This window comes from Prevotella micans F0438 (genome assembly GCF_000243035.1).
Taxonomy (GTDB): domain Bacteria; phylum Bacteroidota; class Bacteroidia; order Bacteroidales; family Bacteroidaceae; genus Prevotella; species Prevotella micans.
In genome coordinates this window covers 108,010-151,613 of the sequence record NZ_JH594523.1, presented here as the reverse complement: position 1 = coordinate 151,613, position 43,604 = coordinate 108,010, and the positions used below count along the sequence as shown (strand labels likewise).

Below are 43,604 nucleotides of genomic sequence, written 5' to 3'. Positions count from 1 at the left end.
GTCTATGCCGATAAAGGATATGACTCGATGGAGAACAAAGAAACCCTCAAACGTATGAAACTCAAAAGTCGTATCATGCATAAGAGAACAAGAGGACATGAAATTACCAAAAGGCAGCAGCGTATCAACGTTGCGATAAGTAAGACACGCTACAAAGTAGAACGTACCTTTGGTTCTATGCATAGATGGTTTGGTGCAGGAATAGCAAGATATGTTGGACTTTCAAAAACACATGCGCAGCATATTATGGAATCCATTGCCTACAACTTATACCGAACACCTGGGATTATTGTGTCAAATTCTATCAGATAATATGAAAAAACACTGATAAAAGATTGTTATCTACTCAAAAATAACCTCCAACGGTATCTTTTGATCAAAAATATTTATTCTTCTAAGAGTGTATGGGTGAGAGTTGAGAGGATGGTAGGTTTTGCAGAGGTCTCGGTATGCTCGGCATGAGTGTTATCTAACGGAGAGGGGTTATTACGTGAGTTCGGTTTAAGAATCTGCTTAAGTCTCCGCGAGGGATCAATGGATAATAAACAACGGATGCCAATTCGAGCGTTAGCCCGCATGTAGGGACAGACCCCGTGTCTGTCCGCACCAGACATGAAGGAATGTGTTATGCGGTCGGTAGACCGAATTGATAGGGAGGCGGACAGACACGGGGTCTGTCCCTACATGCGGGCTAGCGCCCGAGTTGGAGTCTCTATTAAACTGAACTTGTGGACAAGGTTGCTAAATAAAATGGCCGGAACGTGTTGTTTCAGGGCTATTCTGGTTTTCTCTTGAAAACGCATACGTGTGCGCATAAATTTCTTCCCGTATCCCCGTGAATTTTCTCACGTGTCCCGATAAATTTCTTTACGTATAGAATTTTACGGGGATACGGGAAGAAATTTATGCGCACACGTATGCAATTTCCGGAGCACGCGGAAAACGTTCCTTCGCGGGCTGTATAAAGCTTTTAATTATTCGTTGTCTTCGGGGAGGTCTTCCTCGATAACTAGGTTGTCGATGATGAAGTTTTGGCGCTCCATAGTGTTTTTTCCCATATAGTATTCGAGGAGTTTTTGTACTTGGTCGGTTTTGTGGAGCGTTACTTGTTCGAGGCGCATTTCGGGGCCTATGAAATGTGTGAATTCTTCGGGACTGATTTCGCCTAAGCCTTTGAAGCGGGTTATCTCGGGGTCGGGGCCGAGGTTGAGGATTGCGTTTTGGCGTTCCTCTTCGGAGTAGCAATAAAGCGTGATAAAGTCGGTTTTCTTTTCGCCTTTAGCGAGATGGCTGTCGTACTCCTGAACGATGGCTTTGTTTTTGATTTTCGTTCGTCTGTTGCGCACGCGGAAGAGTGGGGTTTGGAGTACGTAGACGTGACCTTTTTTGATTAGCTCGGGGAAGAATTGGAGGAAGAAGGTGATGATGAGCAGGCGGATGTGCATTCCGTCTACGTCGGCATCGGTTGCGACGATGACTTTATTGTAGCGCAGTGTTTCGAGTCCTTCCTCGATGTCGAGTGCGGCTTGGAGGAGGTTGAATTCTTCGTTTTCGTAGACCACCTTTTTGGTTAGCCCGAACGAGTTGAGAGGTTTTCCGCGGAGCGAGAACACGGCCTGAGTATTAACGTCGCGACTTTTGGTGATGCTTCCGCTGGCCGAGTCGCCCTCGGTTATGAAGAGCGAGCTTTCCTCTTTTCTTTCGTTTTTCACATCGCAGAAGTGAATCCGGCAGTCGCGCAGTTTGCGGTTGTGCAGGTTGGATTTTTTTGCTCTTTCGCGTGCGAGTTTCGTTATGCCGGCCATTGCTTTGCGTTCGCGCTCGGTTTCTTTTATTTTGGTTTCGAGAATGTCTGTGAAGTCTTCTTTATGAATGTGTAGATAGTTGTCTACGTTGGTTTTGATGAAGTCGCCCACGTATTTGTTTATGCTTTCGCCGTTTGGTGACATCTGTGTGGAGCCGAGTTTGATTTTTGTCTGCGATTCAAAGACGGGCTCTTCAACGTTGAGGGCTATTGCGGCTACGATTCCGTTTCGGATGTCGCCGTATTCATATTTCCCGTAGAAATCTTTGATTGTTTTGGCAATGTGCTCCTTGAATGCTGTTTGGTGGGTTCCGCCCTGGGTTGTGTGCTGACCGTTGACGAAAGAGTGATATTCTTCGCCGTATTGGTTAGTGTGGGTGAAGGCGATTTCGATGTCGTCGCCTTTGAGATGCACGATAGGATAGAGTGGGTCGACGGTCATGTTGTCGGTGAGAAGGTCTTTGAGTCCTTGTCTGCTCACTATTCGCCGACCGTTGTACATAATGGTTAGACCCGTGTTGAGGTAGGTGTAGTTGCGGAGCATTGTTTCCACGATGTCGTCGTGGAAACGGTAGTTTTTGAAGAGCGCATTGTCGGGTTCGAAGAATATGTAGGTTCCATCTTCGTCGTTGGTTGCTTCGGTTCTGTCGTTCTGCAATATTCCTTTCTCGAAAGTCAGTGAGCGCATTTTTCCTTCGCGATAGCTTCTCACTTCAAAGTGCGAGCTAAGGGCATTGACTGCTTTCACGCCCACGCCATTGAGGCCGACGCTTTTCTTGAAAGCTTTAGAGTCGTATTTCCCGCCGGTATTGAGTACCGATACTGCCTCAACGAGTTTGCCTTGTGGAATACCGCGCCCGTAGTCGCGCACACTTACGCAGAGATTTTCGTCGATATCCACCTCGATTCGGTTGCCGGCGTTCATCTTGAATTCGTCTATCGAGTTGTCGATAACCTCTTTCAGTAGAACATATATTCCGTCTTCAGGCAGATTACCGTCGCCCAGGCGACCTATGTACATACCCGGCCGGGTGCGTACGTGTTCCATATCGGACAGGTGCCTGATGTTCTCGTCTGTATAGCTAACTGATGTTGCAGAATCGTTCATAATTTTATTTGTCTTCTTGGGCGATGTCCTTCCTGTAGCACCGACGGCGTTTATGGTTAATCGGGTTCAGTGGGCCCCACTGGCTTTGTACATTTTCATTGGTTTCCATTTCGACGTGAGTTTCGCCCCATTTGAAACCATATTTTATATAGCGTGGAATTAGGTCGGCAAACAGCAGAGCATTAGCTCCCTTGGCACGATATTCGGGCAGAACGCCAATGAGCAGTAAGTCTACGCTTTCGGTCTTGTGGAATTTGATTGCTCGCAGCACGTGCCACCATCCGAAAGGTAGCAACCGACCGCGCCGGCATTTCTGTAGAGCTCTGCTAAGCGACGGGATGGTTATGCCGAGTCCGATGGGTTCGTTATCACGGTTTCCATCCTCGATTACGGTTATCAAATTGAGGTCGGCCAATGGGAAATACATATGTACGTATTCCTCGATTTGCCTTTCGCTTAGTTCAGAATAGCCATAAAGGTCACGGAACGTTTCGTTTACCAGAGCGAAGAGCTTCTTGCCATATCCGCCTTTGAAGACGTCTTTCTTAGTGAGTTTTTTAACCCGCAGATTATATCTCTGCTGAACTACTTGGGCCACTTTGGCATATTTCTCTGGAACGGTGTCGGGCACTTTTAGATAGTATTCCACATAGTCGTTGTCCTTTTCCCATCCGCCGAGTTTTTCCATATGGCGCGGATAATACTCATAGTTATATGAAGTTGCCATTGTACCGAGCTCTTCGAATCCATGGGTGAGCATGCCCTCCGGGTCCATATCGGTGAAGCCCAGTGGACCAACGATGTTTAACATTCCTTTCTCGCGACCATAGTTCTCTACAGCCTTTAATAGAGCAGAAGAAACCTCGAGGTCGTCAATGAAGTCAATCCATCCGAAGCGCACGTCGTCGCGTCCCCACTTTTTGTTAGCCTTGTAGTTGATTATAGCCGCTACACGCCCCACTACTTTGTTGTCTCTGGTTGCGATGAAATATTCGGCCTCGCAGAACTCAAAAGCAGCATTCTTGTCTTTCGACAAAACTCGCATGTCGTCACTGAATAGATTTGGAACGTCATAAGGGTTGCCTTTATAGAGGTCGTAATGGAAATTAATGAAGGTAGCTAACTCCTTTTTGTTCTCTACTTTTTTGATTTGAACAGATGCCATCTTAGGTATTTTACTGTATTAAAACGCGCAAAAATACTAAATAAACTTGGATCAGGTGTAAGGAGCACCCCAACCCCGTTGACAGCGAGAGGGCAATAAGCTCTTCTGCAAACGGTGAGATACCACAATACTCTGTGATTTTTCTGTCTGATAATTTGTTGGGTTCTAAAAAATTGCCAACACATATCTGGTCTTACCTAATTTGATTTTACGCGGGCGTGGAAGTTTCTAGCATTACCGCCGGTGTTGGTCGTTTCTATGCCGTAGATTCCAGCATTACCGATGGTGTTGGTTGTCTCTATGCCGTAGATATCAGCATTACCGATGGTGTTGTTCATTTCTATGCCGTAGATTCCAGCATTACCACCGGTGTTGTTCGTCTCTATGCCGTAGATTCTAGCATTACCGCCGGTGTTGGTCGTTTCTATGCCGTAGATTCCAGCATGACCGATGGTGTTGTTCATTTCTACGCCGTAGATTCTAGCATGACCGATGGTGTTGGTCGTTTCTACGCTGTAGATTCTAGCATGACCGATGGTGTTGTTCATTTCTACGCTGTAGATACCATCATTACCGATGGTGTTGGTCATTTCTACACTGTAGATACCATAATTACCGATGGTGCTGGTCATTTCTACGCCGTAGATACCATCATTACCGCCGGTGTTGTTCATTTCTACACTGTAGATTCTACCACGACAATGATTCTGGTAATTTCTACATCGTAGATTCCATAACGACAATGATATCTAACCGATTGGAGTTTTAAAGTGTGGTTTATTTTTCCGCAATCTCGGCTTCTTTCACCTTTTTGAATAGTTCAGAGGCGAAGACCAGGTCGTTGAGTTTTTTGTTGCGCGAGGAGATTACAGTGTCTTTGTTGCCCTGCCATTCTTTGCGACCGTCGCTGATGAAGATGATGCTTTCGCCGATACCCATGACGGAGTTCATGTCGTGGGTATTGATGATGGTGGTTATGTCGAACTCCTTGGTGATGGTCGATAGGAGGTCGTCGATGACGAGTGAAGTTTTTGGATCGAGACCGGAGTTGGGCTCGTCGCAAAAGAGATATTTCGGGTTCATCACGATAGCACGAGCTATGGCAACACGTTTTTGCATTCCGCCTGATATTTCGCCAGGATATTTGTCTCCGGCGTCAGAGAGGTTTACGCGGTCGAGACATTCCTGGGCACGACGTTGACGGTCGCGCAGAATCATGTCGGAAAACATGTCGAGCGGAAACTGAACGTTCTCCAGTACGGTTAACGAGTCGAAGAGCGCAGCACCTTGGAATATCATTCCCATTTCTCGTCGCATGTGAATCTTCTCTCGTTTGTTCATGTTAACGAAGTTCCGATTGTCGTAGAGCACTTCGCCTTGTGTTGGTTCTAATAGACCAACGAGTGTTCGCATAAGTACGGTTTTGCCGGCTCCGCTCTGTCCGATGATTAGGTTTATCCGTCCGTCCTCGAACGTTGTGTTAATGTCGTGGAGAACTTCTTTATCGCCGAACGATTTATATAGATGTTTAACTTCAATCATGATTAGCTCAACATTTGAGTTAGAAATACATCACTGAAAAGGATTAACACGCTAGAGCAAACCACGGCATCGGTCGATGCTTTGCCAACTTCAACGGATCCGCCTTTAACTGTATAGCCGAAGAACGACGAGACACTCGAAATGATGAAGGCAAAGAAAAGCCCCTTCAGAATGCTCATCCACATGAACCATGAATTAAAACTGTGCTGAATGCCGGCTGTAAGGTCGACCGGCGTGATGATTTGTGCGAAATAGGCTGTTGAATAGGCTCCCAGAATGCCTGTGGCGGCTGAGAATATCACTAGGAATGGCATTATAGTTATCAAACCCAGCATCTTGGGCAGGATGAGATAGCTTGCCGAGTTAATACCCATGATTTCTAGAGCGTCGATTTGTTGGGTCACACGCATTGTGCCAAGTTCGGAGGCGATGTTCGAACCCACTTTCCCCGAAAGAATAAGACACATGATGCTTGACGAAAATTCGAGTAGCATAATCTCACGAGTTACATAGCCGGATACCCATTTGGGCATCCAAGGACTCTGCACGTTGAGCTTTATTTGAATGCAAATGACAGCGCCTATAAAAAAGGAGATGAGTAGAACTATACCTATTGAGTCGACGCCTAATTGCGACATCTCCTTAACGTAGCGCTTCATGAACATGCGCATACGTTCGGGTCGGCTGAAAGAACGTCCCATAAGGAGCAAATATCTGCCTAGGGTGTTCAGCCATTTAAGTAATTGCATATAAAGTTATTTGGGTTTTGACTTTTGCAAAAGTAACCAAATTCCGATAGAAACCTACAATGTACTCCGTAGCCTCCGTGCCGTGTCACACACTATTAAGTTGAATTTTGCTACTTTTGTCAGCACACCGAAATCACCGAAAAAGAATGACCGGAATAGAGAAAATCATTGTGCGTCCTGAAAACGAAAAAATAAGCGTACTCAGAACCGAAGGACTTGTTAAACGCTACGGAAAACGAACCGTGGCAAACGGAGTAAGCATAAATGTTAAGCAGGGCGAAATTGTTGGGCTTCTCGGACCGAACGGGGCCGGGAAAACCACGTCATTTTATATGGCAACGGGGCTGGTTGTACCGAACGGGGGGCATGTATACATCGACGACAACGAAATAACAAATTACCCCGTTTACAAACGTGCCCGCGCCGGAATTGGGTATCTGCCGCAGGAGGCTAGCGTGTTCCGTAAAATGAGCGTTGAGGATAATATCATGAGTGTACTCGAAACAACCAAGCTGTCGCATGCAGAACGGCTGGTAAAGATGGAAAGTTTGATAGCTGAGTTTCGTCTTGACAAAGTGCGGAAAAATCTGGGCGACCGACTTTCAGGAGGTGAGCGTCGTAGATGTGAAATAGCCCGCTGCCTAGCCATCGACCCAAAGTTCATCATGCTTGACGAACCATTTGCTGGAGTCGATCCAATAGCCGTCGAAGATATCCAGCATATTGTCTGGCGACTTAAGTTCCGTAACATCGGTATTCTCATAACCGACCACAACGTACACGAAACTCTCAATATAACCGACCGGGCCTATTTGCTTTTCGAAGGTCGTATTCTCTTCAAAGGAACTCCCGAACAACTCGCCGCAAACAAAATAGTGAAAGAGAAATATCTTGGTAACGACTTTGTACTTCAGAAAAAAGACTTCCAACTCCTTGACGAGCGACGCCGTGCCCAAGATAACGAGGCATAATACTTCCTACAATTACACCTATTATTATAAGAGCCTTTGAAAGGCCATATCTTTCAACCCCGAATCTGGTAAACCTACTTCAGATTTCTTTTTTTTAGCAAAAGGTTTGTGCTTTTTGGATTTTGTGTATCTTTGCAACTAGGTACCGAAAACAATTGAAAACAGTATTAATATTATGAGGCTTTTATGGGAAAGAAATTAACCCTGCTCTTCATCGGCTTGTTTCTAGCATTGGGAACAGCGTTGGCTCAAACTACAGTGAACGGAGTTGTTATTGGCAACGACAACGTACCTGTTATTGGGGCCTCCATACTTGTGCAAGGAACTAAAGTCGGTTCAGCAACAGACCTTGATGGTCGATTCAGTATTAATTCGCCAGTGAGCAATCCAACCTTGGTTGTTAGCTACGTTGGCATGAAAACACAAAAGGTAAAAGGTGGTCAGAATATGAAGATTATCCTTTACCCTGATGATGCGTCACAAACATTAGGTGAAGTAGTCGTTACCGGTATTCAGAAGATGGACAAACGTCTTTTCACTGGTGCTACTACGAAAGTAGATGCGGAAAAGGCCCGTTTGGATGGTGTTGCCGACATTACTCGTTCGCTTGAAGGTAAGGTTGCCGGAGTAAGCGTTGAGAATGTGAGTAGCACTTTCGGTACGGCTCCTAAAATCCGTGTTCGTGGTGCAACATCTATTTATGGTAGCTCAAGCCCATTGTGGGTTGTTGATGGTGTAATAATGGAAGATGCCGTTAATGTGAGTGCCGACGATCTCTCCTCAGGAGATGCTGCTACACTTATTTCTAATGCTATTGCCGGTTTGAATGCCGACGATATTGAGAGCTTTCAAGTGTTGAAAGATGGTTCGGCCACCTCTATATATGGTGCTCGTGCTATGGCCGGTGTGGTTGTTGTGACTACAAAAAAAGGTCGTTCTGGTCGTAGTGCCTTGAACTATACCGGTGAGTTCACCTATCGAATGAAACCCTCTTATAATCAGTATAATGTCTCGAATTCCCAAGAACAGATGGGTATCTATAAGGAGATGGCTGCGAAGGGATGGTTACAGTTGGAGTCTCTGGTTAACAGTTCTACGTCGGGTCTTTACGGCCAGATGTATAAGTTGATAAAGCAATACAACGAATCAAATGGACAATTTGGTCTTCCTTACACTACTTCTGCAATGAATAGATTCTTGCAGTCGGCAGAGTTCCGTAATACTGATTGGTTCGATCAGTTATTCACTACCAATATCATGCAGAATCACTCTATAAGTATTTCTACAGGTACAGATCATGCTAGCCTTTATGCTTCTCTTTCAGCTCTGAACGATCCGGGATGGTATAAGGATAGTAAAGTTGAACGTTACACAGCTAATGTTAATGCTTCGTTTAATCTGTCTAGGGCGATAACAATTAATCTGCGTGCAAATGCAAGTCATCGTGATCAGCAGGCTCCTGGTACATTGAATCAGGATGTCGATGTTGTTAGTGGAAAGGTTAGTCGTAACTTCGATATTAACCCATTCCAGTACTCGATGAATACTTCTCGTACACTAGATCCTTATGCAACTTACACTCGTTTCTACGCCCCGTTCAATGTTTTCAGTGAGTTGGATAACAACTTTATCAATGTTCTTACAAACGACTTTAAATTTACGGGCGAATTCAACTGGAAACCAAAATGGAAACCTCTTGATGGCTTTGAAATAAACCTGTTAGGTAGTTATCGTACATATACAGCTACACGTGAGCATATTATTATGAATAATTCTAATCAGGCTGAAGCTTATCGTGCTGGTGTAGATAATCCGAATATAAGAGGTAATAACTCTTTCTTATATACTGACCCCGATAAACCCAATAGTCTTCCTGTTTCTGTTATGCCAACTGGTGGTATAAACATTATGAACGAGAATACTTTGAAGCAGCTTGACTTCCGTGGAACAATGCAATATGCACGCAGATGGAATGACATGCACATTTTCAATGCTCTTATTGGTATGGATGCAAACCGTGCTGATTATGATGCACGTATGAATAGTGCTTATGCCGTTGACTATAATAATGGTCGGAAACAAACAATCTACGAACTATTCTATAAACAGGCTCGTGAGGAAGGGACCATACTACAAGAGTTCTCTAAGCAATGGACACGTCGTCTGGCTTACTATGCGAATTTGAATTATTCTTATAAGGGTCGTTATACCTTGAATCTAACAGGTCGTTATGATGGTAATAACAATCTCGGTAAATCTAGAAGTAGTCGCTGGCTCCCAACAGGAAATGTCAGTGTGAGTTGGAATGCTTCAGAAGAAGAATGGTTTAAAAAATGGTCGGATGCACACCATGCTCTTGTATCCTATGGAACCCTACGTTTGAGTTATTCTCTAACAGGTGACCAGATTGCTGCTTCAAATGCCCTGCCGGTATTCTCACCAGAAACGGTATGGCGGCCCCAGGGAGCTCAGCAGGAAACAGGTATAGCTTTGGCACAGAATGGTAACTCCGAGTTGACTTATGAAAAGAAGAAAGAGTTTAATATCGGTGTTGACCTCGGTTTCCTAGATAACCGAATAAACCTGGTTACAGACTGGTATTGGCGTGATAACTTCGATCTTATGGGATATGTGAATACACGTGGAGAGGATGGTGAAATACGTAAATTCGCCAATGTTGCTTCTATGAAATCCTATGGTGTTGAGGCAGCACTCACCACGCACAATATAATGACTAAGAACTGGGATTGGACTTCCGACTTCACTTTCTCTTATACACATACAGAGATTACCGATGTCCTTTCTCGCGCTTCAGTTATAAATCTCATATATAACTCAGGTTCTAATATTCGTAGAGGCTATCCTCACCGCTCTTTGTTCTCAATTCCTTTTGTGGGCTTGAATGACGAAGGTGTGCCACAAATAATAAATCAAAATGGTGAGGTTACAACTACAGACATCAACTTCCAGGAATTTGAGAAGTTGAACTTCCTGAAATATGAAGGGTCTACAGAACCTACTGTAACTGGCGGTTTGAATAACTCTGTACGTTGGAAGAACTGGAAACTCAATGTTTTTGTAACATATAGCTTTGGAAATAAGGTTCGTCTCGATCCGGTATTCTCAGCAGTTTATTCTGATATGGATGCTATGCCTAAGGAATTTAAGAACCGTTGGGTAATGCCTGGAGATGAAAAGCTCACAACTATTCCAGCTATAGCTTCTAGACGTCAATATTACAATGATAGAAACCTGAGATTTGCTTATAATTCTTATAACTATAGTTCGGCACGCGTCGCTGATGGTAGCTTCATAAGAATGAAAGATATTTCTTTGACTTATGACTTTTTACCTTCACTCATTAATAAGATAGGTCTTCGTAGCGCTTCTCTTAAGCTTGATGCTACCAACCTATTCCTTATCTATGCTGATAAAAAGCTTAATGGTCAAGACCCGGAATTCGTTAGTGCAGGTGGTGTGTCTTCACCGCTTTCCAAACAATTCACACTGACAGTTCGCTTGGGACTATAAGTTTTTATATGCTTTAATCTACACAAAACGATTCCATATGAAATCAATAAAATATATAGCCTTATTTCTTGGTATCACTGCAGTTGGTCTCACATCGTGCAGCGATAGCTTCTTGGATAAAAATCCGGATGAGCGTACTGAGATTGACTCCGAGGAGAAGATTATTAAATTGCTTATCACTTCTTATCCTTATTCTAACCCGTCTTGGGTAGGTGAGCTCTCGAGTGATAATCTTATTGACAATCAATCTCCTCACTTACCGACTAGTCCTAATGATAAACAGATTCTTTCTCACTATAACTATGCTTCGTATGCTCGTTGGGACGATCAGTTGTTCCGTTTCGAGCCTGCTACTCAAGCTACTTATGGTGAGAGCGATTCTCCTGGACAGCTTTGGGCTTCTTATTATCGTACCATAGCTTGTGCTAACTATGCGATAGAAGCAATAAATAAATTAGTGCCTAATTCACTTGAACGCGGCCCATCGATGAGAGCTGCTGAAGGAGAGGCTTTACTTCTGCGTGCCTATAGTCACTTTATGCTTGTTAATTTCTTTGCAAGTCCCTTTAAAGATGCAGAGACAAGTAAGAATGATAAAGGTATTCCTTATGTAACTCATACAAATAATGTTGTAATGTCGAATTACCCAAGAGGAAGTGTTGCTGATAATTACAATAGTATACAGAAAGACTTAGAGTTAGGACTGGAGAAGATTTCTGATATTAATTATAAGGTAGCTCCCAAATACCATTTTAATGTTAATGCTGCACATGCTTTTGCTGCTCGATTTTATCTCTTTACCCATCAGTATGAAAAAGTTATAGCTCATGCTGATGCTGTCTTGGGAGCAGACACTACAGTTCGGCTTCAGCGTATGATGATGGACTATTCTGTATTTGAGAAGACAGCGAATCTTTCTGATTATGCAACGGCTTGGCAAAATCCAGAATTGAATAATAATTTGTTGCTTATACCTACTTATTCTGCCCTTCCTAGACGAATATTCGGCTCTCGCTATTCTTGTGCAGGTCCTGCTGCTCGCGCTACTCTAATGGTACACCCTAGCCCCCTTTGGTCTGGCTATATTGCACCCAGTATTCCTATTATTAGTGGAATGCTTTTTAGTAGTGGTTCTAGCGATTATGGATTCTTTGGAGCTAAGATTCAGGAGAAATTCCAATACGTAAACAAGATAGCTGGTACGGGTTATGTTCATGTTATATACCGTGCGTTCACCTCTAATTCACTTTTGCTTGAACGTGCCGAGGCTAAGATTATGTTAGGTCGTTATGATGCTGCTGCTGCCGACTTGATGGCCTATTGGAACTATTCTTTGAAGAATTTCTCGCAGAAGGATAAAGATGCCCATCTTACAACAGGTAATACAAAATTCCTTACAAAGGATGTTCTTTTAAGTTACTGGAGTGATAAAAATCATGAAAACTGTTTTAAAGACTGGAGCTTTGCACAAGCAAGAGTTGGACTTAATATTCCTGCTGCAGCTGTTCCTTACATGAATTGTTTAAATGATTTCCGTCGTTATGAAAACGCTTTCGAGGGAATGCGATTCATTGATATTCGCCGTTGGGGGCTTCCTTTGAAGCATATTGTCGGGCTTTCGAGAGATACTATAACAGCAGATAATGCCAAGAGAATAATAGAGATTCCATGGGAAGTTCTTTCTGCAGGAACAGAATCTGCTCGTACGGGTATCACCGGAGGTAAACCAGCACAATTAGATTTCTCATCATCTAATTCTAAGGTCAATTCGAGTTCTATGAATTTGGAGAGGTTGAGAAATAAATAATTAAGGAGGATATACATATGAAACTTAATTTTAAGAAGTTTTTTCTAGGTGTTGTAATAATAACAGGTGTCGTTTTTTCTTCTTGTAGTAAAGACGATTCGTTTACACCTACGATATTCGATACAAGAGCATCTGTCGATAACTTAGATAAGAGCTCTGTAACATTCCCGCTCGACACCTTTCTTAGGAAGCAATTCCTGGAGCCTTATAATTTGCGTTTCATTTATAGGATGGAGGATGTTGGTTCCGATATGACAAAGAATCTAACTCCTGCTGCTTATGATAAAAGTGTAGATTTGGCTGTGCTCACAAAATATCTTTGGTATGATGTTTACGACACGATTGCTGATAAGAGCTTTATGAAGAAATACAGTCCTCGAGTAATTCAGGTTGCAGGTTCAAAGAATTACAATCCGTCTAAGGGAACCGAAGTGCTTGGAGATGCCAGTAGCGGTGTGAAAATTAATCTGTACAATGCAAACAATCTGGATGTTAGTAACATTTATGTTATGAACGAGTATTTCTTTAAGACTATGCATCATGAGTTTGCACATATCCTAGACCAAACTCATGAGCGTCCTCTAAGGTTCAATACCTTGTCCAATAGCTTATATGATGCATCTGGTTGGAATAATATTGCCGACTCTGTAACTGCAGGTCGTGGTTTTGTTAGTAGTTATGCCTCCAGTGCGGTTTATGAAGACTGGGCAGAGTCTATGGCGAACTATATAACTCGTGACTCTATTAGTTGGAATCAACTCTTACATTCTGCAGAATACGAATGGGAGCAGGTTGATTGTAAGGATGCACAAGCATATGCTCAATTGCTGAGGAATCCTAATGGCTATAATAAGGATACCATTGGATACTTTAAGAAAAATGAGAGTGGCGAGAATAAGGTTTATCGTCGCAGATGCGTACGCAATGCAGCAGGTCATGTTATTCTGGATGCAAACGGTAAGGTTCAATGGCTTCATACATCTGGTATTAATGGTCGTGAAGTTATCCTACAAAAGGTTGATCTTGTGAGAAACTATCTAATGCTACATTACAAGATAGACTTAGATAAACTTCGTCGTGAAGTTCAGTCAAGGCAGTTTGTAAAGAATCCTGATGGAACATTCAAACTTGACGCCTATGGTAACCTCGAGAATAGACTTATAAGTATCGATACTGACGGTAAGAAGATTATCGATAAGCTACGTCAGTGGGTTTATCAATACAAGGCTTTACAACAATAACATTTTAGAATCAGTATTATGAATAAGATATTTCAATTATCTCTTCTCTTAGGTGCGTCTGTTGCTTTTGCCGGATGTGCAGGTGAAGAAGATAATATATTCAGTCAGAGTGCTGCTGAGCGACTCAATGCAGCTAGCGAATTATACTCTTCTCGTTTGGAGGCTCAGCCTAATGGATGGGTTATGCAGCTCTATCCAACTACTGATAAAGAAGCTCCATTTGGAAATGGTTATCTAGTTCTGGTAGACTTCAATAAGGACCGTTCAGTCAAGGCTGCGATGAATAATATCCTTAGTGGAAATATGTTCATGGAAGATTCTTCCTCTTGGGAGGTGATAACCGATAATGGGCCTGTATTGACTTTCAACACCTATAATAAGGTTATTCACGCTTTCTCTAATCCGGAGGATGTTCCTTCAACCGGAACTCAAGATCATCCGAAGAATGAAACTGGGGTCGGGATAGGCGGCGACTATGAGTTCGTTATAGTACAGGCACCCGAAGATGCCAGCTATATGTTGCTTAAAGGAAAGAAGCGCGGAACCTATAACCTACTTACTCCAATGGAGCAAGGCGTTAAATACAGCGACTATATTAATGAGATGACATCTTTCCAGAAGCAGATGTTCCCTTCGAAGATTCCTACTTTTGATGTGATTCATTTCGGAGATAGCATTTATAAGATGGAAGGAGCCGACGACGGTATTCCGAACATCTATCCATATAACTTGGATGGAGTACTCAATGAAAGTTTCAATCCTTTTTTGGTAACGAAGAACGGTAGCGATTACTTCCTCCGTTTCCGCGACCCCAAGGTTTATGGAACTACATCGGTGCAAGAATTCCGTTATAATGCAGAGAAAGACCAATTCCAGATGGTTACAAAGAACGGTAAGGACTTTGTTGTAAACGAGAATTTTTATATCTCGGGTGACGACCCTCTTCGTTTCTTTAACGAAACTGCAACACTGGCAGAGAAACTGAAGAGTTGGAGAATGACTAATGCCAACGGGAAGTCTGAATCTTTCAAAACTGTTTATGACAATGTGGCTAAGGCCTTCCGTTCGAAGGGAATTACATTGAACATGCTCCAGTTCAAGAAAAAAGACAGAGAAAATTTTTATCAGATAGGCATTTCATTTAGAAATGGTTTGCAGACAGTTATTGTGTGGTACGACTACACCTATGCGAAGGATGATACCGGCATAACCCTGAATTTTTCTGCTCCGAGTAGCACACCGGCTCAAACATTGTTGACCAGAGTGCCCGAAGCAAGAACCCTTCTAGATATTTTCAGTCAGAAGTTTACTGTCACACGCGAAAAAACGGCTTTTGATTTGAATTCAATCAAGCTGGTTTCGGCAATGGACGCCAATCAGTGGTTCGTTCTAAGTTTAATGTAGTATTTATTTAATTATTACTAGTATGAAGAAAGTTTTATTGCTTACGGCTGCTACGATGATAGCAGTATCGAGTTTCGCTCAAAATTCTATTAAGAGTAATGCGGGATTCAAGAAAGTTGACCTCAGCATGGAAAAGGCAGAGGTTGCTATTGGGAGCCTAGAAGCTCCGGTTGTAAAGAAAAAAGCTCCGCGCAAGGGGCTTCCTGAAGGTCTTTACTACACACGTCCGGTAGGAACAATGTACACAGGTATAACTGCAGATGGTAAACAGCGTTATATAAGTGCTTTGATAGTTCCTCCTGGATTCGATATGAAATTCTACAACAAATCTACAAACAAGAAACAAACCAATTGGACTATAGGTAAGGATAGTAAGCCGGCTGATCCACAGTTTGTAGATGCAGATTTCAACTTCGTTTATGGTAATCTTGTAACCAATTATTCAGGAAGTGGTTATTATACTCCTGTTCTGCATAGAGGAACACAGTCCTATCAATTGGGTGAATCTAACAAGTATTTTGCCCAGTATGGCCCATCCTTATTAGCTGTAGATACAATAACCAATCTGTCTTTCTTCGACACTATGACGGCGAAAAACTACGGTTTGGGTGCAGTTTGGTATAATAAAGGCCAGAAAGATGGAATCAATTACATATACGGAACCGGTGAGACTGAATTCAAAGATGGAGTGAAATTGAAGAATGTCGGAGTTATTCAATATATACCCGCACCAGCAGCTCCTTTATATGTAGAAGATTATCATTTCCTAGTGCTATCTAAGGATAATCACCCGATTGCTGCAAATGCAAAATTGAAAATGGTTATTCTCAATGCTTCTGAAGATAGAGAAGGTAAATGGTCGCTCGGGACTGATACGATAGCCAAGCTTGAAGCTACGGCTGACGATGTAACTGAAGTAGCTCCGGTTGGGGAACAGGGAAAACTTAAGTTTGGAGTTGTGAATATCAATTTCCATAAGAAAGGAATAGACCCATTAAGCGGTTCCCTTGGTAATGTTCCTTTCGTAGTTGAAGGTCCTCATGCAATGGTTATAACTGGTTTCCAGGATCCAGGTATTAACGTCGGTTTCCGTGGAAGTGAGCAGTTGGTTGAAGATTCCGTGAACATACAGTCGCATGGTATTTGGAGGGCAGCGAATGGAGACTTCAGGGAAATTGATATTTATGGAGGATTGAGCTTGTTCTTTAGCGTCAAAGGTGGATTCGACTATATAGAATGTGCTGCTAACGTATCTATGGATGGAACAGAGCTTCACGATATGAATATTCTTCGTGTATCCAACGACGGTCAGACAATCTCTAATGAAGGTAAGACTGGTAAGCAGAACATTGGTGGAGCACCTGTATTCACAGCATTCCCATACCAAGATCAGAGTGGAAATTTCAACTATTTCGTTGCAGATAAGCCGGATTGGATTACTGATGTGGATGCTACAGAATTTGATGCAAAGAACAGTATCTCTATTGTTAAACCGATATGCAAAGCTCTACCTTCAGGTGTAGATAAGCGCGTTGGAGTGGTTTACCTCCAGGGTAAGACTGGCAAATCTAAGACTCCAATCATTGTTCTTCAAGGTAGCGCCACTATCGCCGATGGAATTGAAAACATCGAAGCCGATAAGGCTAAGGCCGTTAATAATGGCAAGATTTATAATCTCAGTGGCCAGCAGGTAGGTAAGAACTACAAGGGCGTTGTTATCAAGGATGGTAAGAAACTTATCAACAGATAATAGCTGAATAAAAATATAAGTCCATATTATTGTATTTAATAGGGCTGCAACCTTTAATTAGGTGGCAGCCCTATTTTTTCAGTGTGTTCGGTATGAGCATAGTCTAACAGTAAGACTCCAGTCGTTTGTTTTTCTGCGATGTTGTCGTATAGTTAAACTATCTGATTTCTTATTTGCAATATTATCGCAAGAGTTGGGCCGTTTGATTTTTTATAACGTAGGTTTGGCTTAAGAAGACATTCCATTCAACCGGTAGATTATATGTAGGAACGATCTCGTGTCTGTTTGTCTCCACCACACCAATTAGGCTACCAGCCGTATAAATATATTCAGGCTTATTGAGCTCATGTGTAAATTTATTCCGTCCTGACAGACGGACGGACAGATAGACACTGAGCCCGTTCCTAAATGCGGAATAGCCAGGTCGAATTAGCATTGATTTAGTTTATCAGTCTTTACATGCAGCTCTACTCGATTCTAATAGGCATGAGGATTACGGATTCTCACATCTTTGTTTCTTTGTTTGTCTTCTCATACGTCTGTAGTTCCTTCCGGGGCTAACAATCTTGTCTGCGAAACAAGTTTGCTGTACCTTTGCAAACAATAAATTAAAAAACAAGACTCAAAGCAAATGGCATATTTATTTTCTTCAGAATCGGTTTCCGAGGGACATCCCGATAAGGTTGCCGACCAAATCAGTGATGCGCTACTCGACCAATTTCTTGCTTACGACCAAGATGCACGTTGCGCCATCGAAACTTTCAACACAACAGGACAGGTGGTCATCATGGGCGAAATTCGTTCGAAAGAATATGTCGACCTACAGACCGTTGCGCGTAACACAATTAATAATATAGGATATACGAAGGCCGAATATCAGTTCGATGGTAATAGCTGCGGAGTTCTCTCGGCCATTCATGAGCAGAGCGACGATATTAACCGTGGAGTCGACAACGGCGATATAGATAATCAAGGCGCCGGTGACCAGGGTATGATGTTTGGTTATGCCTGCAACGAAACGAGCAACTATATGCCCGTGACACTTGATTTGGCACATCTCATCGTGCGGACACTGGCTGATATTCGGAAGGAAGGTAAGCTAATGACTTATTTGCGGCCCGACTCGAAGAGCCAAGTGACGGTCGAATACGACGACAACAATATTCCTCGACGGATAGACACGATTGTTGTTTCGACACAGCATGACGAGTTTATTAGTGTCGAGAGTGATTCATGCGAGAAGAAGGAAGCGGCTGAAAAGGCTATGCTCAACAAGATTCGGGAGGATGTGAAAACGATTCTTATGCCGCGGGTTAAGGCTCAGATAGAATCTGAAAAAGTTCTATCACTGTTCGGTGACGATATAAAATATTTCGTTAATCCAACGGGTAAATTCGTTATCGGTGGACCGCATGGAGATACTGGTCTTACGGGTCGGAAAATAATCGTAGATACTTACGGTGGTAAGGGTGCCCACGGTGGTGGAGCATTTTCGGGTAAGGATTCGAGTAAGGTCGACCGTTCGGCAGCCTACGCTTCGCGTTACATAGCTAAGAATATGGTTGCAGCAGGTGTGGCCGACGAGATGCTCGTTCAGCTTGCTTATGCAATAGGTGTGGCTGAGCCGGTAAGTATTTATGTGAATACCTATGGACGGTCGAAAGTTAAAATGTCCGACGGCGAAATAGCCGAGAAGATTAAGTCGATGTTCGACCTTCGTCCAAAGGCTATCGAGCGCAGGCTGAAACTGCGTCAACCGATGTACCTAGAAACAGCTGCTTACGGACATATGGGGCGCCGGAACGAATGGGTTGAAAAAATATTCACTAGTCGATACCACAATACGCAGAAAATACAGGTTGAACTCTTCACTTGGGAGAAACTCGACAAGGTGAATGAAATTAAGAAAGCCTTCGGATTGTAAACACACGTATGTCGAAAGCTTTCAATATTCTCTTGCAATCTAACAGTTACACAGCAACAGTTGTGACAGGGAACTCGGCGAAGAAAACATCTTCGCCGAGTTTGTTGCAACCGAAAACTATAAAACAATTCAAACTCACTGATATTAGTTTCCAGGAGGAAAGCTATTTCAAAGGCAATAATTTTTTTCGTCCTATGGAACCGGTTAATACCGGAGGTATCCTAGGCGATCCGAAACCCTACAGCGTCAGTAACGACAATACCTTGATAGGTTTACTCATCATTTGCTTTATTTTGGCGATGTTTGCCATTTCGATGTCGCGCAACTTTATTAACCGGCAGCTCAGAACGCTTTTCAAAATGCCTAAAGACAGGAAAAGCAACGTTGAAACCTATGGCGAGATGCGCTTCCAAGTTTTTCTGTTTGTCCAAGCAGCGTTGCTTCTGAGCATAATCTACAATCTCTATAATAACTCGGCTAATGGAGAGATTCATTCCTACGATCTACAAATGAAAAACGTAGGAATATATTTCGCGCTATTTGTAATCTATTTCCTCTTCAAACGAATGCTGTATTCAATAGTGAATTGGGTTTACTTCAACAAGAGTGATAATCAGCGTTGGCTACAATGGTGGTTTTTCATCACATCGATCGAAGGGCTGCTGCTTTTCCCTCTGGTTCTTCTGCTGATCTATTTCAATCTTTCAATGCAAGTTGCACTCATCTACACTCTGTCGGTGACGCTTTTAATTAAGCTGTTTACAATGCAAAAGCAGTATGCGGTGTTTTTCAAAAGCACCAATTTAGGTCTACAAATAATTTTGTACTTTTGCGCCCTTGAGATAATGCCACTCACAGCATTAGCAGGGATTTTGATATATGTAGAGAACTTTCTGAAAATAAACTTTTAGAATAAAATGATAAAAAAGATATTGGTGTCTCAGCCACAACCCTCCAATGACAAATCACCCTATTATGACATTGCAAAAGAATTCGGAGTGGAATTTATTTTTCGTCCGTTCTTCAAAGTTGAAGGACTCACAGCAAAGGAATTCCGCCAGCAAAAAATAAACTTGCTCGACTATACTGCAGTGGTGTTCACATCCAGACATGCCATCGACAACTACTTCAAATTGGCAAAGGAGATGCGAATAACCATTCCCGAAACAATGAAATATTTCTGCGTCATTGAAACCATTGCGCTCTACATCCAGAAATACGTTCAATATCGCAAACGCAAAGTGTTCTTTGGAACTTCCGGAAAGCTCGACAATCTCGTTCCCACAATGGTGAAACATAAGGACGAGAAGTATCTCGTTCCGCAAAGTTCAGTACATAATAAAGCTATAAACACTCTGCTGGGCGGACATAAACTAAAGCACAAGGAATGCGTTATGTATCGCACTGTTAGCAATGACCTTACCGAAGAAGAAAAGAAAGACTTCGACTACGATATGCTTGTATTCTTCAGTCCGACAGGCGTGCAGGCTCTGAAGAAAAATATACCCGACTTCGAGCAAGGTGAAACCAAAATAGCCGCTTTCGGTCCGGCAACAGCTAAGGAAGTAACTAAGCAAGGACTTAGGCTTGATCTTGAAGCACCTTCAGAGAAGTTTCCATCTATGACAAGTGCACTTAGCGACTATCTAAAGAAGAACAAATAAGGAATCTTCTCCCACTAAACATAGTATGCCCGCAAGCAATAAACTCTCCTTCCGAAAAGAAGAACGATTATGTAGCAGGAAACTAATCGATAAACTCTTCTGTGGGGGAGTAAGCCGTTCGATGACAGCATTTCCCTTGCGGGCAATTTATCTGTTAATCGAAGAGGGAACCGGAGGAGGTAAAGTACAAGTGCTAGTCAGCGTTCCGAAAAAGCAACTCAAACTAGCTGTGAAACGAAATCGAGTGAAAAGACAGGTGCGCGAGGCCTATAGGAGGAATAAACAAATCTTATTCGACAAACTAACTCCACAAAAACAACTTCTTATTGCTTTTATTTGGATAGACAACCAATTGCATGACTCAACAAATGTGCAATCAAAAGTCGTCAACCTGCTCAACAGAATAGCAGAACGCCTGTAAGTCCTAATGAAAACAGCATCAAAAATCATCGGAATCCTGTCGAAAATCCTAGTACAACTTCTCCTTCTCCCGATAAAATTCTATCAAGTTGCTATCTCACCCTACACTCCGCCCTCTTGCCGATTCGTGCCCACATGCTCTGAATATGCTCGACAAGCATTGCTTAAGCACGGTCCTGTAAAAGGTCTTATGCTCGCCATCTGGCGCATACTCAGGTGCAATCCATGGGGTGGAAGCGGCTACGACCCCGTTCCATAAACATTTCAAAAACACAAAACACATCGATAATGAAAAACTTTGTAGAAGAACTCCGTTGGCGCGGAATGCTAGCGCAGATAATGCCGGGAACAGAAGAGCTCCTGGAAAAAGAAATGGTATCGGCCTATCTTGGAACCGACCCCACGGCCGACTCGCTTCACATAGGACATCTATGTGGGATTATGATGCTCCAACATCTTCAACGATGCGGACACAAACCCTATCTGCTTGTCGGCGGAGCAACCGGAATGATTGGCGATCCATCAGGTAAAAGCCAAGAAAGAAATCTGCTCGACACCGAGACACTATATCATAACCAGGAAGCAATAAAACAGCAAGTCGCAAAGTTCCTCGACTTCGATAGCAACGAACCCAACAAAGCCGAAATGGTGAACAATTACGACTGGATGAGAGACTTTTCATTCCTCGACTTCGCACGAAAAGTGGGAAAACACATCACCGTGAACTACATGATGGCAAAAGACAGCGTGAAAAGAAGACTCAACGGCGAAGCTAGCGACGGGCTCTCGTTCACCGAATTCACCTACCAACTTTTGCAAGGCTACGACTTCCTGTATCTCTACCAAAACAACCAAATCAAACTACAACTCGGAGGAAACGACCAATGGGGAAATATGACAACCGGAACAGAACTAATACGCCGAACCCTCGGACAAGAAGCCAACGCCTACTGCCTCACATGCCCCCTTATCACAAAAGCCGACGGAAAGAAATTCGGAAAAACCGAAAGCGGAAATATATGGCTCGACCCCAAACGAACCACCCCCTACGCCTTCTATCAATTCTGGCTTAATGTGACCGACGACGATGCCGAGAAATACATCAAAATATTCACATCGCTCAACAAGGAAACCATCGATAACCTTATTCAGGAACATCGGAACGACCCCGGCCAACGCACCCTCCAACGCCGACTTGCCCAAGAAGTTACACGAATGGTTCACTCGCAAGCCGACCTCGATATGGCTATCGCAGCCTCGAACATTCTCTTCGGCAAATCAACCAAAGAAAATCTCCTCCAACTCGACCAGCAAACATTTGCCGATGTCTTTAAAGACGTGCCCCACTATCATGTTTCTCGCGACAGCATCATCGGTCAGCCAGCTGTCGACGCCCTCAATCAAGAAGGCATGCAAATCTTCCCAAGCAAAAGCGAGATGCGCAAGATGGTTAAAGGTGGCGGCGTGTCGCTAAACAAAGAAAAGCTCCAAGCTTTCGACCAGGCAATAACCGAAACCGACCTCATAGACGATAAATACATCCTCATCCAAAAAGGAAAAAAGAACTATCATCTAATCATCGTGGCCTAACATTAGGAGTATCTGTTTTACAAAAATTTGGATAGGCTCATAAAACGATTTACCTTTGCACGCAGAACTTCTGTCCTATGGTGTAATGGTAGCACAACAGGTTTTGGTTCTGTTTGTGGTGGTTCGAATCCGCCTAGGACAACAGAAATAAATTCTTTAATTAGGGTGAATCGGAAGATTCACCCTAATTTTTTTCTCTTTTTGCCACACAAACCAATCCCGATACAGGTTCCGATACAAAGTCTACACCGTATTTCACAACACCCGAAGATTATGTTCCTTTCTCCAGTGTATATATTGTCCCGACAAATGTCTTGATCGTTCCTACACGTTGATAATTATTTGTCTACATACGTATTGCAACGCGATTGCTCCCGTATTCCATTCTATTTATATATGGAGTCCCTTCTATTTATATACATACTCTCATTGTTTTCTTAACCGAGAAATTTAATTATCATCATGATGAAAAATTAGTTTCATAATGATGATACAAACGTTTCATCGTGATGATAAATTTGTTTCATCACGATGATAATTCGATTTCTCCAGTATGTCTATGATACAACTCCCTAATGTAAATAGAAGGGGATACGTATATAAATAGAAGGGAGTACGGGAGAAATTTAACGGGGATACGGAAGTAAAAGAGACGCGATATGCTTGGAAAGACAATGTGATACTGGAAAAGATTTATTCCGGAGGTAAACGTTTACACTCTAAAACTGCTCGGAGAGACATGTGGCACTGAAATATAAGAAGGATATTAGATTACATTTGTGAACCGGAAAAGCATGCCCGTTGGTATGCCGATAAGGTATAAATCAAAAAAGGTATAAAAGAGATGAAACGTATTCTTTCAAGTGTTTTCGGATTAGTGCTAGCACTAACAGCGATGGCCGACGGATGGCCGGCAAACTATAATGGAGTTATGTTGCAAGGATTCTTCTGGGATTCTTTCAGTGAGTCGAAATGGACTGCACTGGAGGCGCAAACTAGCGATTTTGCGGGATATTTTGACCTCGTTTGGGTTCCGCAAAGTGGTAAATGTTTAGAGAATTACAATACGATGGGCTATACACCTTATTATTATTTCAACCAGAATTCGAGCTTCGGAACCGAGGCCGAATTGCGGTCGATGATTGGCGCATTCAAAGCTGCGGGAATCGGAACGGTTGCCGACGTAGTTGTGAATCATCATAATACAACAGGATGGTTCGCTTTTCCGGCCGAGACTTATGGCGGTAATACGTATCAACTTCTCTCAACCGACATCTGTGCCAACGATGATGGCGGTCAGACAGCTACTCAGGCGGCTAGCGAGGGTGTTCAGCTCGGCAGTCATAACGACGACGGTGAAGACTGGGGCGGAATGCGCGACTTGGACCATCGAAGTGCAAACGTGCAGAGAATCGTGAAGGCCTACGAGAAGTATTTGCTCGATGACCTTGGATATTCAGGCTTCAGATATGACATGGTAAAAGGATTCGCCGGCGAACATGTGGGAAATTATAATGCTGCCGCAGGTGTGAAGTTTTCCGTAGGTGAATATTGGGATGGTAATGCGCATAGCGTGAGAAGCTGGATTGACGCGACTGGAAAGAGAAGTGCAGCTTTCGATTTTGCTTTCCGATATGCGGTGCGCAATGCGATTAACGGGTCGACAAATGGTCAGCAAACCGGTTCGTCTAACTGGTCGTTGCTGAGCGATGCGAGTCAGGCAACTGGTATAAACATCAATAATGGAGCCTATAAGCAGTGGGCTGTTACTTTCGTTGAAAATCATGATACGCAATATCGTTCGGCAACCGAGCAGAACGACCCGCTTCGTAAAGACACCCTGGCAGCTAATGCTTTCATGCTGGCAATGCCGGGTACGCCATGTGTGTTTTATTCACATTATCGGGCTTACGGAAAAGAGATAAAGGCGATGATTGACGCACGTAAGATTGCAGGAATAACTAATATGAGCAACTATACGAACTATCGAAACAATAATCGATATTATGCCAATACGGTCGACGGCACACGCGGTAAACTGCTCGTGATTGTGGGTTCTGATGCCAACTCGTTGTCGATTCCGGCTAATCGTTTTGTGAAGGTGCTCAGCGGCTATCATTACGCTTATTATCTTTCGCCTGAAACTGAAACAGCATGGGTCGATTTGCCCAGCGGAACATACGAAGGCGCGCAAAAAACTACTCTCACGGCAGTATCAGCCACGGCGGGCGCAAAGTTGGTCTACACAATCGATGGAACTAATCCCACCGCCAGCAGCACGCAAGCTCAAAGCGGCGAAACTCTCACAATTCCCTCCGGGACAACAACGCTCAAAGTTGGGCTTCTGATAGGTTCGGCAGTTAGCGGTATCGTGACCCGACAGTATAATGTTCGCAACTTTTCGCCCTATGAAATAAAAGTCTACGTGAATGCCGACGATGCCGGTTCGGCATGGAGCGCGGCCTCTACATCGGGAGCTTCGCCCGCAATAAACTTCTGGATTTGGGGAGGCAGTCACTCAACCGTATCGGGCAGTTGGCCTGGCGATAAAGTGACCGACATTGAAACTCGCAACGGAAAGAAATGGTTCGTCAAGAGCTTTAATATCACAACCTCAACTGACGTGGTGAACTTTGTTTTCAGCGTAGGAAGCGGAACCCCACAAACGGTTGATGTGCTGGACGTGAAAGAAACTTCATTTTTCAATATCTCCAATTCGCTCGACGGCAGTAAATATAAAGTCAACGTAACTACCGGAATCAATCGCCCGCAATATCAGTCGGCGAACTCCGATCCTTATTACTACACCCTCGCAGGACAACGTCTCCTTCGTCCAGCCAAGCCGGGAGTCTATATCCATGCTGGGAAGAAAATAATTGTGAGATAGTTCCTCACATTCTCTTTCAAAAGAAAAATCTTACAATACGCAAGCTCTGCAATCTTTGTAGACTTGCGTATTGTTCTTTCTCCCACTCTTTCATTCATGGCCTTGCAGCCCTTTGTTCAAACAACTTTTCCAATGAAAATTTTGGATGTTCCGGTTTTTCACCCTACTTTTGCATTCGCCTGATAGGACAAAAACCTGCTTCAGTAGCTCAGTTGGTTAGAGCACCTGACTGTTAATCAGGGGGTCGTTGGTTCAAGCCCATCCTGGAGCGCAAAAAGAGGAATCATTCAGAATGATTCCTCTTTTTTTTATGCGAGTTCGTGACCCTCACTCTACCACTATTCTTTACGGGGGAGCACGATATGACCCTCACTCTGCCGTGATTTTTTACGGGGGAGCACGATATGACCCTCACTCTGCTATGATTTTTTATGTGGGAGCATGATATGACCCTCACTCTACCGTGATTTTTTATGTTGGAGCACGATATGACCCTCACTCTGCCATGATTTTTTACGGGGGAGCATGATATGACCCTCACTCTGCCATGATTTTTTACGGGGGAACACGATATGACCCTCACTCTGCCACGATTTTTTACGGGGGAACACAATATGACCCTCACTCTGCCATGATTTTTTACGGGGGAGCACGATATGACCCTCACTCTGCTACGATTTTTTACGGGGGAGCATAATGTGACCCTCACTTTGATGTGTTTTTTCAGGGGAGAGCGCAAACCTGCCACCGGAAAAGCATCTCCCAAATGACGGGAACAAAAAACGGTCACCGGTTTGCTTCGCCGCAAAAAATGGCGCAAAACGGTCACCGTATTGACATATCTGCACACGATGGAGTAGGGGAGAATCTTACACCAATTGGTCGAGATGGCGCTTTAGTTCCTGCAGTTCGTCGCGCACAAAGATTAGTCGCTCGATAAGTTTTTGTTTGTTACTGGCCTCGCCTCGCTTGGCATAAACAATTTTGCGGGCGGCCGAGATACGGAATCCGCGAACTTTTATAAGGTTATAAATCAGTTTCAGGTCTTCGATGTTTGCTTCAGTGTATCGCCTCACTCCGCGCGCATTTGTTTTTGGGCGAATGTGCGGAAACTCGCTCTCCCAATAACGAAGCTGACTGCTTGCAACGTTCAGCATCTTAGAAACTTCTGCTATCGAATAATATAATTTGCGGGATTGGATTGCCATATCTAAGTTCTTGCCAGATAGTTAGCTGCCGGCAAAGTATTTGCAAAAATAACGATAACGAAATACCTTTGCAACTCTTCAAAAGTAAATTTAGAATTGAAAGAAACTGATAAAAATATGATGACAGCCAACGAAATTCGCGAATCATTCAAGAAGTTTTTCGAGTCGAAAGGACACGTAATTGTACCTTCTGCTCCAATGGTCATAAAGGACGATCCGACACTTATGTTTACCAACGCGGGGATGAATCAATGGAAAGATGTTATTCTTGGGATAAAAGACCCGGAACCGCGTCGGCGAACCGACTCGCAGAAATGTTTGCGTGTGAGCGGAAAGCACAACGACCTTGAGGAGGTTGGACACGACACCTATCATCACACTATGTTCGAAATGCTGGGCAACTGGAGTTTCGGCGATTATTTCAAAGAAGGAGCTATTGATTATGCGTGGGAATATTTGGTGGATGTGTTGCAGCTTAATCCGGAAGACCTATATGTGACCGTGTTCGAAGGAAGTCCGGCAGAAGGAATTGACCGCGACGAAGAGGCTGTTCGATGCTGGGCTAAACACTTGCCGGCCGACCATATTCTGGACGGAAATCGACACGATAATTTTTGGGAAATGGGCGATACCGGACCCTGCGGACCGTGTTCGGAGATTCACATAGACTCGCGCCCGCCCGAAGAGAAAAACGGCGGAATACCCGGTCGAGAGCTTGTGAACAAGGATAATCCGCAGGTCATCGAGATTTGGAACATCGTGTTTATGCAGTTCAATCGCAAGGCCGACGGTTCGCTCACCCCGCTGGCAATGAATGTTATCGATACCGGAATGGGATTCGAACGTCTCGTTCGCATGCTCCAAGGCAAGCACTCCAACTACGACACCGACATTTTCCAGCCCATCATTCGCGAAATAGAACAGCTTAGCGGAATGAGATACGGATTCACAACGCCAACCGACGCCCGAACCGAACAGGAAAAAATCGACATCGCCATGCGAGTCGTAGCCGACCATCTTCGCGCCGTGGCCTTCTCAATAGCCGACGGACAGTTGCCCGGCAACGCTAAAGCCGGCTATGTGATTCGCCGAATCCTGCGACGTGCCGTTAGATATGCCTATACTTTCCTCGGTCAGAAAGAGGCTTTCATCTACAAACTGCTCAACGTTCTGATTCACGAAATGGGCCAGGCTTATCCCGAACTTACAGCTCAGCGCGAACTCATCGGCCGAGTAATAAAGGAAGAGGAAGATTCTTTCCTGCGCACGCTCGATAAAGGCATAACCCTCCTTAACGAGGCCATGCACCAGCTCGAAGAAAAACACGAAACACAGCTCGACGGACAGGAGGCATTCCGACTATTCGACACTTATGGATTCCCACTCGACCTCACTGAACTTATTTGTCGCGAGAACGGCTACACCGTCGATATCGAGGCTTTTAATCGCGAAATGCAGCAGCAAAAACAACGAGCGCGTAATGCTGCCGTTGTTGAAAACGAAGACTGGACAATCCTTTTCGAAGGCGAACAGCAATTCGTGGGCTACGACTATTCTGAATACGAATGCAAGATTATGCGCTATCGGAAAGTGAATCAAAAGAAACGTTCTTTCTATGAACTCGTGTTAGATTACACCCCGTTCTATGGTGAGATGGGCGGACAAGTAGGCGACCAGGGCGTTCTCGTGAGCGAGGACGAAACAATAGAGGTTATCGACACCAAACGCGAAAACAATCAAAGCATTCACATCGTCAAAGAACTCCCCAAAAACCCTACAGCCCATTTCATGGCATGCGTCGACACCGACAAGCGCGAAGCGTCGGCTGCCAATCACACCGCTACGCATCTGCTCGACTACGCTCTTAAACAGGTACTGGGCGAGCATGCCGAACAGAAAGGTTCTTATGTCAGCCCGGATACGCTACGGTTCGACGTCGCGCATTTCCAAAAAATAACCGATGACGAACTCCGACAGGTAGAACGAATCGTGAACCGAATGATTCGGCAGGATATTCCTCTCGACGAGCATCGCGACACACCCATCGACGAAGCCCGAAAAATGGGAGCCATTGCGCTCTTCGGCGAAAAATACGGTGATACAGTACGCGTTGTTCGCTTTGGTCCCAGCTGCGAATTTTGCGGAGGCATACACGCCACCTCCACCGGCCGTATCGGTTTCTTTAAGATTATAAGCGAAAGCAGTGTGGCCGCCGGCATCAGACGAATAGAAGCTATGACCGGTCAGGTGTGCGAGGACGCAATCTACCTTCTTCAAGATACCTTCTGCGACCTCAAAGCAATGTTCAACAACGCATCTGATCTCAAAGCCGTGCTAATGAAATACATTGAAGAACACGATGCTATGAAAAAAAGCATTGAACGTTTCAGACAACAAGCTGTTGAGAGAACGGCGAAAAATCTTGTGGAACACGCCCAGACAGTAAATGGTATCCATGTAGTTAAAGCCGTCCTGCCAATGGAGCCCGCATCGGCTAAAGACATTGTTTTCAAAGTTCGCGAAGCCATTCCGTCGAGTCTAGTTTGTATTATCGGGTCAATCCACGAAGACCACCCGATGCTTTCGCTGATGTTTAGCGACGACATGGTTTCAGAACACGGCCTAAACGCAGGCACCATAATTCGCCAGGCCGCCAAACTAATCAAAGGCGGCGGTGGCGGACAGCCCCACTACGCCCAAGCCGGCGGAAAAGATGTCGACGGCCTAAACGCCGCAGTCGACGAAGCTCTCCGACTAAGCATATAAATCTCTTCCCTCACCCCTCCCTCCTCCTCTCTCACCCCTCCCCTCGCACGCGAATCCACAAAAAAAAGACCTTTGCAATTCCTTTCGGTTTTGCAGAGGTCTTTTTTAATTCGACCACTAATTGGCCAGCCTTTTATTCTGCCGCCTGGTTGAAAATTACTCCCCCTGTTGCACCTGCAGAACGTATAATGAGCTCTGACTTGCGCTTTTCTCCACTCTTGTTAGGCTTTATAGAAACAGTCAGCACATTATCCTGCATTGTCGCTTCAGTCCATTCGCCTTTAAGTTCCTTTATAGGAGCTTTCCAATTTGAAGGTAAACGCTTCTTATCGTTTTCCCAAAGACTGTCATAATCAAGGTCAATAAGTTTATAGTTAGTACACCTAATGTGATACGTTCCTCCACTGGCCGGAACCGATATATTTTCGGATTCATCGATAGTTGTTTCTTCACAAACAAACGACATTGGGGTCCACTCAGTCCAATTCTCATTTTCACACGATGTGAGCGCTAGCAGTATCATCGATACTGAGATAAAAATAAATTTCTTCATTGTTTAAATTGTTTATGTTGCAAACGGATTTATTCTGCTGCTTGATTGAAGATTATACTTCCAATAGCCCCCGCAGAATATATATAGATTTCTGATTTGCGTTTTTCTCCTCCCTTGTTAGGCTTTAAAGAGACTGTCAGCACATTATCCTGCATTGTCACTTCTGTCCATTCGCCTTTAAGTTCCTTTACAGGATCTTTCCAATTTGAAGGTAAACGCTCCTTATCATTTTCTCTAAGACTATTATAGTCAAGGGCAAGCAATTTATAGTTAGTACACCTAATGTGATACGTTCCTCCCTCCGCTGGAATCGATATGTTTCCAGATTTGTCGATAGTTGTTTCTTCACTAACAAACGACATTGGGGTCCACTCAATCCAATCCTCATTTTCACACGATGTGAGCGCTAGCAGTATCATCGATACCGAGATAAAAATAAATTTCTTCATTGTTTAAATTGTTTATGTTGCCAACAGATTTATTCCGCCGCCTGATTGAAGGTTAAAGATCCGGTTGCACCAAGAAAATACGTAAGAAGTACAGTTCGACGTTCTTTTCCGCTATCATTAGGTTTTATAGTTACGGTTAAAACATTACCCTTAAGCATCACCTTAGTCCAGTTGCCGTTAAGCTCATATTTGGGGAGGCTCTTCTCTGTGTCCATTTCTATATCGTCTTCTATAAGACTATTATAATTAAAGTCTATCTGTTCATAGTTTATACACTTTATATGATATGTTCCTCCCTCAGCCGGGATTGAAATATTTCCAGAATTATCGATAGTTGTTTCTTCACTAACAAACGACATGCGCTCCCATTTTTCTACTTCTGGCCCTGTGATTGTGCATGATGTGAGCGCTAGCAGCATCATCGATACCGAGACTAAAAAAAACTTCTTCATTGTATTTTGAATTTATCCTGCCGCCTGGTTGAATATTACTCCTCCTATTACACCTGCAGAACGTATAATGAGCTCTGACTTGCGCTTTTCTCCACTCTTGTTAGGCTTTATAGAAACAGTCAGCACATTATCCTGCATTGTCGCTTCAGTCCATTCGCCTTTAAGTTCCTTTATAGGAGCTTTCCAATTTGAAGGTAAACGCTTCTTATCGTTTTCCCTAAGGCTGTTATAATCAAGGTAAATCAGTCGATAGTTAGTACACTTAATATGGTATGTCCCTCCGCTGGCCGGAACCGATATATTTTCGGATTCATCGATAGTTGTTTCTTCACAAACAAACGACATTGGGGTCCACTCAGTCCAATTCTCATTTTCACACGATGTGAGCGCTAGCAGTATCATCGATACCGAAACTAAAAAAATCTTCTTTATTTCCATATTACAGAATATTCTAAATTATATACATAATCTCCCTCATTACCACTTCTTGTTCTGCCAGTATCGTCCACTTTAGGCCCCTGACTTGTCCGAAAATTCCCAGACAGATAAAATCCATTCTGATAACCATCCCAACCCCAATTACAATGTATAAATCGTTCTATATGCCCTTGCCCCCAAGATATTACAATATATCCATCGTATACCCAAGCGTGACCACCTGTAAATTTTTTCCAAAAAAGTTTTTTCTTGTATCCCCGATTACCGCAACCAAATACAGGCTGTCCTTTTTTAATAGTTTGCATTATGTCTGTCTCATTATAGTCTCTGAGTTTTGTAGCGTGTAATCCGACATTAGGAAGCCATTTTATAAATTTAGAACAATTTACACCTGTTGAATTAAATCTCGAGTCTTTGGCAAATTCATAATCAGCGTCAAGTAGTCCTCCCAGGCAACGACATAAATGAGCTATCTCATTCATTGATTCAGGCGTTTTATTGGGATCAAGTCGGCCATCATTTGCCTCGCTGTCAGCCAGAATCCTATCCCAATGTAAAACCGTTATACCTTCAGGATTGTTATCGTAAGAGACACCCACAGAACGAGGAGTTCCGTAATGTGATAGAATCTGTGCAGCTGCGGTGATAACGCAGCCAGTAACTTTATTAGGACAGTATCTCCCATAACTATTTGGTTTTCTTGCTCCTCCTTGGCCCCATTTTGTTTTGAGAATTGGTTTAACGGCATCAGTCATTTCCCATGGGTATACAGTTCTTGTTAGTTCCTTTCCATAATAATTCTTGATATCGTCCAGTTCTTTCAATATTGCCCTATCAAGGAAGAGGAGGAAACCATCATTGTTTTCTTTCTCTAACTCTTTGATGTTATAGTTGCCTTCGTCGATGATTGCGTACAATGGGTCGGTTCTTTTGTCGGCAGAAACAATTGCGAAACCACTGCTGTCTGCGAAATTAACGATGTAGAACAGCGTGTCTATACCCATAGCATTTATTGAACTGCGAGTTTGGACAGACGATGCACGCAAGGCTTCAACATTGGCAACACTCTTCTTTTTAATGACCCTGGTATTTGATTTTGCTTCCATTTTGTTGGCAAAATCGAGGGCTATTTCAGAGGCCTCTTCTACGGTAGTTTTAAAACTTGGAGTTTCAACGGTTGGAGAAACTCTTTTCTTCTCGATGTACTCTTGTTCGTTTGACGAACATGAAGCGAGTACAATTGCAATAAGAATTGCATAGGTTACTTTTTTCATGGAAAAATATTTATTGTTATTGAAAAGTTGTTTGCAAAACTAATGCTCCTCACATGTTATTCCAAATGATTATAAATGTTTCTTTCTATTTTCATTTCGTATGTGAGTTCGGTTTAAGAATTCGTTTAATTCTCGTAGGGAGACTATGAATGATAGACATGGGGTTTGTCACTACAGGTCGTCGATAAGCCTAATGGGAACTTCTCTTGAGCCGAACTCGCGTATTTCGTCTTTTCCCGTATTTCATCAATCATGACGCTCGCAATATTCCTTTTTTAATCTGTGCAGAGCGACTGGAAAATAGAGATAAATCGAGAGACAATTAATTGTGAACATCTACTTACTTTTGCGAGCGTGTCGATTCCCAAAACGAAAAGGAGAAAAGAACAATGAACCAACCAACTCAACCTTTATTCAAAATGTTTTCGGCAGTGAAGAATATGCTGCGGAAACGAAACAAATTACAGGAAAAAGAACTGCAGGAAGATTTCCTCAAAGCCGTGTTTGAACATCGGGGCAAAATGACAATCGAGGAGGCTAAACAAACAGCGAAAATGCTCAATTCTGCGCCCGAAAATATCGCTGCCGTTGTGGGTGCACTTGTGTTCAATGGCGAACTCACTGCAGGGGAGTACATCGAACTTACGGAAGAGGGTCGGAAGCATGCCCTGAAGATAATTCGTGCGCATAGAATATATGAGCAGTATCTGGCAGAGCATTCGGGCTATGCACCGCCCGAGTGGCACGAACGGGCACACAGAATGGAGCACAGAATAAGCGATGATGAACGCGAACGGATTGCATCGCTACTTGGAAATCCGCTATTCGATCCGCATGGTGACCCGATTCCTACTCATTCGCTTGAGATGATTGACAAAGCACCCGTTGGACAACCGTTGAAAGTGCAGTCGTGGTGGAAAATAACTCATGTCGAAGACGATAATCTCACTCTGTTTGCTCGGATAGCCGACACTGGGATAACGAAAGACTCCATAATCTTCATTACACATATCGACAACGTATCGTTTGCTTTCAGGTATGAAGGCGAGAGGTTCGTTTTGCCCGTCGTCGCACTTTCGGCAATAAATATGGAACCCATTAGTGAGACCGAGGCCAGTAAGCAGCCCGGAACGAGGGCACGAAGACTTGTAAATCTCGAGTCGGGGAAGACGGTACGTATTGTTGGACTTTCGCCTTCGTGTCGCGGAGCTTTGCGGAGACGTCTAATGGATTTGGGTTTCGTTAGAGGAAGTACTGTGGGTATCGACATGCGGAGTCCGATGGGCAACCCGATTGCCTACACCGTGCGCGGAACTGCAATTGCACTTCGGCACGACCAGGCGAAATACATTTTATATCAAGAATTATAATCGAAAGAAAAAACATGACCGAAATACAATCTCAATGCGCAAATTGTCCGAAGGCATCGCTTAGAAGTCTTCAGCGACGAGGTACACAAGCCGGAGGCGAACGCTATGTCGTTGCCCTTGCCGGCAATCCGAACACCGGAAAGAGCACGGTGTTCAACGCTCTCACCGGATTGAAACAACATACCGGAAACTGGCCGGGGAAAACCGTCGGGAAGGCCGAGGGATATTTCAATTATGAAAACGACACTTATCGAATCGTTGACCTGCCCGGAACTTATTCGCTTTCGTCTACATCGGAGGACGAGGAAATTGCACGCGACTTCATTCTCTTCGGTCAGCCCGATGTCACGGTGATGGTTGCAGATGCGACACGGCTCGAACGCAATATGAATCTGATTCTGCAGGTGTTGCAAATAACCGACAAGGCCGTACTCTGCGTGAACTTGCTCGATGAGGCGAAGCGAAACAATATCGAGATAAACCTTAATGCCTTGTCGCGCCGATTGGGAATACCCGTCGTGGGTTGTTCGGCTCGTTCAGGGCATGGCATAGATAACCTTCTTGCCGTGATTCGCGAGGTTGTAACAGGTGAATATGTTTGTCGACCGCATCGGGCAACTAATTTGCCACCCGACACGGCTGAACGGGTGAAAATGCTGGCCGAGCGGGTGAAGGAAATCTATCCCGACCTTCGGAATGCCGAATGGATTGCCTTTAGATTAATGGAGAACGACCCCAGCGTTATGGAACGGTTTGGAACGCCGGAACTCAATGCCCTAGCCGAAGAGGTGCATATGCAAATAAGCAACAACTTTCACGACCAATGGATGGAAGATATTTATTCGCAGGCCGAGGAGATTTGTCGCGACACCGTTACTCAAAGCGGACACCGCGGTAGACTGCCTTTCGATGTGAAGCTCGACCGCATTCTCACACACCGTTTTTGGGGTTTCCCAATCATGGTTGCGCTACTCGGAGTAGTTTTTTGGCTCACCATTATCGGTTCGAACTATCCGTCTGGTTGGCTCAACGAACTTCTTGTCGGGATAATCCATCCTGCACTGCGCGAGGGCTTCGTCGGCATTGGGTCGCCTGACTGGCTCACAGGATTGGTTGTCGACGGGATATATCTTTCCACCGCTTGGGTCGTGTCGGTTATGCTTCCGCCGATGGCAATATTCTTTCCACTGTTCACACTACTCGAAGATTTCGGTTATCTGCCACGCGTTGCGTTTAATCTCGACGAACTTTTCCGACGCGCAGGAGCTCACGGCAAGCAAGCGCTCACGATGAGCATGGGATTCGGATGTAACGCGGCCGGTGTGGTGTCTACCCGTATAATCGACAGTACTCGTGAACGACTCATCGCCATTATCACCAATAATTTTTCGTTGTGCAACGGGCGCTGGCCCACGCAGATTCTTTTGGCTACGCTTTTCATCGGCGCCGCCGTGCCACAGCAATACAGCAGTGTTGTGGCTCTTGTGGCAGTGATGAGCGTGGTACTTATGGGAGTAATGTTTATGTTCGGAAGTTCGTGGATGCTTTCGCGCACGATCCTACGCGGTGAGGTGTCTACTTTCCATCTAGAATTGCCGCCTTATCGACCGCCGCAGTTTTGGCAAACGCTCTATACGTCGCTCATCGACCGAACGCTAATTGTGCTTTGGCGTGCCATTGTCTTCGCAGCTCCTGCCGGAGCAGTGATATGGCTCTGCTCCAACGTTACGGTGGGTAATGTGAGTATAGCACAACATCTTATTGGATGGCTCGACACACCGGGTTGGATAATGGGGCTTAATGGGGTTATTCTGCTGGCTTATATCCTGGCCATACCGGCTAACGAAATAGTAATGCCAACGATATTGATGCTGACAATGTTGGTGCTAGGTCAAACCGATATGGCGGCGGCCGGCGTACTGATGGAAGGTACAGAGGCCGAAACAAAACAAATTCTTCTAATGGGCGGCTGGAATCTTCTCACGGCCGTGTGCCTGATGGTGTTTTGTTTGCTTCATCATCCTTGTTCAACCACCATATATACAATCTATAAAGAAACAAAAAGCGCGAAGTGGACGGCCATCGCCACGCTTCTCCCTCTTGTCCTGGGAATAATCGTGACGTCGTTAATAGCTGTCGTTTGGAGAATGATTTAGGAAAAGGGTCTTTAGTTCACGAAAGTCTCGGAATTATAGCTGTCCGGCCTCAACTTGAAGTACGATTCGTTCCACAAGACGATCGGAACCTTTGGGGTCGTAGCGTTTCTTCAAACTGGCGCCGAACATCCATGCAAAAGCCTGATATACTCCCGCACGAATTGGCCCGAGAAAAGCCTGAATCAATTCATATCCCGTTGAATGAGTTTCGCGGTCGATTAGTTTTATTAGTAGTTTCCCCTGTGAATAAGTGAGCTTTTTCACCCGTGGCGTGTATTGTTCCTTAATGCCGTGCTCGACGCGTTTCATATGCTCGTCGCGTTCTTTTTTAGTTGGTAGCGTTTGCAGATAAGCATATGTCTCGAGTATAATCTGATTACATTCCTTCGCCATTGGCAGCACTTTTTTTATGTTATAAACAAGCCTGTTATAGGCCTCGCGCTGTTTGGCATCCTTGAACTCCATGGGCGGAAACACGTATATGTTATTAGTCCTCACATATTGCACGCTGTCGCCATTAACCTTCGCCTTCCCGATGTGCACCATCGGTACAAACGTTGGCGAATCCATATCCACTGCTCTGTCTTCGGGATTGAGGTGCTCCTGTGCCCCGATAGTTGTGAGCAGAGTTATAAGAGCTGAAAAACACAGAATTATCTTCCTTTTCATGTCGCACAAAAGTAAATATTATTTCCCACCTCTCAAAGATGTTCTCCGCTCCCGTATTTTGGGGTATAATCATTGTCAGCATCACTGTCAATTAATTCTAGTGCTAAAACACACTTGTACGAATAGCTTTCCGTTGATAAGTTGAGATAAATAACGAGTGCAAGACTGTAAATCCAATAGTTTTCGGATTAATTAGTGTGTGTCGGATGTAATTAAAATAGGCTAAAAACCGGGCTCGAAAAATGCGGTTTTCAGGCATCTAGTTGGAAATGACTAATTTTGCATATCATTGAAAAATAAACATGCTCACTATTAAAGTTATAAACAAAGGCAGTCAGGAACTACCAAGATATGCAACCAATCAGAGTGCCGGAATGGATCTGCGTGCTAATCTCGAGAGTACGATAACACTTCATCCAATGGAACGTCGGCTAATTCCCACAGGACTTCACATCGCGCTCCCCGAAGGGTTCGAAGCACAGGTGAGACCCCGAAGTGGACTAGCTTTGAAGCATGGAATAACTGTGCTCAATACACCGGGAACGATTGATGCAGATTATCGAGGTGAAATAATGGTTTTACTCATAAATCTTTCTGATAAGGACTTCGTTATCAACTCTGGTGAACGTATCGCACAAATGGTTATAGCACGTCATGAACAGGGCGAACTAATAGAGGTGGAAACTCTTGATGAAACCGAGCGTGGATCCGGAGGATATGGACACACGGGCGTGAAATAAATGAGGTTTTACAACAGGATGACAAAATATTTAAGATTAAAAAATGTGCTAAGTCGTGCCACGGTATTAACTACCGTACTGTTTTTCTCGACTGTGGCGAATGCAGTGTCGCAAGATAGCTTGCTACGCTACAAATATTTCTTCCTCGAAGGTATCAGACAACAGGAGATGGGCAACATCAGCGCATCGTTCGACCTTCTGAGGCATGCGCGCGATATTAACCCATCGGCACCGGAGGTTTATTATGAGTTGGCCGGATATTATGTCGATATGAAAGACAATAAAATGGCACGTTTGAATTTCGAGCGAGCTGTTGAACTCAATCCAGATAATTCAACTTATCAGGAACGGCTGGGACAGTTCTACATAACCCAGAAGGAATACGATAAGGCTATTGCAGCCTACGAACGACTCTATGTTTCGAATAAAGCTCGGCAGGATATTATTCAGATTCTATTTCAGCTCTACGGAGCGCAGAGTAACTATAAAAAGATGATTGAGACACTCGAGAGATTCGAGCTGGTCGAGGGAGGAAACGAACAGATTTCTCTGACGAAGATGCAACTATACGAACAGATGGGTGAGAAGCGGAAGGAATATGAAGAACTGCAGTCGTTGGTTAACAAGCATCCTCTGGAGCTCAATTATCGAGTTATGTTGGGCAATTGGCTACTACAGAATAATCGCAAGAAAGAAGCGTTTGCAGTCTACAAATCGGTTCTGAAAGAAGAACCCGAGAATGTTGCGGCCCAACTTTCACTGCTTGATTATTATCGTGAAACGAAGAACATTAAGATGGAGGAAGACTTAACCGTCAGTCTTCTGAAATCACGAAAAACAGATAAAGAAACGAAGATGACTCTGCTTCGACATGCTATAATTAACGGTAGGTCGGATGGAAGTGACAGTGTGTCGATTCTTCAACTGTTCGATAAGGTGTTAACTCTTCCGCAGCAGGATGCCGACATAATAATGCTTAAGGCGGCCTACATGTCGCTGCTCAAAGCTCCGCAAGAATCTATAAATAGGCTTTACGAGCAGGCCATAGCTGTAGAACCGGAGAATCTGCGTGCTCGTATAGCTCTTATTCAAAGTATATGGGATTCGAAAGACTACGACAGGATTATAGAACTTTGTAAACCGGCACAGGAATATAATCCTGAAGAAATGGCTTTCTATTATTTCCAAGGACTGGCACAATATCAAAAGCGTGACAACGAAGCGGCGCTTGTCACGCTTAGGAAAGGAATCAGTCAGATAAAGAAAGATAGTAATCCAGATTTTGTAGCCGACTTCTATGCTATCATGGGAGAAATCCTCCATGAGAAAGGACTCGATAATGACGCCTTTGCTGCATTCGACAGCTGTCTGCAATGGAAGCCCGACAATGTTGAGGTGCTCAACAACTATGCTTACTATTTAAGCGTACTCGGAAAGGATTTAGATAAGGCCGAACGGATGAGTTACAAAACAATCAAGGCTAATCCTACAAGCAGCACTTTCCTTGACACCTATGCGTGGATTTTGTTTCAACAACAACGATACGACGAGGCCAAAAATTACATAGAGCAGGCCATCAAAAACAATAGTGAACTGAATGATGTCGTTGTGGAGCATGTAGGCGATATATTCTCCATGACTGGCAACGTAGAGAAGGCACTGGAATATTGGCAGCGCGCTTTGCAAAAAGGTAACAACAGCGAATTGCTCAAAAGAAAAATCCAACTTAGAAAATACATCGCAAAATGAATACAAAACATATCTTCAAAGGATTGTTGGCACTTGTACTGCTCGTTTTGGTAGGAACTGTTGAGGCCAGCGCACAATTGAAAAAGAATGTAGAACTTGTGCATAAAGTGGTAGACCAGGCACTATATCAAAAGAACCTCGTTTCCGACCTTACTTTCACAGTAAATACTGATTCGAGGGAAATCTCTGTTCCCGGAATTTTGCGAATGCGCAAAGATGAGGTGATTCGCTTGCAATTACTCATTCCGTTGCTTCGTAGCGAAGCTGGCCGGATTGAATTCACACCGAGCCACGTACTCTTCATTGACCGGATACACAAACAATATGTCAAGGCAACCTACGAAGAAGTGGCTTTCCTGCGCAACAACGGCATCGACTTCTACTCGCTCCAAGCGTTGTTCTGGAACCAACTTTTCGTTCCCGGACAGAAAAAGGTTGGCGAAGACGGAGTGTATAAATTCAACGTCGACACATCGGCGAAGAACGGACCCCTTGTTCCTATAATGCTCAAAGACGGCAAGATGCAATATAAATGGATGGCCAACTATCAAACCGGACTCATTGGTCAGGCCGAAGCGAAATATAACGGTTCAGATGGTGTGTCTGTTCTTCGCTGGAATTATTCCGACTTCCGTGAATTTGGTTCTAAGACATTCCCTGCACAACAAGACATTGTCATAGAAGCTGCCGCAAAAAAGAAAACGATTAAGGCCTCCCTCGAGTTAGAAAAAATTACTGCAAACGACACATGGGAATCATTCACTACGCCTTCTGATAAGTATCGACAGGTTGGCGTCGACGAAATTCTCGATAAACTGATGATGCTCTAATGAAAAAACTTCTGATATCCTACATACTTTTGTTTGCCTGTACAATCACTTTACAGGCACAGCATAAAAAAGTCGATAAAAGGCCGGCTAAAGAACAAAAGGCTCGAACGGCTCCGACCGGAAAGGATAAAAAACAAACGACAATTAAGCAAACCGATCCGAAACAAAAGAAGGTTGCATCGCAATCTGTCAAGCAAAAGATAACTGCACCTACTTCGAAGCAGAATACAAAGGGCAAGCAGTCACAGAATGCAAGGCGACAAGGTGGAAAAGGCAAGTCGCAGAGCTATGTAACTACCGAGGAAATCAAGAATCTTCAGAAACAGAATCAGCAAATCCAAAAGGAAATCAAGGCTCACGAAGAGGAGTTCAAGGTGAAGCAAAAGGATGTTGACAACCGTTTACAAAAGATTATGACCCTTGACACGGAAATCGGGCAACATCAGAAAACCATAGACCGGCTCTCATCGAATATTAAAGGTTTGGATAACAATATTGATATTCTCAAAGAACAGCTCCGGCTACTTGAACAGCAACTTGTTGAACGTCGTAAACGTTTCATCGTTTCTATGCGTTATATGGCTCGCCACAGAAGCATTCAGGACAAGATGATGTTCGTGTTCTCCGCCAATAGTCTTACGCAGATGTATCGCCGGTTACGATTTGTTCGTGAATATGCAACCTATCAGCGTGCCCAGGGCGAACTCCTCAAAGCCAAACAAGAGCAAATCAACGAGAAACGCAAACAGCTTCACGAGGTGCGTGTCAACAAGAGTAATTTGCTCTATAAGGACCGACAGGTGCATGCCCAGATGGAAAATAAAAAAGTGGAGCAACAGCAGGTTGTTTCGTCGTTGCAGCAAGACCAAAAAGTGCTTCAAGGGGTGATTGCCGAACGCCGACAGAAACAGCAGGCTATCAACGCGCAAATCGACCGCCTAGTTCAAGTTGAAATACAAAAGATGCGTGCCCGTGCTGCTGCCGAAGCTAAGGCAAAGGCTGCCGAACGTGCTGCCGCTGCCAAAGCACGAGCCGCCGAAGCTGCACGTAAAAAAGCCGAGGCCGAAGCTGCCGCTCGCGAGAATGCACGACGTGTTGCCGAAGCCAAGGCGCGCGAAGAAAAAGCTAAAGCCGAGGCACGCGAAGCTGCAAAAGCGCGCGAAGCCGCAGCCGCCAAAGCCAGACAAGATGCCGCCTCGAAAGAAGAAGCAAAACGAGCCGAAGCCGCAGCTGCACGCGAAGCAAAAGCCGCACAGGCCGCACGCGAGGCCGAATCGGCCAGACTCGCCGCCGAAAGAAAAGCCGCTGCCGACCGCGAACGAGCTGAGCGTGCCCGTGCTGCCGAAAGTTCGGCTGCCTCCGAGGAATCTCTCCTCAATTCGGCCGACCGCGCAATAACCGGAAGTTTCGCTAATAATAAAGGTAGGCTACCCATGCCTATGTCCGGAAGAATCGTAACGCACTTCGGTTCGTACAACGTAGACGGCCTCTCAAATGTCAAACTCTACAGTCCGGGCATAAATATCAAAGGCGCGGCCGGCAGTCCTGTTCGAAGTATCTTCAAAGGCGAAGTAAGCGCTGTTTACAACGCTGGAAGCGGAGCCGTTGTAATGCTGCGCCACGGTGCCTACATCTCGGTTTACTTCTACCTTTCAAGCGTAAGCGTTAGCAAAGGACAAAAAGTAGGAACCGGTCAAACCCTCGGCACAGTAGGTTCCGACGGAACGCTGCAATTCCAGCTCCGAAAAGAAACCGTTAAGCTCAATCCCGAACAATGGCTACGATGAAACTCCTACCTCTCTTGGCCCTCGTGCTCCTTATCGCATCCTGCTCCTCCCGTCCTACATTCAGGATAGAAGGAGCAGTGCTTCCCGGCATTCGTGAAGGCCAAACAATATATCTCGTGCCCGAACAAAACGCCAACCGCAGCAATGTCGATTCAACCATTGTAAAGAACGGCCGATTCCATTTCGAAGGCGACACCGAACGCGTTAGCATCATTCGCCTGCCCATAATGAACCGCCTCGACGCCCAAGAATTGCTCGTTGTAACCGAACCCGGAGTAATAAACGCCACTATCGGCAAAACCAGCTCGGTTGGCGGAACACCCCAAAACCGAATCATGGCACAGTGGCAAGATGCCATTATAAAACGCAATCTCGTGGCCAGCCACTTCATGAACGAACGCCGTAAAGGATTTCCCGGCCGCGATTCAATCAGGCTCAAAACCATTCTCGACTCCACACAACAAGCCAGCACCGAGCTAACGAAACAAATCATAAGCAAGAATCGTGGCACAACTATTGCAAACTTTCTCAATAGGCTAACAGGCCTTTAAACACAAATAAAAAACAGCAAGATTATGGATTCAGAAAAATTTTCAAGAGTATTCAACTCCGAGAACTGGGACATCGACGCATCAACATTTTTCCCCGCACTGATGCGCAAGGTTTATCTTTGGATGACTCTCGCCCTCGTTATTACCGCCCTCACAGCCTATCTGGCAGGCCCGTTGTTATTCCAACTCGGCGGCGGCGGATTCACATTCCTCATTGCCGGCGCAATCGAAATCGGCATTGTGGCCTATCTCAGTGCACGCATCAACAAGCTATCCCTTGTTCAAGCCACGGTAGGTTTCATTATCTACGCAATTCTCAACGGCGTAACCCTCGGCTGGATATTCGCCGTCTACCCCATTACTTCTATCTTCAAAACATTCGTCATTACAGCCGCAATGTTCGGCACGATGGCCATCATCGGCTCGGTAACCAAGAAAGACCTCTCGAAGATGGGCGGAATAGCGTCTATGGGCCTCATCGGATTAATCATCGCCGCGGTTGTAAATCTCTTTCTCCGCAGCACAATGATAGATTTTATTGTAAGCGGCATAGGCGTAGTTGTTTTTACGGGTATGACCGCCTGGGATGTTCAGCACATCAAAGAATCCATGGCTCGTTCAGGCGGCGCTCCCGGCGAACAAGTTCAGAAGCAAGCTCTTATGGGTGCCCTTCGTTTATATCTCGATTTCATTAATCTCTTCATCAGTTTGCTACGTTTCTTCGGTAGACTTCGCGAATAACAATATCTACACATTCACAATTAACGTATACGTAATATTCACCTATACATAGAACGAACTCCACGGTTCGTTCTATATGTTTTCAATTCCTTTTCCATTTGCCTTAAATCAAGAAGACACACTAAATTTTGCCCAAATAAATTGATTAATATACCTTTGCCGCCGTGAGACACTTAGCAACATATTTCATCGCCCCAGCGACGCAGAGAAATTTCGATTTCTCTGTAATTTTTTCGTCCAATAATTTGGTGGGTTCGGAAAAAGTGCTAACACACACACACACACACACACACACACACACACACACACACACA

35 protein-coding genes and 2 tRNA genes are annotated in these 43,604 nt (G+C 44.3%); 25 read left to right on the top strand and 12 right to left on the bottom strand.

What is annotated here, in order from left to right; all coding sequences use genetic code 11:
* Positions 1-312 (top strand): IS5/IS1182 family transposase (locus HMPREF9140_RS08430; protein ID WP_006953288.1); only part of this gene is annotated, 312 nt, incomplete at its 5' end.
* A 662-nt stretch (positions 313-974) separates the two neighbouring features.
* On the opposite strand, the gene HMPREF9140_RS08425 is transcribed toward HMPREF9140_RS08430, so the two are convergent.
* The 5 genes from HMPREF9140_RS08425 to HMPREF9140_RS08405 form a co-directional block, all read right to left on the bottom strand.
* On the bottom strand, positions 975-2,912 hold the full coding sequence (locus HMPREF9140_RS08425) for a DNA topoisomerase IV subunit B (RefSeq protein WP_006953287.1): 1,938 nt from the start codon (positions 2,910-2,912) through the stop codon (positions 975-977).
* A 4-nt stretch (positions 2,913-2,916) separates the two neighbouring features.
* Positions 2,917-4,077, bottom strand: coding sequence for a hypothetical protein (locus HMPREF9140_RS08420; RefSeq protein WP_006953285.1), 1,161 nt, complete (start codon positions 4,075-4,077; stop codon positions 2,917-2,919).
* A gap of 197 nt (positions 4,078-4,274) precedes the next feature.
* Positions 4,275-4,751, bottom strand: a complete 477-nt coding sequence (locus HMPREF9140_RS08415; protein ID WP_006953284.1) for a hypothetical protein — start codon at positions 4,749-4,751, stop codon at positions 4,275-4,277.
* A gap of 103 nt (positions 4,752-4,854) precedes the next feature.
* Positions 4,855-5,619, bottom strand: coding sequence for an ABC transporter ATP-binding protein (locus HMPREF9140_RS08410; RefSeq protein WP_006953281.1), 765 nt, complete (start codon positions 5,617-5,619; stop codon positions 4,855-4,857).
* Positions 5,620-5,621: 2 nt separating this feature from the next.
* The gene (locus HMPREF9140_RS08405; protein ID WP_006953280.1) at positions 5,622-6,368 is read right to left on the bottom strand and encodes an MlaE family ABC transporter permease; all 747 of its coding nucleotides are present in this window, start codon (positions 6,366-6,368) and stop codon (positions 5,622-5,624) included.
* 146 nt (positions 6,369-6,514) lie between these two features.
* Here HMPREF9140_RS08405 and lptB point away from each other — a divergent pair, with 146 nt between their 5' ends.
* The 15 genes from lptB to HMPREF9140_RS08330 all read left to right on the top strand — a co-directional run bounded on the left by lptB (position 6,515) and on the right by HMPREF9140_RS08330 (position 25,828).
* The gene (gene lptB, locus HMPREF9140_RS08400; RefSeq protein WP_006953278.1) at positions 6,515-7,339 is read left to right on the top strand and encodes an LPS export ABC transporter ATP-binding protein; all 825 of its coding nucleotides are present in this window, start codon (positions 6,515-6,517) and stop codon (positions 7,337-7,339) included.
* 186 nt (positions 7,340-7,525) lie between these two features.
* Entirely contained in the window at positions 7,526-10,870 is a 3,345-nt protein-coding gene (locus HMPREF9140_RS08395; RefSeq protein WP_006953274.1) for a SusC/RagA family TonB-linked outer membrane protein, read from the top strand.
* A gap of 37 nt (positions 10,871-10,907) precedes the next feature.
* Positions 10,908-12,677, top strand: a complete 1,770-nt coding sequence (locus HMPREF9140_RS08390; RefSeq protein WP_006953272.1) for a RagB/SusD family nutrient uptake outer membrane protein — start codon at positions 10,908-10,910, stop codon at positions 12,675-12,677.
* A gap of 17 nt (positions 12,678-12,694) precedes the next feature.
* Positions 12,695-13,918, top strand: coding sequence for a substrate import-associated zinc metallohydrolase lipoprotein (locus HMPREF9140_RS08385; protein ID WP_006953270.1), 1,224 nt, complete (start codon positions 12,695-12,697; stop codon positions 13,916-13,918).
* Between the two features lie 18 nt (positions 13,919-13,936).
* On the top strand, positions 13,937-15,322 hold the full coding sequence (locus HMPREF9140_RS08380) for a DUF4302 domain-containing protein (RefSeq protein WP_006953269.1): 1,386 nt from the start codon (positions 13,937-13,939) through the stop codon (positions 15,320-15,322).
* Positions 15,323-15,359: 37 nt separating this feature from the next.
* The gene (locus tag HMPREF9140_RS08375) at positions 15,360-17,072 is read left to right on the top strand and encodes a hypothetical protein (protein ID WP_244858987.1); all 1,713 of its coding nucleotides are present in this window, start codon (positions 15,360-15,362) and stop codon (positions 17,070-17,072) included.
* 631 nt (positions 17,073-17,703) lie between these two features.
* Positions 17,704-18,996: a methionine adenosyltransferase gene (gene metK, locus HMPREF9140_RS08370; RefSeq protein WP_006953266.1), complete on the top strand. Its 1,293-nt coding sequence runs from the start codon at positions 17,704-17,706 to the stop codon at positions 18,994-18,996.
* Positions 18,997-19,004: 8 nt separating this feature from the next.
* A complete protein-coding gene (locus HMPREF9140_RS08365) occupies positions 19,005-19,907 on the top strand; it encodes a DUF4271 domain-containing protein (protein WP_006953265.1) in 903 nt (300 codons plus the stop codon).
* Positions 19,908-19,913: 6 nt separating this feature from the next.
* Positions 19,914-20,660: a uroporphyrinogen-III synthase gene (locus tag HMPREF9140_RS08360; protein ID WP_006953264.1), complete on the top strand. Its 747-nt coding sequence runs from the start codon at positions 19,914-19,916 to the stop codon at positions 20,658-20,660.
* A gap of 25 nt (positions 20,661-20,685) precedes the next feature.
* The gene (locus tag HMPREF9140_RS08355; protein WP_006953263.1) at positions 20,686-21,081 is read left to right on the top strand and encodes a ribonuclease P protein component; all 396 of its coding nucleotides are present in this window, start codon (positions 20,686-20,688) and stop codon (positions 21,079-21,081) included.
* Between the two features lie 6 nt (positions 21,082-21,087).
* Positions 21,088-21,339, top strand: a complete 252-nt coding sequence (gene yidD / locus HMPREF9140_RS08350; RefSeq protein WP_006953262.1) for a membrane protein insertion efficiency factor YidD — start codon at positions 21,088-21,090, stop codon at positions 21,337-21,339.
* A 29-nt stretch (positions 21,340-21,368) separates the two neighbouring features.
* Positions 21,369-22,670 (top strand): tyrosine--tRNA ligase, encoded by a 1,302-nt coding sequence (tyrS, locus tag HMPREF9140_RS08345; RefSeq protein ID WP_006953261.1) that lies wholly within the window; start codon positions 21,369-21,371, stop codon positions 22,668-22,670.
* A gap of 71 nt (positions 22,671-22,741) precedes the next feature.
* Positions 22,742-22,812, top strand: a tRNA-Gln gene (locus HMPREF9140_RS08340).
* Between the two features lie 702 nt (positions 22,813-23,514).
* The gene (locus HMPREF9140_RS08335) at positions 23,515-25,557 is read left to right on the top strand and encodes an alpha-amylase family glycosyl hydrolase (RefSeq protein WP_006953260.1); all 2,043 of its coding nucleotides are present in this window, start codon (positions 23,515-23,517) and stop codon (positions 25,555-25,557) included.
* 197 nt (positions 25,558-25,754) lie between these two features.
* A tRNA-Asn gene (locus tag HMPREF9140_RS08330) sits at positions 25,755-25,828 on the top strand.
* 598 nt (positions 25,829-26,426) lie between these two features.
* On the opposite strand, the gene HMPREF9140_RS08325 is transcribed toward HMPREF9140_RS08330, so the two are convergent.
* Positions 26,427-26,765, bottom strand: a complete 339-nt coding sequence (locus HMPREF9140_RS08325; protein WP_006953258.1) for a MerR family transcriptional regulator — start codon at positions 26,763-26,765, stop codon at positions 26,427-26,429.
* Positions 26,766-26,882: 117 nt separating this feature from the next.
* Here HMPREF9140_RS08325 and alaS point away from each other — a divergent pair, with 117 nt between their 5' ends.
* A complete protein-coding gene (gene alaS, locus HMPREF9140_RS08320; RefSeq protein WP_025073383.1) occupies positions 26,883-29,531 on the top strand; it encodes an alanine--tRNA ligase in 2,649 nt (882 codons plus the stop codon).
* 133 nt (positions 29,532-29,664) lie between these two features.
* Here the strand turns inward: alaS and HMPREF9140_RS08315 are convergent, their stop codons facing one another.
* Genes HMPREF9140_RS08315 through HMPREF9140_RS08295 form a run of 5 tightly spaced genes read right to left on the bottom strand, consistent with a single transcriptional unit; the run spans position 29,665 to position 32,697 of the window.
* A complete protein-coding gene (locus tag HMPREF9140_RS08315; protein ID WP_006953256.1) occupies positions 29,665-30,084 on the bottom strand; it encodes a hypothetical protein in 420 nt (139 codons plus the stop codon).
* A gap of 29 nt (positions 30,085-30,113) precedes the next feature.
* Entirely contained in the window at positions 30,114-30,533 is a 420-nt protein-coding gene (locus HMPREF9140_RS08310; protein ID WP_006953255.1) for a BACON domain-containing protein, read from the bottom strand.
* A 29-nt stretch (positions 30,534-30,562) separates the two neighbouring features.
* Positions 30,563-30,985, bottom strand: coding sequence for a hypothetical protein (locus HMPREF9140_RS08305; RefSeq protein ID WP_006953254.1), 423 nt, complete (start codon positions 30,983-30,985; stop codon positions 30,563-30,565).
* A gap of 12 nt (positions 30,986-30,997) precedes the next feature.
* Positions 30,998-31,423: a hypothetical protein gene (locus HMPREF9140_RS08300; RefSeq protein WP_006953253.1), complete on the bottom strand. Its 426-nt coding sequence runs from the start codon at positions 31,421-31,423 to the stop codon at positions 30,998-31,000.
* Positions 31,414-32,697 carry a C10 family peptidase gene (locus HMPREF9140_RS08295; RefSeq protein WP_006953252.1) on the bottom strand — a complete coding sequence of 428 codons (1,284 nt, stop codon included), beginning with the start codon at positions 32,695-32,697 and terminating at the stop codon, positions 31,414-31,416. The genes HMPREF9140_RS08300 and HMPREF9140_RS08295 overlap by 10 nt, the downstream gene beginning before the upstream one ends.
* A 389-nt stretch (positions 32,698-33,086) precedes the next feature.
* Here HMPREF9140_RS08295 and HMPREF9140_RS08290 point away from each other — a divergent pair, with 389 nt between their 5' ends.
* On the top strand, positions 33,087-34,067 hold the full coding sequence (locus tag HMPREF9140_RS08290) for a metal-dependent transcriptional regulator (RefSeq protein WP_006953251.1): 981 nt from the start codon (positions 33,087-33,089) through the stop codon (positions 34,065-34,067).
* 14 nt (positions 34,068-34,081) lie between these two features.
* Positions 34,082-36,223, top strand: coding sequence for a ferrous iron transport protein B (feoB, locus tag HMPREF9140_RS08285; protein WP_006953250.1), 2,142 nt, complete (start codon positions 34,082-34,084; stop codon positions 36,221-36,223).
* A gap of 33 nt (positions 36,224-36,256) precedes the next feature.
* Here the strand turns inward: feoB and HMPREF9140_RS08280 are convergent, their stop codons facing one another.
* Entirely contained in the window at positions 36,257-36,892 is a 636-nt protein-coding gene (locus tag HMPREF9140_RS08280) for a DUF4294 domain-containing protein (protein ID WP_006953249.1), read from the bottom strand.
* A gap of 302 nt (positions 36,893-37,194) precedes the next feature.
* Here HMPREF9140_RS08280 and dut point away from each other — a divergent pair, with 302 nt between their 5' ends.
* The 6 genes from dut to HMPREF9140_RS08250 are packed head-to-tail and all read left to right on the top strand — an operon-like array spanning position 37,195 to position 43,290.
* Positions 37,195-37,632, top strand: a complete 438-nt coding sequence (gene dut / locus HMPREF9140_RS08275; RefSeq protein ID WP_006953248.1) for a dUTP diphosphatase — start codon at positions 37,195-37,197, stop codon at positions 37,630-37,632.
* 18 nt (positions 37,633-37,650) lie between these two features.
* The gene (locus HMPREF9140_RS08270; RefSeq protein WP_026253266.1) at positions 37,651-39,381 is read left to right on the top strand and encodes a tetratricopeptide repeat protein; all 1,731 of its coding nucleotides are present in this window, start codon (positions 37,651-37,653) and stop codon (positions 39,379-39,381) included.
* On the top strand, positions 39,378-40,211 hold the full coding sequence (locus tag HMPREF9140_RS08265; RefSeq protein WP_006953246.1) for a DUF4292 domain-containing protein: 834 nt from the start codon (positions 39,378-39,380) through the stop codon (positions 40,209-40,211). Before HMPREF9140_RS08270 ends, HMPREF9140_RS08265 begins: the two co-directional genes overlap by 4 nt.
* Positions 40,211-41,998 carry a murein hydrolase activator EnvC family protein gene (locus tag HMPREF9140_RS08260; protein ID WP_006953245.1) on the top strand — a complete coding sequence of 596 codons (1,788 nt, stop codon included), beginning with the start codon at positions 40,211-40,213 and terminating at the stop codon, positions 41,996-41,998. Before HMPREF9140_RS08265 ends, HMPREF9140_RS08260 begins: the two co-directional genes overlap by 1 nt.
* The gene (locus tag HMPREF9140_RS08255) at positions 41,995-42,549 is read left to right on the top strand and encodes a DUF4369 domain-containing protein (protein WP_006953244.1); all 555 of its coding nucleotides are present in this window, start codon (positions 41,995-41,997) and stop codon (positions 42,547-42,549) included. The genes HMPREF9140_RS08260 and HMPREF9140_RS08255 overlap by 4 nt, the downstream gene beginning before the upstream one ends.
* A gap of 24 nt (positions 42,550-42,573) precedes the next feature.
* Positions 42,574-43,290 carry a Bax inhibitor-1/YccA family protein gene (locus HMPREF9140_RS08250; RefSeq protein WP_006953243.1) on the top strand — a complete coding sequence of 239 codons (717 nt, stop codon included), beginning with the start codon at positions 42,574-42,576 and terminating at the stop codon, positions 43,288-43,290.
* Positions 43,291-43,604 lie beyond the last annotated feature (314 nt).

Bases quoted from the DNA above. Each gene is read 5' to 3' on its own strand.
- HMPREF9140_RS08260 (WP_006953245.1), top strand. From the start codon at position 40,211: ATGAAAAAACTTCTGATATCCTACATACTTTTGTTTGCCTGTACAATC.
- HMPREF9140_RS08425 (WP_006953287.1), bottom strand. From the start codon at position 2,912: ATGAACGATTCTGCAACATCAGTTAGCTATACAGACGAGAACATCAGG.
- HMPREF9140_RS08295 (WP_006953252.1), bottom strand. From the start codon at position 32,697: ATGAAAAAAGTAACCTATGCAATTCTTATTGCAATTGTACTCGCTTCA.
- HMPREF9140_RS08255 (WP_006953244.1), top strand. From the start codon at position 41,995: ATGAAACTCCTACCTCTCTTGGCCCTCGTGCTCCTTATCGCATCCTGC.
- HMPREF9140_RS08250 (WP_006953243.1), top strand. From the start codon at position 42,574: ATGGATTCAGAAAAATTTTCAAGAGTATTCAACTCCGAGAACTGGGAC.
- yidD (WP_006953262.1), top strand. From the start codon at position 21,088: ATGAAAACAGCATCAAAAATCATCGGAATCCTGTCGAAAATCCTAGTA.
- HMPREF9140_RS08315 (WP_006953256.1), bottom strand. From the start codon at position 30,084: ATGAAGAAATTTATTTTTATCTCAGTATCGATGATACTGCTAGCGCTC.
- HMPREF9140_RS08270 (WP_026253266.1), top strand. From the start codon at position 37,651: ATGACAAAATATTTAAGATTAAAAAATGTGCTAAGTCGTGCCACGGTA.
- lptB (WP_006953278.1), top strand. From the start codon at position 6,515: ATGACCGGAATAGAGAAAATCATTGTGCGTCCTGAAAACGAAAAAATA.
- feoB (WP_006953250.1), top strand. From the start codon at position 34,082: ATGACCGAAATACAATCTCAATGCGCAAATTGTCCGAAGGCATCGCTT.
- HMPREF9140_RS08305 (WP_006953254.1), bottom strand. From the start codon at position 30,985: ATGAAGAAGTTTTTTTTAGTCTCGGTATCGATGATGCTGCTAGCGCTC.
- dut (WP_006953248.1), top strand. From the start codon at position 37,195: ATGCTCACTATTAAAGTTATAAACAAAGGCAGTCAGGAACTACCAAGA.
- HMPREF9140_RS08335 (WP_006953260.1), top strand. From the start codon at position 23,515: ATGAAACGTATTCTTTCAAGTGTTTTCGGATTAGTGCTAGCACTAACA.
- HMPREF9140_RS08355 (WP_006953263.1), top strand. From the start codon at position 20,686: ATGCCCGCAAGCAATAAACTCTCCTTCCGAAAAGAAGAACGATTATGT.
- HMPREF9140_RS08310 (WP_006953255.1), bottom strand. From the start codon at position 30,533: ATGAAGAAATTTATTTTTATCTCGGTATCGATGATACTGCTAGCGCTC.
- HMPREF9140_RS08385 (WP_006953270.1), top strand. From the start codon at position 12,695: ATGAAACTTAATTTTAAGAAGTTTTTTCTAGGTGTTGTAATAATAACA.
- HMPREF9140_RS08365 (WP_006953265.1), top strand. From the start codon at position 19,005: ATGTCGAAAGCTTTCAATATTCTCTTGCAATCTAACAGTTACACAGCA.
- HMPREF9140_RS08410 (WP_006953281.1), bottom strand. From the start codon at position 5,619: ATGATTGAAGTTAAACATCTATATAAATCGTTCGGCGATAAAGAAGTT.
- HMPREF9140_RS08405 (WP_006953280.1), bottom strand. From the start codon at position 6,368: ATGCAATTACTTAAATGGCTGAACACCCTAGGCAGATATTTGCTCCTT.
- HMPREF9140_RS08415 (WP_006953284.1), bottom strand. From the start codon at position 4,751: ATGAACAACACCGGCGGTAATGATGGTATCTACGGCGTAGAAATGACC.
- metK (WP_006953266.1), top strand. From the start codon at position 17,704: ATGGCATATTTATTTTCTTCAGAATCGGTTTCCGAGGGACATCCCGAT.
- HMPREF9140_RS08420 (WP_006953285.1), bottom strand. From the start codon at position 4,077: ATGGCATCTGTTCAAATCAAAAAAGTAGAGAACAAAAAGGAGTTAGCT.
- HMPREF9140_RS08395 (WP_006953274.1), top strand. From the start codon at position 7,526: ATGGGAAAGAAATTAACCCTGCTCTTCATCGGCTTGTTTCTAGCATTG.
- HMPREF9140_RS08390 (WP_006953272.1), top strand. From the start codon at position 10,908: ATGAAATCAATAAAATATATAGCCTTATTTCTTGGTATCACTGCAGTT.
- HMPREF9140_RS08265 (WP_006953246.1), top strand. From the start codon at position 39,378: ATGAATACAAAACATATCTTCAAAGGATTGTTGGCACTTGTACTGCTC.
- alaS (WP_025073383.1), top strand. From the start codon at position 26,883: ATGATGACAGCCAACGAAATTCGCGAATCATTCAAGAAGTTTTTCGAG.
- HMPREF9140_RS08290 (WP_006953251.1), top strand. From the start codon at position 33,087: ATGAACCAACCAACTCAACCTTTATTCAAAATGTTTTCGGCAGTGAAG.
- HMPREF9140_RS08325 (WP_006953258.1), bottom strand. From the start codon at position 26,765: ATGGCAATCCAATCCCGCAAATTATATTATTCGATAGCAGAAGTTTCT.
- HMPREF9140_RS08380 (WP_006953269.1), top strand. From the start codon at position 13,937: ATGAATAAGATATTTCAATTATCTCTTCTCTTAGGTGCGTCTGTTGCT.
- HMPREF9140_RS08360 (WP_006953264.1), top strand. From the start codon at position 19,914: ATGATAAAAAAGATATTGGTGTCTCAGCCACAACCCTCCAATGACAAA.
- HMPREF9140_RS08280 (WP_006953249.1), bottom strand. From the start codon at position 36,892: ATGAAAAGGAAGATAATTCTGTGTTTTTCAGCTCTTATAACTCTGCTC.
- tyrS (WP_006953261.1), top strand. From the start codon at position 21,369: ATGAAAAACTTTGTAGAAGAACTCCGTTGGCGCGGAATGCTAGCGCAG.
- HMPREF9140_RS08300 (WP_006953253.1), bottom strand. From the start codon at position 31,423: ATGGAAATAAAGAAGATTTTTTTAGTTTCGGTATCGATGATACTGCTA.